Annotated in this window: 57 protein-coding genes (2 of these 57 cut by a window edge); 31 read left to right on the forward strand and 26 right to left on the reverse strand. The window is 61.7% G+C overall.

Features of this window, described 5'->3' with window-relative positions; genetic code table 11:
• The 3 genes in view from M1E02_RS20285 to M1E02_RS20295 are tightly spaced (at most 1 nt apart) and all read left to right on the forward strand, a layout consistent with a single transcriptional unit that may run on beyond the window.
• Nucleotides 1-587 carry the final stretch of a Gfo/Idh/MocA family protein gene (locus tag M1E02_RS20285; protein WP_479375965.1) on the forward strand. 592 nt of this gene lie to the left of the window's left edge, so only the last 587 of its 1,179 coding nucleotides appear in the window; its start codon lies off the left edge, out of view; the stop codon is at nt 585-587.
• A gap of 1 nt (nt 588) precedes the next feature.
• The gene (locus M1E02_RS20290) at nt 589-1,284 is read left to right on the forward strand and encodes a ThuA domain-containing protein (protein WP_479375966.1); all 696 of its coding nucleotides are present in this window, start codon (nt 589-591) and stop codon (nt 1,282-1,284) included.
• Nucleotides 1,269-2,387 carry a Gfo/Idh/MocA family protein gene (locus tag M1E02_RS20295; RefSeq protein ID WP_479375967.1) on the forward strand — a complete coding sequence of 373 codons (1,119 nt, stop codon included), beginning with the start codon at nt 1,269-1,271 and terminating at the stop codon, nt 2,385-2,387. Before M1E02_RS20290 ends, M1E02_RS20295 begins: the two co-directional genes overlap by 16 nt.
• Nucleotides 2,388-2,395: 8 nt before the next feature.
• Here the strand turns inward: M1E02_RS20295 and serS are convergent, their stop codons facing one another.
• The gene (gene serS / locus M1E02_RS20300) at nt 2,396-3,676 is read right to left on the reverse strand and encodes a serine--tRNA ligase (RefSeq protein WP_479375968.1); all 1,281 of its coding nucleotides are present in this window, start codon (nt 3,674-3,676) and stop codon (nt 2,396-2,398) included.
• 79 nt (nt 3,677-3,755) lie between these two features.
• Between serS and M1E02_RS20305 the strand changes: the two genes are divergently transcribed.
• A complete protein-coding gene (locus M1E02_RS20305; RefSeq protein WP_479375969.1) occupies nt 3,756-4,844 on the forward strand; it encodes a diacylglycerol/lipid kinase family protein in 1,089 nt (362 codons plus the stop codon).
• A 57-nt stretch (nt 4,845-4,901) separates the two neighbouring features.
• On the opposite strand, the gene M1E02_RS20310 is transcribed toward M1E02_RS20305, so the two are convergent.
• The 3 genes from M1E02_RS20310 to M1E02_RS20320 form a co-directional block, all read right to left on the reverse strand.
• Nucleotides 4,902-5,120, reverse strand: a complete 219-nt coding sequence (locus M1E02_RS20310; protein ID WP_458112753.1) for a hypothetical protein — start codon at nt 5,118-5,120, stop codon at nt 4,902-4,904.
• Nucleotides 5,121-5,211: 91 nt separating this feature from the next.
• Nucleotides 5,212-6,195 carry a prephenate dehydratase gene (pheA, locus tag M1E02_RS20315; RefSeq protein ID WP_479375970.1) on the reverse strand — a complete coding sequence of 328 codons (984 nt, stop codon included), beginning with the start codon at nt 6,193-6,195 and terminating at the stop codon, nt 5,212-5,214.
• A gap of 41 nt (nt 6,196-6,236) precedes the next feature.
• A complete protein-coding gene (locus M1E02_RS20320) occupies nt 6,237-6,563 on the reverse strand; it encodes a rhodanese-like domain-containing protein (protein ID WP_479375971.1) in 327 nt (108 codons plus the stop codon).
• A 151-nt stretch (nt 6,564-6,714) separates the two neighbouring features.
• Between M1E02_RS20320 and M1E02_RS20325 the strand changes: the two genes are divergently transcribed.
• The 4 genes from M1E02_RS20325 to M1E02_RS20340 all read left to right on the forward strand — a co-directional run bounded on the left by M1E02_RS20325 (nt 6,715) and on the right by M1E02_RS20340 (nt 10,367).
• Nucleotides 6,715-8,166 (forward strand): amidase, encoded by a 1,452-nt coding sequence (locus tag M1E02_RS20325; RefSeq protein ID WP_479375972.1) that lies wholly within the window; start codon nt 6,715-6,717, stop codon nt 8,164-8,166.
• 189 nt (nt 8,167-8,355) lie between these two features.
• On the forward strand, nt 8,356-8,793 hold the full coding sequence (locus tag M1E02_RS20330) for a hypothetical protein (RefSeq protein WP_479375973.1): 438 nt from the start codon (nt 8,356-8,358) through the stop codon (nt 8,791-8,793).
• On the forward strand, nt 8,790-9,560 hold the full coding sequence (locus M1E02_RS20335) for a cyclase family protein (RefSeq protein WP_479375974.1): 771 nt from the start codon (nt 8,790-8,792) through the stop codon (nt 9,558-9,560). The genes M1E02_RS20330 and M1E02_RS20335 overlap by 4 nt, the downstream gene beginning before the upstream one ends.
• Before the next feature lie 42 nt (nt 9,561-9,602).
• Nucleotides 9,603-10,367 carry an IclR family transcriptional regulator gene (locus M1E02_RS20340; protein ID WP_479375975.1) on the forward strand — a complete coding sequence of 255 codons (765 nt, stop codon included), beginning with the start codon at nt 9,603-9,605 and terminating at the stop codon, nt 10,365-10,367.
• A 41-nt stretch (nt 10,368-10,408) separates the two neighbouring features.
• On the opposite strand, the gene M1E02_RS20345 is transcribed toward M1E02_RS20340, so the two are convergent.
• From M1E02_RS20345 to M1E02_RS20380, 8 genes are all read right to left on the reverse strand, one after another.
• Nucleotides 10,409-10,822 carry a VOC family protein gene (locus tag M1E02_RS20345; RefSeq protein ID WP_479375976.1) on the reverse strand — a complete coding sequence of 138 codons (414 nt, stop codon included), beginning with the start codon at nt 10,820-10,822 and terminating at the stop codon, nt 10,409-10,411.
• 3 nt (nt 10,823-10,825) lie between these two features.
• Nucleotides 10,826-11,104, reverse strand: coding sequence for an ArsR/SmtB family transcription factor (locus M1E02_RS20350; protein WP_479375977.1), 279 nt, complete (start codon nt 11,102-11,104; stop codon nt 10,826-10,828).
• 106 nt (nt 11,105-11,210) lie between these two features.
• A complete protein-coding gene (locus M1E02_RS20355) occupies nt 11,211-13,130 on the reverse strand; it encodes an ABC transporter ATP-binding protein/permease (RefSeq protein ID WP_479375978.1) in 1,920 nt (639 codons plus the stop codon).
• Between the two features lie 65 nt (nt 13,131-13,195).
• Entirely contained in the window at nt 13,196-14,326 is a 1,131-nt protein-coding gene (locus tag M1E02_RS20360; protein WP_479375979.1) for a hypothetical protein, read from the reverse strand.
• The gene (locus M1E02_RS20365; RefSeq protein WP_479375980.1) at nt 14,326-15,120 is read right to left on the reverse strand and encodes a hypothetical protein; all 795 of its coding nucleotides are present in this window, start codon (nt 15,118-15,120) and stop codon (nt 14,326-14,328) included. The genes M1E02_RS20360 and M1E02_RS20365 overlap by 1 nt, the downstream gene beginning before the upstream one ends.
• Nucleotides 15,121-15,256: 136 nt before the next feature.
• Nucleotides 15,257-15,655, reverse strand: coding sequence for a peptidase inhibitor family I36 protein (locus tag M1E02_RS20370; protein ID WP_479375981.1), 399 nt, complete (start codon nt 15,653-15,655; stop codon nt 15,257-15,259).
• Nucleotides 15,656-16,179: 524 nt separating this feature from the next.
• The gene (locus M1E02_RS20375) at nt 16,180-16,587 is read right to left on the reverse strand and encodes a VOC family protein (protein ID WP_479375982.1); all 408 of its coding nucleotides are present in this window, start codon (nt 16,585-16,587) and stop codon (nt 16,180-16,182) included.
• Nucleotides 16,588-16,597: 10 nt separating this feature from the next.
• Entirely contained in the window at nt 16,598-17,038 is a 441-nt protein-coding gene (locus M1E02_RS20380) for a helix-turn-helix transcriptional regulator (RefSeq protein WP_479375983.1), read from the reverse strand.
• Between the two features lie 73 nt (nt 17,039-17,111).
• Here M1E02_RS20380 and M1E02_RS20385 point away from each other — a divergent pair, with 73 nt between their 5' ends.
• From M1E02_RS20385 to M1E02_RS20395, 3 genes are all read left to right on the forward strand, one after another.
• Nucleotides 17,112-17,585 (forward strand): MarR family winged helix-turn-helix transcriptional regulator, encoded by a 474-nt coding sequence (locus M1E02_RS20385; protein WP_479375984.1) that lies wholly within the window; start codon nt 17,112-17,114, stop codon nt 17,583-17,585.
• A 75-nt stretch (nt 17,586-17,660) separates the two neighbouring features.
• The gene (locus M1E02_RS20390) at nt 17,661-17,981 is read left to right on the forward strand and encodes a DMT family transporter (protein WP_479375985.1); all 321 of its coding nucleotides are present in this window, start codon (nt 17,661-17,663) and stop codon (nt 17,979-17,981) included.
• A 37-nt stretch (nt 17,982-18,018) separates the two neighbouring features.
• Nucleotides 18,019-18,444 carry a DMT family transporter gene (locus M1E02_RS20395; RefSeq protein ID WP_479375986.1) on the forward strand — a complete coding sequence of 142 codons (426 nt, stop codon included), beginning with the start codon at nt 18,019-18,021 and terminating at the stop codon, nt 18,442-18,444.
• A gap of 70 nt (nt 18,445-18,514) precedes the next feature.
• Here the strand turns inward: M1E02_RS20395 and M1E02_RS20400 are convergent, their stop codons facing one another.
• The 3 genes from M1E02_RS20400 to M1E02_RS20410 all read right to left on the reverse strand — a co-directional run bounded on the left by M1E02_RS20400 (nt 18,515) and on the right by M1E02_RS20410 (nt 21,345).
• Nucleotides 18,515-18,976, reverse strand: coding sequence for a YybH family protein (locus M1E02_RS20400; RefSeq protein WP_479375987.1), 462 nt, complete (start codon nt 18,974-18,976; stop codon nt 18,515-18,517).
• Nucleotides 18,977-19,081: 105 nt separating this feature from the next.
• Nucleotides 19,082-19,837, reverse strand: coding sequence for an IclR family transcriptional regulator (locus tag M1E02_RS20405; RefSeq protein ID WP_479375988.1), 756 nt, complete (start codon nt 19,835-19,837; stop codon nt 19,082-19,084).
• 62 nt (nt 19,838-19,899) lie between these two features.
• Nucleotides 19,900-21,345: an amino acid permease gene (locus M1E02_RS20410; RefSeq protein WP_479375989.1), complete on the reverse strand. Its 1,446-nt coding sequence runs from the start codon at nt 21,343-21,345 to the stop codon at nt 19,900-19,902.
• Between the two features lie 296 nt (nt 21,346-21,641).
• On the opposite strand from M1E02_RS20410, the gene M1E02_RS20415 reads away from it, so the two are divergent.
• Together M1E02_RS20415 and M1E02_RS20420 are read left to right on the forward strand one after the other, a co-directional pair.
• On the forward strand, nt 21,642-22,712 hold the full coding sequence (locus M1E02_RS20415) for a homoserine dehydrogenase (protein WP_479375990.1): 1,071 nt from the start codon (nt 21,642-21,644) through the stop codon (nt 22,710-22,712).
• Entirely contained in the window at nt 22,705-24,108 is a 1,404-nt protein-coding gene (locus tag M1E02_RS20420; protein WP_479375991.1) for an aldehyde dehydrogenase family protein, read from the forward strand. The genes M1E02_RS20415 and M1E02_RS20420 overlap by 8 nt, the downstream gene beginning before the upstream one ends.
• Here M1E02_RS20420 and M1E02_RS20425 read toward each other — a convergent pair.
• Nucleotides 24,098-24,589, reverse strand: coding sequence for an Lrp/AsnC family transcriptional regulator (locus M1E02_RS20425; protein ID WP_479375992.1), 492 nt, complete (start codon nt 24,587-24,589; stop codon nt 24,098-24,100). The genes M1E02_RS20420 and M1E02_RS20425 overlap by 11 nt on opposite strands.
• 389 nt (nt 24,590-24,978) lie before the next feature.
• Between M1E02_RS20425 and M1E02_RS20430 the strand changes: the two genes are divergently transcribed.
• Nucleotides 24,979-26,112 (forward strand): amidohydrolase family protein, encoded by a 1,134-nt coding sequence (locus tag M1E02_RS20430; protein ID WP_479375993.1) that lies wholly within the window; start codon nt 24,979-24,981, stop codon nt 26,110-26,112.
• 272 nt (nt 26,113-26,384) lie between these two features.
• On the opposite strand, the gene M1E02_RS20435 is transcribed toward M1E02_RS20430, so the two are convergent.
• Nucleotides 26,385-27,023 carry an isochorismatase family protein gene (locus M1E02_RS20435; RefSeq protein WP_479375994.1) on the reverse strand — a complete coding sequence of 213 codons (639 nt, stop codon included), beginning with the start codon at nt 27,021-27,023 and terminating at the stop codon, nt 26,385-26,387.
• Nucleotides 27,024-27,159: 136 nt separating this feature from the next.
• Here M1E02_RS20435 and M1E02_RS20440 point away from each other — a divergent pair, with 136 nt between their 5' ends.
• The 3 genes from M1E02_RS20440 to M1E02_RS20450 all read left to right on the forward strand — a co-directional run bounded on the left by M1E02_RS20440 (nt 27,160) and on the right by M1E02_RS20450 (nt 29,457).
• Nucleotides 27,160-28,125, forward strand: coding sequence for a GlxA family transcriptional regulator (locus M1E02_RS20440; RefSeq protein WP_479375995.1), 966 nt, complete (start codon nt 27,160-27,162; stop codon nt 28,123-28,125).
• Nucleotides 28,126-28,180: 55 nt separating this feature from the next.
• Complete coding sequence (locus tag M1E02_RS20445; RefSeq protein ID WP_479375996.1) at nt 28,181-28,522, forward strand: YciI family protein; 342 nt, start codon at nt 28,181-28,183, stop codon at nt 28,520-28,522.
• 89 nt (nt 28,523-28,611) lie between these two features.
• A complete protein-coding gene (locus M1E02_RS20450) occupies nt 28,612-29,457 on the forward strand; it encodes an alpha/beta hydrolase (RefSeq protein ID WP_479375997.1) in 846 nt (281 codons plus the stop codon).
• 39 nt (nt 29,458-29,496) lie between these two features.
• Here the strand turns inward: M1E02_RS20450 and M1E02_RS20455 are convergent, their stop codons facing one another.
• The 4 genes from M1E02_RS20455 to M1E02_RS20470 all read right to left on the reverse strand — a co-directional run bounded on the left by M1E02_RS20455 (nt 29,497) and on the right by M1E02_RS20470 (nt 32,952).
• Entirely contained in the window at nt 29,497-31,131 is a 1,635-nt protein-coding gene (locus M1E02_RS20455) for an alginate lyase family protein (RefSeq protein WP_479375998.1), read from the reverse strand.
• A gap of 294 nt (nt 31,132-31,425) precedes the next feature.
• Nucleotides 31,426-31,974, reverse strand: a complete 549-nt coding sequence (locus tag M1E02_RS20460) for a hypothetical protein (protein ID WP_479375999.1) — start codon at nt 31,972-31,974, stop codon at nt 31,426-31,428.
• A complete protein-coding gene (locus tag M1E02_RS20465) occupies nt 31,971-32,225 on the reverse strand; it encodes a helix-turn-helix transcriptional regulator (protein ID WP_479376000.1) in 255 nt (84 codons plus the stop codon). Before M1E02_RS20465 ends, M1E02_RS20460 begins: the two co-directional genes overlap by 4 nt.
• 148 nt (nt 32,226-32,373) lie before the next feature.
• Nucleotides 32,374-32,952, reverse strand: coding sequence for an NADPH-dependent FMN reductase (locus tag M1E02_RS20470; protein ID WP_479376001.1), 579 nt, complete (start codon nt 32,950-32,952; stop codon nt 32,374-32,376).
• Between the two features lie 64 nt (nt 32,953-33,016).
• On the opposite strand from M1E02_RS20470, the gene M1E02_RS20475 reads away from it, so the two are divergent.
• The 4 genes from M1E02_RS20475 to M1E02_RS20490 all read left to right on the forward strand — a co-directional run bounded on the left by M1E02_RS20475 (nt 33,017) and on the right by M1E02_RS20490 (nt 36,838).
• Nucleotides 33,017-34,351: an MFS transporter gene (locus M1E02_RS20475; RefSeq protein WP_479376002.1), complete on the forward strand. Its 1,335-nt coding sequence runs from the start codon at nt 33,017-33,019 to the stop codon at nt 34,349-34,351.
• A 69-nt stretch (nt 34,352-34,420) separates the two neighbouring features.
• Nucleotides 34,421-35,023 (forward strand): class I SAM-dependent methyltransferase, encoded by a 603-nt coding sequence (locus tag M1E02_RS20480; protein ID WP_479376003.1) that lies wholly within the window; start codon nt 34,421-34,423, stop codon nt 35,021-35,023.
• Nucleotides 35,024-35,079: 56 nt separating this feature from the next.
• Nucleotides 35,080-35,943: a phosphotransferase gene (locus M1E02_RS20485; protein ID WP_479376004.1), complete on the forward strand. Its 864-nt coding sequence runs from the start codon at nt 35,080-35,082 to the stop codon at nt 35,941-35,943.
• An 82-nt stretch (nt 35,944-36,025) separates the two neighbouring features.
• Entirely contained in the window at nt 36,026-36,838 is an 813-nt protein-coding gene (locus M1E02_RS20490) for an SGNH/GDSL hydrolase family protein (RefSeq protein WP_479376005.1), read from the forward strand.
• A 35-nt stretch (nt 36,839-36,873) separates the two neighbouring features.
• Here M1E02_RS20490 and M1E02_RS20495 read toward each other — a convergent pair whose 3' ends face one another.
• Both M1E02_RS20495 and M1E02_RS20500 read right to left on the reverse strand, forming a co-directional pair.
• The gene (locus tag M1E02_RS20495) at nt 36,874-38,241 is read right to left on the reverse strand and encodes an aminotransferase class III-fold pyridoxal phosphate-dependent enzyme (protein WP_479376006.1); all 1,368 of its coding nucleotides are present in this window, start codon (nt 38,239-38,241) and stop codon (nt 36,874-36,876) included.
• A 44-nt stretch (nt 38,242-38,285) separates the two neighbouring features.
• Nucleotides 38,286-38,642, reverse strand: a complete 357-nt coding sequence (locus M1E02_RS20500) for a hypothetical protein (protein WP_479376007.1) — start codon at nt 38,640-38,642, stop codon at nt 38,286-38,288.
• A 178-nt stretch (nt 38,643-38,820) separates the two neighbouring features.
• Here M1E02_RS20500 and M1E02_RS20505 point away from each other — a divergent pair, with 178 nt between their 5' ends.
• The 7 genes from M1E02_RS20505 (at nt 38,821) to M1E02_RS20535 (ending at nt 47,652) form a co-directional block, all read left to right on the forward strand.
• Nucleotides 38,821-40,128 carry an ABC transporter substrate-binding protein gene (locus M1E02_RS20505; protein ID WP_479376008.1) on the forward strand — a complete coding sequence of 436 codons (1,308 nt, stop codon included), beginning with the start codon at nt 38,821-38,823 and terminating at the stop codon, nt 40,126-40,128.
• Between the two features lie 11 nt (nt 40,129-40,139).
• Nucleotides 40,140-41,114: a carbohydrate ABC transporter permease gene (locus M1E02_RS20510; RefSeq protein WP_479376009.1), complete on the forward strand. Its 975-nt coding sequence runs from the start codon at nt 40,140-40,142 to the stop codon at nt 41,112-41,114.
• A complete protein-coding gene (locus M1E02_RS20515) occupies nt 41,114-41,968 on the forward strand; it encodes a carbohydrate ABC transporter permease (protein ID WP_247041417.1) in 855 nt (284 codons plus the stop codon). Before M1E02_RS20510 ends, M1E02_RS20515 begins: the two co-directional genes overlap by 1 nt.
• A gap of 68 nt (nt 41,969-42,036) precedes the next feature.
• Entirely contained in the window at nt 42,037-43,299 is a 1,263-nt protein-coding gene (locus M1E02_RS20520) for an ROK family transcriptional regulator (RefSeq protein ID WP_479376010.1), read from the forward strand.
• Nucleotides 43,296-45,257, forward strand: a complete 1,962-nt coding sequence (locus M1E02_RS20525; protein WP_479376011.1) for a DUF2264 domain-containing protein — start codon at nt 43,296-43,298, stop codon at nt 45,255-45,257. Before M1E02_RS20520 ends, M1E02_RS20525 begins: the two co-directional genes overlap by 4 nt.
• A gap of 20 nt (nt 45,258-45,277) precedes the next feature.
• Nucleotides 45,278-47,044 (forward strand): glycoside hydrolase family 35 protein, encoded by a 1,767-nt coding sequence (locus M1E02_RS20530; protein ID WP_479376012.1) that lies wholly within the window; start codon nt 45,278-45,280, stop codon nt 47,042-47,044.
• A 233-nt stretch (nt 47,045-47,277) separates the two neighbouring features.
• Complete coding sequence (locus M1E02_RS20535; RefSeq protein WP_479376013.1) at nt 47,278-47,652, forward strand: hypothetical protein; 375 nt, start codon at nt 47,278-47,280, stop codon at nt 47,650-47,652.
• Nucleotides 47,653-47,734: 82 nt separating this feature from the next.
• Here M1E02_RS20535 and M1E02_RS20540 read toward each other — a convergent pair whose 3' ends face one another.
• Entirely contained in the window at nt 47,735-48,346 is a 612-nt protein-coding gene (locus tag M1E02_RS20540; RefSeq protein ID WP_479376014.1) for a LysE family translocator, read from the reverse strand.
• A 165-nt stretch (nt 48,347-48,511) separates the two neighbouring features.
• Between M1E02_RS20540 and M1E02_RS20545 the strand changes: the two genes are divergently transcribed.
• Nucleotides 48,512-49,255 (forward strand): GAF and ANTAR domain-containing protein, encoded by a 744-nt coding sequence (locus M1E02_RS20545; RefSeq protein WP_479376015.1) that lies wholly within the window; start codon nt 48,512-48,514, stop codon nt 49,253-49,255.
• Between the two features lie 23 nt (nt 49,256-49,278).
• Here the strand turns inward: M1E02_RS20545 and M1E02_RS20550 are convergent, their stop codons facing one another.
• Nucleotides 49,279-50,493 (reverse strand): epoxide hydrolase family protein, encoded by a 1,215-nt coding sequence (locus tag M1E02_RS20550; RefSeq protein ID WP_479376016.1) that lies wholly within the window; start codon nt 50,491-50,493, stop codon nt 49,279-49,281.
• Between the two features lie 61 nt (nt 50,494-50,554).
• On the opposite strand from M1E02_RS20550, the gene M1E02_RS20555 reads away from it, so the two are divergent.
• Nucleotides 50,555-51,523: a helix-turn-helix transcriptional regulator gene (locus M1E02_RS20555; protein WP_479376017.1), complete on the forward strand. Its 969-nt coding sequence runs from the start codon at nt 50,555-50,557 to the stop codon at nt 51,521-51,523.
• Here the strand turns inward: M1E02_RS20555 and M1E02_RS20560 are convergent.
• Nucleotides 51,520-51,825 carry an RICIN domain-containing protein gene (locus M1E02_RS20560; protein ID WP_479376018.1) on the reverse strand — a complete coding sequence of 102 codons (306 nt, stop codon included), beginning with the start codon at nt 51,823-51,825 and terminating at the stop codon, nt 51,520-51,522. The two genes, M1E02_RS20555 and M1E02_RS20560, sit on opposite strands and share 4 nt — an antisense overlap.
• Before the next feature lie 472 nt (nt 51,826-52,297).
• On the opposite strand from M1E02_RS20560, the gene M1E02_RS20565 reads away from it, so the two are divergent.
• Nucleotides 52,298-55,936, forward strand: partial view of a beta-L-arabinofuranosidase domain-containing protein gene (locus M1E02_RS20565; protein ID WP_479376019.1) — the 5' portion only. It continues 141 nt past the right edge of the window; only the first 3,639 of its 3,780 coding nucleotides appear in the window; it begins with the start codon at nt 52,298-52,300; the stop codon falls past the right edge of the window.

Consider the following 55,936-nt stretch of genomic DNA (forward strand, 5'->3'; position numbering starts at 1 on the left):
ACATCATCGACGCTGCACAGTGGGTCACCGGCCAGGACATCACGGGTGTCTCAGCGCTGCTGGAAACTTTCGTCACGGAACGCCCCCTTGCCGGCGATCGTGTGGGCCTTGGCGGCCACGGCGACGTTACCGAGGAGGCCCCGCGGGGTGCGGTCACGGTTGATGACGCCGCCATATTTTCCGCCCGGTTTGCGAACGGTCCTATCGGCGTCTTCGAAGCCACCCGGTTCGCCCTGGGCCGGAAAAACGCGATGCGGCTGGAACTCAACGGCACAAAGGGATCCCTTGCCTTCGACTTCGAGGACATGAACGTCCTCTCCGTCTATGACGATGATGACTCGCCGGACGCAGGCTTCAGGAGGATCCTGGTCACGGAGCCGGAACACCCATTTGTGGGGAACTGGTGGCCAACCGGCCACGGCCTCGGCTACGAACACGGCTTCACCCACCAGGTGGTGGACCTGGTAAACGCGATCGCCGGGAAACACCAACCTGAACCATCCTTCGCCAACGCCCTTCAGGTGCAGCGCGTCCTGGCCGCCGTCGAGTCCAGCGCTGCCGCCTCCAGCCACTGGCAGGAAGTCTGAAATGACACAGACGAAAACAGCCCTGGTGGTCCGCGGCGGGTGGGACGGACACCAACCGGTCGAGGCGACAGAACTCTTCATTCCATACCTGAAGGACAACGGCTACGACGTTCGGGTTGAGGAATCCCCCAAGATCTACGCCGATGCCGGCTACCTTGCCGGCGTGGACCTCATCATGCAGTGCATGACCATGTCCTCGATTGAAAGAGAAGAAATCGAAGGATTGCGCGCTGCTGTGGAAAACGGCACCGGGCTGGCCGGGTGGCACGGAGGGATCGCCGATTCCTACCGGAACACCTCTGATTATCTCCACCTCATTGGAGGGCAATTCGCCTGCCACCCGGGCAAACACCCTGACGAACGCACCGGGGAACAGGCCGACAACTACATTCCGTACACCATCAACATGCTCCCGGGAGTGGACCACCCGGTCACACGGGGGATCAGCGACTTCCACCTCGTCACCGAACAGTATTGGGTCCTGGCGGACGACTATATCGACGTGCTCGCGACAACCACCCAGAAGGTCCGCGAATGGGATCCCTGGAACCGCGAAGTCACGTCCCCCGCCATTTGGACGCGTCAATGGGGCAAGGGGCGGATCTTCGTCTCCACCCCCGGCCACAACCTGGAAGTCCTCAAAGACAAAAACGTCCGAACCATCATCGAAAGGGGCCTTCTGTGGGCAAGCCGCTAAACGTCGGAATTATCGGATGCGGGGCCATCATCGCGCAGTACCTCGCCACCTTCCGCCGTCTTGAGGGAATCGAACTCGTGGCAGTAGCGGACCTGGACCCCGTACGGGCCCAGGCTGTAGCAGATGATTACGACGGCGTCCGGGCGCTTACCGTTGACGGATTGATCGGCGCGGATGACGTAGACCTCGTCCTGAACCTGACAATCCCTGCCGCCCATGCCGACGTCGCCCTCAAGGCAATTGCCGCAGGCAAGAGCGTTTACGGGGAAAAGCCCCTGGCGGCTACCACTGCCGAAGCCAGGCAGGTACTGAGAGCAGCGGAAGCCGCGGGGGTCGCCGTCGGCTGCGCCCCGGATACCGTTTTGGGAACCGGAATCCAGACCGCTCGTAAGGCGATCGACGACGGACTGATCGGGACGCCCGTTTCGGCGACGGCGACGATGGTCACCCCCGGTCACGAGCGCTGGCATCCCAACCCTGACTTCTATTACCAGCCCGGCGGCGGTCCGCTGCTCGATATGGGGCCTTACTACGTCAGCGCCCTGGTCACCCTGCTGGGGCCGGTTGTTTCAGTGACCGGCGCGGCCAGCCACACCCGTGCCGAACGTACTATCGGTTCCGGCGCACGCGAGGGAGAGGTGATACCGGTCAGCATCGACTCCCATGTAACCGGCATCCTGACCCACGAGGGCGGGGCCCTGTCCACTCTGGTCATGAGCTTCGACGCGGTCAGGACCAAGTCGTCCAACATCGAAGTCCACGGAGAGCGCGGCTCCCTGGCCATCCCGGACCCGAATCTCTTTGATGGAGATGTGGAACTTTTCACACTAAATGCCGACTCCTGGCAAACGCTGCCGGTATCAGCCGGGTACATCGACTCAGGCAGGGGATTCGGCATCGCAGACCTGGCCGCAACGCCGCCGGGCGAAGAACCCCGCGCTGGCGGCAAGCTGGCCTATCACGTACTCGACGTTATGGAATCAGTGCTCGAATCAGCCCGTACCGGAGCAGTTGTCCCGATCGAGAGCACGGCAACGCGACCGGAACCCGTACAGCTCACAGCATCCCCGGAGGACGTCCGAGCCCAGCCGATTAACTCGTAGGCAGCCGGTTACAGCACCGGCAGGACTTCGAGGCCGCCAAGGTACTTCTGCAGCGCCACTGGAACGTTGACGGAACCGTCCGCGTTCTGGTGGTGCTCCAGGATGGCCACGATCCAGCGCGTGGTGGCCAGCGTGCCGTTGAGGGTTGCGACGGCGCGCGTTCCCTTGGAGACGCCTTCCTCGTTGACAGTGCGCTCCCGGATGTTGAGGCGGCGGGACTGGAACGTGGTGCAGTTGGACGTCGAGGTGAGCTCGCGGTAGGCGCCCTGCGTGGGAACCCAGGCTTCGCAGTCGAACTTCCGTGCCGCGGACATGCCGAGGTCGCCGGCCGCAGTGTCAATGACCCGGTACGGCAGCTCGCACTTGCCCAGCATTTCCTCTTCCCACGCGAGGAGCCGCTCATGCTCGGCTGCGGCTTCCTCCACCGTGGTGTAGATGAACATTTCCACCTTGTTGAACTGGTGGACGCGGATGATCCCGCGGGTGTCCTTGCCGTGTGAGCCCGCCTCGCGGCGGTAACAGGAACTCTGGCCCGCGTACCGGATGGGCCCGTTGGAGAGGTCCAGGATTTCGTCGGCGTGGTACCCCGCCAAAGCCACCTCCGAGGTTCCCACGAGGTAAAGGTCGTCTTCGGCGAGCCGGTAGATCTCGGCGTCGTGCTTCACATCAAAGCCGGTACCCTGCATGGTTTCGGGGCGCACCAGAGTAGGGGTAATCATGGGAACAAAGCCGGCGTCGATAGCCTGTTCCATGGCCATCTGGAGGAGCGCCATTTCCAGCCGGGCACCTACGCCCCGAAGGAAATAGAACCGTGAGCCTGAAACTTTGGCACCACGTTCCATGTCGATGGCGCCAATCAGCTCGCCGATTTCCAGGTGGTCGCGGGGCTCGAAATCCGGGAATTCACGTGGAGTGCCCACAGTTTTGACCACGATGTAATCATCCTCGCCGCCCTCAGGAACACCGTCCTCGATCAGGTTGGGGATGCCGCGCAGCAACTCCTCCTGCTTGGCCTGGGCTGCGTCGGCCTCGGCGGACGCCGCCTTTACTGAGTTGGCGAGTTCCCTGACCTCAGCCAGCAGGGCCTGCTTTTCCTCGCCCTTGGCCTGGGCCACCTTCTTGCCAAAGACATTCTGTTCGGCGCGCAGGTTCTCAAAGCGAATCAGCGCTGCCCTCCGGGCTGAATCAGCGGACATGATCGCATCCACAACAGATTCGTCGGCGCCGCGGGCGCGCTGGCTGGCACGGAACTTGTCCGGATTGTCGCTGAGGTCTTTTACGTCGATCACCAGACAAGAGTATCGAATCCACCACGCACACCGATGCGGGCCCAAGCGAGACCCCGGGCCGGGATACTGTTGGAGCACAATGAGCGACCTGCTGATCTATCTCATCGCCCTCGGAGCGCTGGCTTTTGCCTTCTCAAGCTGGTGGGGTGTGCGCAAGCTAAAGGCCCGGCATATCCGCAGTGCCGTCGGCGAAGAAGCCCACCATCCTGGCTTGGAAAAGCAAAAAGTGGCCGTCGTGTTGAACCCCATCAAGGCCAAGTCCGAGGAAGCGCGCGCGTCCATAAAGCGAGCCTGCCTCGCCGCCGGGTGGGAGGAACCCCGCTTCTTTGAAACCACCGTTGAGGATCCCGGCTTTTCTCAGGGGCGGGCGGCCCTTGCCCACGAGGCCGACGTCGTTCTGGTGGGCGGCGGCGATGGAACAGTACGGGTTGTGGCTGAGACCCTGGCGGGCAGCAAGATCCCCATGGGCCTTGTCCCGCTGGGAACCGGAAATCTTCTGGCCCGCAACCTGAATCTTGACGTCTACGACCTGCCCGGGAGCATCGATACAGCCCTGTTCGGCCATCAACGCTTCATCGACACAGCCCAAATGGGCATCGTCAACTCCAGGACAGGGCATTCGTCCAAGCACACGTTCCTGGTCATCGCCGGGATCGGCCTGGACGCCGAGATCCTTGGCGATACCAACGACGGGCTGAAGAGGGCGGTGGGCTGGTTGGCCTACACGGAAGCCGGCGTGCGCCATATGCCTGGCAGGCGGAAGAAGGTATCCATCGCACTGGACGACCAGCCGGAGCAAACCCGGAAAATCCGAAGCCTGCTCTTCGCGAACTGCGGGCTGATCCCGGGTGGTATCGACTTTGTCCCGCAGGCCATGATCGACGACGGCATGCTCGACGTTGTGGTCATGAGTCCGCGCAGCGCCATCGGCTGGGTGGCGATGTACGCAAAAATCGTCTTCAAGCACAAGGGCCATCTACCCGTGATGACCTACTACCGTTCAGGCAAGGCAGTGATCCGGTGCGCCGAACCGATGCCGACCCAGCTGGACGGGGACCCCTCAGGCGAGGCCACCTCGGTTACTGTCAGGGTTGATCCCAGATCATTGCTGGTCCGGGTCAAGGGTGATCCAACAGCACACTGGATGCCGGAGGGTTCCACGCTGTAGTACCAGCAGTCTCCCCGTGCTCAGGTCACTTTAGAGGGGTTCAGGCTTCTGCCGCAGTCAGGAGCCGGAGCCCTTTGCTTCGGCGGCCAGCTTTTCCGCAGCTGCTTTGGCTGCGGCACGGGCTTCGGTTTGCTCGCGGATCATGGCCTGCTCTTCTTCAAAGCGGAGTCGATCGGCGCGGTCTGCCTCATCGCCGTCCCAGTCCTGGTTTTCGGCACGCGGCTTCGGATTGACGATCATCCCTTGGCCGTCATTCTCGGTACTGGCTGCTGACATGTCCCGCTCCCTCCGGTAGAGGTTTCCCCCGTTGATCTGGCAAGCATACGCACACTTCAGCAGGCGCGAAAGTGCTGCAAGCGGCATTTGTCTACGCTGTGCGCGAAGCCTCCGGGGCCGGATCCTGGCTTACTGATACGCCTGAGAGAATTCCTTGTACCCATGCATGCGCCGCTTGGAATGCTTCGTCCGAGGTGTGTGGTTCCACTACCGGGCTTTGCGCATCTGCTCTGCCGTATGAGCCGAGGAACCGTGTGGCAGGACTGATCCTGTGCAAACCCGCCAGGGCGTCCGCCATCCGAGCGTCCGCCGCGTGGCCGTCGGCATCGATGCTGAAAAAGTAGTGCCCAAGGTACTGCCCCGTGGGGCGCGACTCGATCCTGCTGAGGTTCACGCCTCGGGTAGCGAACTGGTCCAGAATCTCCATCAGGGCGCCAGGACGGTCCTCCGGCAGCGGCACCACCACGGTTGTCTTGTCTGCGCCCGTCCGCTCCGGCAATACTCCGGGCCTGCTGACCAGTACAAAGCGGGTTACGGCCCCGGGATTGTCCCCGATGTTTTCTGCCAGGACCTGCAGGCCTGGTTGCTCCTCAGCCACAATGGGTGCGCAAATGGCGGCGTCGTAGTGGACGCCGTCGTCGTTGAGCAGGCCAAGCGCCGCCGCGGCAGTCGAGGTGCCGGGAATGTATTCGGCACCCGGAATATTGGCCTCGGCCCACAGTCTGCACTGGGCCCAGGCATGTCCATGCGTGGAAATGCTGCGAATGTCCGAGATTTTCACCCCCGGCCTTGTCACAAGGACAAAGCTGATGGGAACAAGGGCTTCACCTATGATCCGCAGCTCTTCCCCCGTGGCTATGGCGTCAAGTGTGGCCGTCACACCGCCCTCCACAGAGTTTTCGATGGGCACCATTGCGGCGTCGGCGGATCCGCCCCGCACCTTGTCCAGGGCCGAGTTAACATTCGACGACGGGATGCGCACCGCGTCCACAGCCCCCGGAACCTGGAGTAGCGCCGCTTCGGTGAAAGTACCCTCAGGGCCTAGGAAGGTGTAGGTAACGGGAACTGCGGGCATCGATAGTCCTTCAGTTGAACTGGCAGCAGACGGAACAGGAACTACAGGATCACTGGTTTGAGGCCGCTCTCCGAGACCAACGGCAAGCCGGATTCCAGCCATTGATCCATGCCGCCCGCCACGTTGAAGGCCGAATATCCCTGGGCTACCAACCACTGAGCAGCGCGGAAGGAGCGTCCGCCGGTACGGCAAATAACGTAGAGGTCCTCGTCCGGATCCAGGTCATCGAGGCGCGCTGGAAGCTGTTCCAACGGGATGTGCAGCGCGGACTCAGCATGCCCGGCTGACCACTCATAATCCTCCCGCACGTCAAGAAGGCGGGCACCGGTAGGAATATCGTTCACTTTTACGGTTTCGAAATCACTCATGGGAGTCCTCTCCTGGATTTTCTAGGTCTGACTCCAGCGTATCGCCAGCAGCCGGGGCCATCGCCCAGCAGGTGCCACGTTACGCTTTCTGTGGACAACGCAAAGGAGAACCGCGTGCCGGTAAGAGCCACCATCACAAGGACGGGCCGTCGTGGCTGACCTCCATGAACTCTCCGCTGTGCAATTGCGGGATGCCCTCGCCGAGGGCAAGCTGTCCGCCTGGGAAGCAACCGAACATTACCTTCGCCGGGTAGAGGCAAGGAACAAGGGCCTGGGTGCTTTCATCACCGTAACGGCCGATCAGGCAATGCGTGACGCTGCGGCCGCTGATGACCTTTATGTGCGCACTGCCGGTGATTCCGGCGCAGACGTCCTCCCGCTCCTCCACGGTATGCCGGTGGCATTCAAGGACCTCACGGACGTGGCCGGCGTTGTGACCACTCACGGAAGCGCTGCGCTGGACCACCGGCCGGCTCCTGCTGACGGAGTACTCGCCGCAGCACTCAAAGCGCAGGGAGTCATTTCCCTCGGAAAGACGCAGGTGCCCGAGTTCGGGCTGACGGCCTATAGCGAAAACAGGATCGCGCCGCCGTCGCGCAATCCTCATGCGATGAGCAGGAGTTCCGGCGGGTCCTCCGGCGGAAGTGCTGCGGCGGTAGCGGCGGGACTCGTGCCGTTCGCCCCCGGGACCGACGGCGGCGGCTCTGTCCGTATTCCCGCTGCGGCATGCGGCCTCGTTGGACTAAAGCCCGGCCGCGGGCTGGTACCAATGGGGGAAAGTACCGGTGACCCGGCGCGCCTGGTGGTCACTGGCCCCCTCGCCCGGCGGGCAGAGGACGCCGCCCTCATGCTGGATGCATTAATGCCCAATGCCCTTGAGCGCGGTGCCTCGGATCCGACGGGTCCATCTGGAGGCTACCTAGCCGCCCTGAAACGAAAACCCGGGAAGCTCCGGATCGGCATCAGCCTGGACAGCCCCTGGCAGGGCATTTTCCCTTCTACCCCAGACCCGGAGGCCCTCGAGGCACTGGCTGAGGGGGTGAGGATGCTGGAGACGGCGGGACATACGACGTCGGAGGCAGTTATCCGCTACGACAACCGCTACCCGGATGCTTTCACCACAGCCTGGACCGCCGGAGTGGGCGCCGCGCGAATCAGCCCGCGGCGCGAACCGCTCCTGACCCCGCTCACCCGGACGTTCAGGCGGCGGGCCCAGCAGCGGAGCGCCTCCAAGCTCGCCGAAGCCCTGGGCTTTCTGCGGCAGTTCCAGCGTGACACCATCGCCCAGTACGCCGCGTGGGATCTCATCATGACTCCTACCCTGGCTCAGACCCCAAGGCCTGTGGGCTGGTTTACCGGCACGCATGGCGACGGGCCCTGGCCCACCGAATGGGCGGGCGACGCCGACGGAGACTACCGCCGGCAGTGCGAGTATGCTCCGTGGTCATCGATGGTCAACGCATGCGGACTCCCTGCCATCACTCTGCCTGTCCATTGGACTGATGGAACGCAGGGAAGCCCCCTTCCCATGGGGATCCAACTCATCGGCCCCTTGGGTTCCGAGGCACTCCTCCTCCAGATCGCCGCCCAGCTGGGGTTCTAGACTCCGCTTCTCCCCGTCTTTTCACTCTTACTCTTCCGAGCCTTGGCGACTCGGTCTTTGGGTCAACATGTGCATCATAAACATTTAGACGTGCTTGTGATGACCAGTGAGGTGTGTCACCATGAAGGCACAAGTGAACGCACAGGAGCGTCTCCCAGGCAAGGGCCTGGCCACAGGAAAAGGAATCACATGGGAATTTCGGGCATGAAGCGAGTGCGGAAACTGCGCATCCATTGGCCAATCGAGCGGGAGATCCTCGCACGGCTCGCTGCCGGCGAAACGCAGGTGTTCGAGGAGGACCCCCGGCTGGCCGCGTTTCTGGGAGCTCTGCGCGATATGCCCGAGCTCGGAGACTTCGGGATGTACCACCACGTCTTTGAGTCGGGCCTGGGGTTCGAGGGATTCACGGTGGGCGAAGGCGCCAATCCAACAATGGGCACAGTCGGCGAACGCAGCGTCTCTCCCACTTTCCTGCTGACCACCTACATCGACGCGGACCTTTCCGACGACGCCGTTGGGCGGATTGTCGAAAGAGTCGTTGATATCCATCCTTGGGAAGTCCCGGTTCTTGAGGTTTCTGAAGCACTCAACATCTCCACCTTCATGACAGGAAGGGTTGCGGCATGACAACCAGCGCAGGAACAACCGAAAGCGTCAGCACCGGAGCATGGGAAAGCCTCAGCACTCTCTTGGCCGGACGGACCTTCACGGACCTGACCCACGCCTTCCACCCGGGGCAACCCCATTTCCCGGCATTTCCCGACGAAGTCCGCAGCAGTCTCTTCGATCTGGAGGCCGGGGATGGGTTTACGGCGCACCAGTACACCATCGTCGGGCAGTGGGGCACCCACGTCGATCCGCCGTCGCACTTTATCCGGTCCGGGCAGACCCTGGACCACATTCCTGTGCGGGAAATGATCCTGCCCCTTGTGGTCCTGGACATCAGTGATCGGGTGGAGGCGGACCCCGATGCCACTCCTTCCCTCGCCGATGTGGAGGCGTGGGAAAAGCGGCACGGCCGGATCCCGGAGGACTCCTTCGTGGCGCTGCGCAGTGGGTGGAGCAGCCGCTGGCCCGATGGGGAGGCTATGGCCAACAAGGATGCCGACAGCGTCAGCCACACACCCGGGTGGTCCTCCGAGGTATTGAGGTTCCTGGTGGAAGAGCGGAATATCCGCGCAATCGGCCACGAACAAACAGACACTGATCCGGGCAGCGCCACGTCCCGCTCGGACTTCAGTCTCGAAACCTACATCCTGGCGCAGGGGCGCTGGCAGATTGAGCTTCTGGCCAGCTTGGAGTCCCTTCCCGAAGCAGGGGCAGCGATCGTGGCTACCTGGCCCAAACCCCAAGGTGGCAGCGGCTTCCCTGCCCGGGTCTTTGCCATCCACTGACCTCTGCAGTTAACAGCTGCCAACGTTGGCTAGACTCGGCCCATGCCGAAAAACTCAAGCATGGGCCGTGGGATGAACGTGGTGTTCGCGGTGAGTGCCCGGCATGCCGGCGGCAGTGCGGGTGCCACGGTTGCTGACGTCGCCGCAGATCTCGGCAAAGACCGCAGCCAGGTGTCGCGCGGGCTCAAGGCGGCGCTGCAGGAGGATTTCCTGGTCCGGGGCGAGCGCCGGGCCTATGCGTTGCACTGGGGACTTTATGCAGATGCGCGGGCGCTCACGGAGCAGCGTCTGCGGACTGATGGCCTGACGGCATTGGAAGGCCTGGTCGAGGACACCGGAGAGGGCTGCTTCCTGGGCGTTCTGAGCGGCGATTCAACAGTTACGATCGGCGAACGGGTTCCGGCCGACAGCAAGATGATCGGCTCGTGGATCGGCAGGCCTTACCCCGCTTACTGCAGTGACGCCGGCCAGGCCCTACTGTGGCAAGCGACTGACGACGAGGTCCGGACGGTCTTCAGCAGCACAGAGTTCGTGAAGCATGGACCCAAGACCTCCACGGGCGTTGACGACTTCCTGGAGCGGCTTCACGCGGCCCGGGAGCGCGGATATTCAGTGGTGGATGAGGAAGCGGAACCCGGTTTATATTCCCTGGCTGTTCCTATTCACGATTTCCGCGGCGAGGTGCTGGCTGCGCTGCAGGTTGTGGGGCCCAAAAGCAGGCTGGAACCCAAAAGCGCCGAGTGTGCTGCCGCCGTCGTCAAGTGGGGGCGGGCACTGGAAGCGGCCTTGACCGGGCGGTCCGCTTGACCTGGGGACATCGAGCGTGGAGCCGCGGGGTGCGCCGCCCCCTAACTGGCGTCGGCGTCGTTCCAGTTCGGCTTCATTTCGATGAGCTGAACGAGGTTGCCGCAGGTGTCGTTTAAGACGGCCACGAAAGCTGTGCCGATGTCAGTGGGTGGCTGGGTGAACACGACGCCCTGGCCAGTCAGCCTGGCGTACTCGGCCTGGATGTCCTGGACTGAGAACTGAGCGAGGGGGATGCCGTCTTCCATCAGCGCATCCCGGTACGGCTTCACTGCAGGGTGACCGGCGGGCTCCAGCAGAAGCTCCGGACCGTCAACCACCTCGGGTGATTCAACGGTGAGCCAGAAGTTCTCTCCGAGGGGGATGTCATGTCGCTTTTTGAAGCCGAGCACCTCGGTGTAGAAGGCGAGGGCGGCCCGCTGGTCGTCAACGAACAGGCTCGTCAGGGAAATTTTCATTGTTCAGTCCTTTTTCTGGCTGGGCCATCGTCCGGTGATCTGGTCGAGAGGCTCGGGATTGAAGTAGTGGAACTTGGAGCGTCCCCGCCGCTCAGTCACCACGAGGCCAGCAGACTCGAGCACGCCCAGGTGCTGGGAGATCGCCTGTCGTGTAAGGGTGAGGCCGTGACGCATTGCGAGCGTGGTGCAGATTTCGAACAGAGTCTGGCCGTTACGCGCTGACAGTTCGTCAAGAACCAGGCGCCTCGTCTCGTCGTCGAGAGCGCGGAAGACATCGACCATGCGTTCATAATAGGCAAGTGGCTGCTTGCATATCAAGACACCTTCAGCTAACGCTGTGCGGAGACCTGACGTCCGCGTACCGAGGTTGGGCGTATTCAGGGATCATCTACGCGCGTATTGCTTGGGCCGGATCCGCACGCGCCGCCATTAACGCCGGATATAACGCAGAAATTGTCCCCGTTACTCCTCCTGCCATCACGCCGATCCAGAGTGATTCAGGTCCAAGAACGGGTGTCCATTCCTGAGAGATGGAAAAGAGAACTACTGCGATAACACCTAATGCGACTCCAGCCAGGCCCCCTGCCGTACCAACCAAGAATCCTTCCAGGATAAACATGCGGCGGATACTCGCCCGGCTCGTCCCTATCGCCCTTCTCAGCGCAATCTCAGACTTTCTGGTTTGGACAGTTAGGTACATGGAAGTTGCTGCACTAAGGGAGGCAAGTCCAAGCAGCACCCATGAGATGACGCTTATCAGAACCGCCAGGTCGTCACCCACCCCCATTTGAAGTGCGCGAAGATCAGCCACGGTACTGACTTCATAACGGTCCGGATGGGCGGGGTCCAAGGCGAGTCCGACTGCGTCGGAAAGAGGCGCAGGGAAGCCGGGTTGGGTCCGAACTACGAAGACGGGGTTATCAGATTCCGAAATCTGGTGTTCCCCGATGCCTAACAGAATGCTGTCGGACAAGACCGGATTCCGTCCGGGCTCCTCGATGATGCCTACGACTGGGACTAAGCTTCCGCCTATCCACAGCTTCCGATCTGGCCCTGCCAGGGGAATGCCCATACGGGCGGCCGCGGCTGGTCCAAGTACTGCCACAGGCCCCCCGAACGAGCTGTCAAGAAGCTGAGCAGCAGACGCCGGCTGAATCACGACGTTGTTGAGTTTCAAGTAGTGGGAATCTACAGCCATCATCGTCCCGTCATAGACAGGTTGCTGTACACTCCCTGGTCTGAATAGGGAGGGCTTGTAGTCTGCCGCCGCCAGATCAAGTTTGATACCGACATCAACGACTCCGCGAAGGCCCCCGATTACAAGGCGCTCCTGCTCGAGCACTGCAATGCCACGTTCGGCGGTCCTTGACGAAGGCCTCTGTGATACTTGCATCTCGTCCAATGCCGCCTGGGCGACTCTCTCGGACACCTGAGCGGATGCGCTCTGACTCAATCCAACGGAGGACACCAGCCCTCCGACTCCCAGCATGAAGGCCAGCGTTAGCAACAAGGCTTTTCCGGATCTCATAGTAAGAGAATTGAGTGCATCGAAGAAGTCATCGCCGAGCCTGTTCGCCCGCTCCCGTCGCCTTTCTGCGCCAGATTGAAGGATTTCCGCCTGGAAATCCCCCTCGGGTATCTCCTCCTCGTTCACGAGGCCGCCTGTGAGTTCACCATCCACGATGCTCACTTGCCTTCTAGCTGCCGCAGCAACTACAGGGTCATGAGTGATGACGATGACCGTGACGCCGGTTCGGTTGAGAGCCTTCAAATCGTCAATCACGCGCTGGCTGTTTACCGTGTCGAGGTTGCCCGTAGGCTCGTCCGCGAACACGACTTTGGGGTTCGTGGCAAGCGCCCTCGCCAAAGCCAATCGTTGCCGTTCTCCGCCTGAAAGGTTCTTACCCAAGGAAGTCGTGCGGTGCCCCAATCCGACCCGCCGTAGTGCTTCTTCCACCCGGACTTCCCGCGTGGATCTTGGAATTCCCTGAATTCGAAGACCTAGTGCAGCATTGCGCGCCGTTGATTCTTCCATGATGACGTGAGATGCCTGGAAAACGAAGCCGAACATGCGGGCCCGGAGCCAGTCTCTCCGTGCCTCACTCATATCTGAGACGTTCTGCCCTTGAACGGAGTACTGCCCTTCAGTGGACTGGTCCAGGAGTCCCAAAAGATTCAGGAGAGTTGACTTGCCGGAACCCGATGGACCAACAATGGCGACGAAGTCGCCTTGATGGATCTCAAGGTCGACATTCAGCAGGGCGCGAGTGGGAGTGTCTCCCGCATAGATCCTTCCCACGCCTTTCATCTGGAGAAGCGGCGGCTTCTGGCCTCCGAGGGCTTGACCTTCCGTTCCGATCTCGGCTTCAACAGTCACGATATTTGGACCACTGTTCCTGGTGTCAGTTCAGGGACATTGGCGATAGAAGCCCATCCGTCGGATTGACCCGTAACGCTGACGCGGACGACAGTTGCCCCGCCACCCTCCTCTGTCGAGGCCGTCAACGTCACGTATGCACCGTCGGCATCCTGCTTTATTGCCGTCAGCGGCACCGCGAGGCTATCTGCCAGCGAACTCTTGACGCTGATAGAAACCGGCTGCCCGGATTTCGGCAGAACGACGCCATCGGGGACAGCAACAGTCACATCCATTCCGGCAGCAGTAGCCTTTTCTGGATCCCCTTCCTGAAATTGACCAATGGAAGAGACAGTTCCTTGGGAAACAAAGCTTGAGGCACCGTGCAGTTCAACACTCTGGCCGTTCTTGAGAGCTTCTGCCTGGACTATGCTGGCTCTGGCCACGATGGAGTCGGGACCCACTTTGACGGTAGCAACAACCTTTTCCTCTGTGAGAACTGCACCTACGGCCGCCACGGAAACGACTGTGCCCACATCGTTCGGTATCTGGGCGAACTCCTTCCACATCACTTCAGTCTTCTTGTCGTTCCCCAGCGGTGGGGTTAGGCCGAGGTCCTCATACAGTGCTTTTACTGCCTTCTGGCTCGGGTCGTCGTAAATGCCAGACAAGTTTGGCCAGTAACCCAGGCCCAGGAGGGCTTGCTGTAATGCGGTTACATCAGGCCCAGTGTCCTTGTCCTTCAAATTCCTGTATAGAGGGACTGACGAGGGCATTGTTATCAGAGGACGCCCGGAAATTGAAGCGATGAGCATTCCCGGTGTGATCTTGTCACCAGCGCTGACGTTTGTTTCCGTAACGACCGCACGTTCGGCATTTGACGGAGCCGAGGCCAGGATGGAAACTGACGGACCGGCCTGGACGCTGCCCTGTATCTCCAAGCTGCTGGTGAGGGATTTGCGTTCCACCTTCGCAGTCACCTCGATCTGTGTACTTACAGACTTAAGCGCCTCGGCTTCGGGGGAAACCACACTGCTTCCAGCGATGTATGCGCCTATGAGCGCGAGCGAAATCAGCACCGAGAACAAGACAATGCGGCCGAATCTTGGAATTCTGGAAAGCCTGACTGTGGTTATTGCATCGCTCACTAGGCCGCTGCCTTCCCGTGCTGACGCAGGACTTCGGCCGCACGGGATAGAGCATCTTTCTTCTCTTGCGCCAGGGCATTTAGGGCTGCCTGATTACGTGAGATCAGAGCCGCTTGGTATTGGGCCACGACGTCCGTTATGCGTTGAACCATGTCCGTGCGTTCCTTGCAATCCACGTCCTGGATAGCCGTTCTGATCTGCCCTTCTTGGTCCGACGGGAAGGAAGGTATCCAACCACCCGGTTCTTCAGCTCGCATTGTAACGCCTGAATCCTGCAGGCAGCTGATCCATTCATCTTTGGCAGCGATATAGTCAGGGTCTCGTGCTGACAGCGCTATAGCATCATTGATAATGCTTGCCTGGAGTGAGCTTTCACCCGCTATTCTGCTGCGGAATGCCGGAATCTGGGTCCCGGCAGTTGCGCCATCACATTCGAAATACTTCTGCACAGATTCTTTGGATGAGACTCGTGTTCCAGAATCGTAGATTCCTCGGATCGTGCGGGTTGCCACCACGTTATAGCCGTGCGTCGCAGCAAAGGAACGAACCCAGATCCCGTACGTATTTTCCGTCCGAACCTCGAGATCTCCGTGCTTCTCAGGCATTGCCACGCCTGCCTCTTCAACGCACGCTTCGATGATGTACATATTGGCCGCCGATATAGTCATTGACTCATCTGCGTTGGCCTCATACATGTCCATCGGCAGGGTAACGGTTGCCGTCGATGGGTCCAGTTTCGCCTTAACATGCTTGTAGGCCCCCCGATCCACCGACGGCAGGCTAGGCTCGTTCACTGCAGGTGCGTTTGCGCTGTTCGCGTCTTTCGGAACTACTCCACAACCCGTCAATGCGATCAAAATCAGTGCAACTGCAAGTGGATACCTAGCCACCATTACCTCCGTATAGCAATTTTACAAAGTGGACTGACCTTTAGTAGGCCTCTTGATGGCTCGATATCTTGTCGTTCCAGCTTCCACCACCGGGGAAAGCAATGCTCTGCAAATTACTCACGACTTGGCCCTCTTTCATGTAGAACATATTGACACCGGTGTGATTCGTGTGCTCGTAGAACATCACATATCTGTAAGAGGGGTTAGTTGTATAGCCGACAATAATTGAGGAGGTGCTATCATTAACCGCACTTCCCAGCCACGACGAATTGTATGAATTCGTTGTCTTAACCCCGTTCCAATTCGAGTCGGAAAACAGGCACACGTTACCGTTGTTGCAGGTCTGACTGCCGTCAGCAGTGGCAGCGCTAACACCAGCGCCTGCCATTAGCGGGAGCGCAAAAGCGGACGCCAACAGAGCCTTCGTAATTGTCTTCATGTCGCCATTTCTTTAGGTGTGAGAGTTCTGGCGATCCATTAGACGCGGTCAAGCAACGACCCCACTTACTTCCCCCAGTAACCGTTGATAACTCGTCATGACCGAAAGGCGCTGACTAGCCAAGGAGGAGCCTAAGCCCAAAGTTGGGATAAACCAAACCAGTCATCCGGTTTGTTGAGCAGAACCGAGGGGGCCGCTCTTGGTGTGTTCTTCCTGGCCTTTGTCAGGCCCGCCCTCCCGGTCCTGATTCGGTATGCACCGTAACAGGGCTTCCCAGCCGAGAGGAGCAAAATTTCCGCGCATGGGGCAAGGTACTTGGGGTCGAACGTGGATAGCAGCACGATGTCAGGCAGAGCGGCCAAGGGCATCGATGCGGGTAGACCAGCAAGGCGACGTGGCGGCTCTGTATGAGCCGAGGCCTCCGTGCGCATTCGGGGCTATCCAAGCGGGGCGGGGAGACAGACAGAGGGCGACGGCGGCACCCAAGCCGGGTACCGCCGTCGCCCTCTCCCTACGGTTTGGCTTTAGGCATGTGCCTGGGAAATCCGAATCATGTTCCCTGAGGGATCACGGAAGGCACAGTCGCGCGGGCCCCACGGCTGGTCGATGGGCTCCTGCATGACCTCTGCTCCGGAGGCCCTGACTTTCTCGAACAACCCGTCCAGATCGTCAGTACGGAACACAAGCATGGGGAGCACGCCCTTGACGAGGAGCTCTTGGAGAGCGTCGCCGTCGGCCTGGGAACGGCCGGCATGCGGCGAGGACAGGACGATCTCAAGGCCAGGCTGGTCCTCCGTTCCAAGGGTGATCCAGTGGAAGCCGCCCTGGGCGACGTCGTTGCGGACTTCGAGGCCGAGCGCGTCGCGGTAGAACGCGAGTGACTCTTCGGGATCGTTGACAGTGATATTGCAGTACTGGAGTGCGATAGTCATGGTGGCAACGCTAGTCCGAGGCTGCCGGCACCGCTTCTCCAATACTGCTTTTCACGTAGCGGGCCGGACGGGTCCTGATCTTGGCGATACACGCCGGCATGGCCTCGACGGCGTGGTGGTCCCGGGAACGATACGAACTGGGCGTCTCCCCCACGATCTCCGTGAACCGGGCGCTGAACGAGCCCAACGATGTGGAACCGACCTCCATGCAGGCGTCCGTAACGCTCCATCCCGCCCGCAAGAGAGCCATGGCCCGTTCGATCCTGCGCGTCATCAGGTAGCTGTAAGGCGTTTCGCCGTAGGCATCGCGGAACTGCCTGGAGAAGTGCGCCGGGGACATTAATGCGTGCCGGGCCATGGTGGGAACGTCCAGCGGGCGGGCATACTCACGGTCGATCAGATCCCGTGCACGGCGCAAAAGAACCAGGTTGGCCAGGTCCTGAGGAGTCATGTGATGAGGCTACCACCGGGTCCCGGAAGTTCGAGTCGAGTGCTGGTTTGCCCCGCAGGGTACAGTTACCTGCATGTACATAGATTCGGACTCTAAGGCAGGTGCTTTCCGTGACCTGAGTTCGGCGTGGTCGCAGGTCGCGGCAGTGGTGAGCGAGGTGGACGCTGACCTCGCCAAGTGGCTCGCCGACACCTACAACATCGGCCTGACCGACTACCGTGCGGTGCTCCACCTGAGCAAGGAGTCAAATCGGGAACTGCGAATCAACGAGCTTGCAGCAAGGGTCCACCTGAACCAAAGTTCGGTGACGCGCTTGGTGGGACGCCTCGAAGCCAAAGGACTGGCCTTCCGCGATACCTGTCCTGACGACAGGCGAGGTGTCTATGCGGTCATCACCGATGATGGACTGAACGTCGTGAAGACAATCCGCGAGCCATACGAGAACAAGCTATGGGAGCTGCTGCAGAGCGTAAACCAGCAGCACCCGCATCTCCATCTCGTTGACATGGATCGCGCCTTCGAGACTTTAAGGAAACTTGTTTCCTGAACCAGAAGGAATCATGTTTTTTTGACCATATATCTGTATGTACATGCAATATTTTACTTTATTGAAAGGAACATCATGAGCTGGTTCTATCTGGGAATAGCCGTCATCTTCGAAGTCGCCGTCGGCATTTTAGCGAGCAAAGCACAAGGCTTCACCAAACTGTGGTGGACGGTCGGAACCCTCGTCAGCGGCGCGATCGCCACCCTCTTCCTTAGCCTCGCACTACTGACCTTCGACGTCGGCGTGGGCTATGCGATCTGGACCAGTGTCGCCGGTGTCGGGATCGTCATTTTCGGCGCCACCTTCCTCGGTCAGCGGCTGAACTGGAAGAAAGGCCTCGGCATCGCTGTCGTCATTGGCGGGGTCGTCGGACTCCAACTCAGCGGCGCCGCATGACCCTCCCCCACCCCATCACCGTGAAAGGACGCATCTAATGACCACCACAATCACCCCTCAAATTAACCCCGTAACGCTAACCCGCAAAAAAGCAGGATCCTGGTTTGTGCTTCTGCTGGCAGGACTGTTCGAGATTGGCTACGCCCTCAGTGTGGCCGGCAGCAAGGGATTCACCGTCCTCGGCTGGTCTGTCTCAGCCTTCATTTTCTTCCTCTTGACTCTGTTCTGCCTCAGTGTTGCCCTCAAAACCATCGACGTAGGAATCGGCTACGCCGTGTGGGCCGGCATCGGCGCAGTCGGCGCTGCCCTTCTCGCACCCATCTTCTTCGATGAGGTCCTCACCCCGATTCGTGCCATCTGGCTGGCCGTCATCATCGGCGGTGTCGTCTGGCTAAAGCTCGCTGACAGCGCAAAACTACAGCGAAACGGCTCGGAAGCAACCGTCGCCGAACCAGCTCCCTAACCACCCGGCCGCGTCACCGCCCCCTGGCGTGCTGCGTATTGCAGCCGCCACGGGAGGGGCCATTTGAAGCCTAAGCACCGGGTGAGTCCGGGCTTTCCTTGAGCCGGGCCACCAGGACTGGTGCGCCCTCGCTTTCCGGGAGGGGATCGGCGTGGCGGTGCACCACCTTCCATTCACCGTCCTCGCGCCGCAGGATAGTGGTGACTCGGAGCGAATACGGCCTGGTGACGGCGCCGTCCAGGGAAGCAACGGTGTGCTCGATTCCGGCCAGATAACCCAGGTCACCGCTGACACCGGCAGCTATGACCTCATATCTGAAGGACTGGCAATCGGAGAAACGATGGGCCAGCCAATTGAAGACTGGGGCTATCTGGTCCCATCCAATCTTTGACTGGGCTGCACCAAAAAGGGTTACGGGAGCCTTCTGCGACCACATCGTTATTCGCGGAGCGGCATTCCCGTCATGGATAGCGGCGTCTGCTTCTTCCAGGCGCGGCAATACCGATGCCAGGAATTCTTCAAGTTCGCTCATTTTGTCCCCTGACCTCGACCCGGAACATCGACACTTTCCAGTATCGGCACCGCCTTCACCTGGCCACAAGGACCTTCCGGCCGCAGACAGCTGCCGGACCAGCAGTTACTCCGGCGCGGCCAGCCGTCGCGCGGACTCTTCAATGGCAGCGATGATCTCCTCGGTGCGGCCGTCGAATTCCCGGTGTTCCCCGAAGACACAGAGGGAGGCAACGATGGTGCCGGCAGGATCGCGGAGCGGCACGGCCAACTCGTGGACGCCGTGCTCAAACTCTTCCACAGCGTGGACCACCCCCCTGGGCCGGTCCCGCTCCATGAGCGTGAGAACCTCGGCAGTGGAGTGGGCTGCTTGCGGACCCCCGACGCCGATAAACTCCACGTCCGCAAGCAGCTCCTGCAACGCCTTCCCGCTGTGATCCCAAAGCAGCGCTCGGCCTGATCCGGTGCACCATACGGGGGTGACCATTCCGGGCTGCATCATTCCCCCGGACAGGCCGTGGTCACTTGAGGACCTGATCAGGATGACGCGGGCGCCGTCCCGTACCGACACCCTGCCCCGGAGGCCGAGGTCGGCAGTGATCCGCTGGAGTTCTACTCTGGAGGAACTGACCCACCCACCATTGAGCGATGCTGCAAGCGAGAAGAACGCGGGGCCTGCACGGAAAGGGCCCCGGTCCACCCTTTCCAGCAGGTCCAGGTCACAGAGTTCCTGGGTCAGGCGAGAGACCCTGCTGCGGTCCATGCCAAGCTCGACGGCGATCTGGGTAACGCCGTACAGCGAGCGGCCCCACTTCTCACGGTCAGCGACGATGCGGACAATCCGAAGCCCCTGTGCCAGGGATGAGACTTCAGAAGTTTCCATGTTCGTGGCTCCTCACCGCGGGATGACGCCCTATTCTTGCACAGCCGCCTCTTGCACAGCCGCTACTCCGCCAAGGCAGCAGTCCGACGGGAGCGGCCGTATTTGAGGTGGAAGAACACGTAGCAGCCAATGACGAACGGAACCCCAAAGTAGAGGGCATAGATCTGGTTCGGATCAAAGGCGATACCTACAAGGGACACCAGGCACAGGCTGAACGCAAGGATGGGCACCAACGGGTACAACGGCGCCTTGTAGCTGAGCGTCGAAACGTCCCCGCCGTTCCGCACGAAGGCCCTGCGGTGGAAGAAGTGCGAGGCAGTAATGGACATCCAGACTCCCACCACGGCAAAGCCGGCAACGGACACCAAGGCAAGGTAGACCAATTCCGGTGAGACGACGCTGCAGATCAGCGAGGCAAACCCGCCCACCATGCTGACACTCAACGCAAGCAAGGGAATCCCGCGCTTGGTCAGCCGCCGGAAGGCCTTGGGAGCATGGCCCTCCTCGGAGAGCGAAAACAGCATGCGTGCACAGGAGAACAGCCCGCTGTTGCCCGCCGAAAGCAGGGCGGTGATGATGACGAAGTTCATGATGTCGGCGGCGAAGGGAATGCCGATGGAGGAGAAAACGGTCACGAACGGGCTCTCGTCCAGTCCCACCTGGTCATACGGAATGGTTGCGGCGATGACAGCAATGGCACCGACGAAGAAGATCAGGAGGCGGATAACGGTGGTGCGCATCGCCTTGGGAATGCTTGTTTCAGGGTTCGCCGTCTCGCCCGCAGCCACGCCAATGAGTTCCGATCCGGAGAAGGCGTAGAAGACGGCGAGAGCGGTCACGAGCACACCGGTAAACCCGTTGGGGAACAGGCCCGACGTCGTCGCGAAGTTTTCGAAGAGCATGGGGTGTTCGCTGCCGCTGGCGGCCAGGGGGTGGAATCCCAGGAGCGCGGCTCCGCCCAGGACAATCAGGACGACGATGGCGCCCACCTTGATGATGGAGAACCAGAACTCGGATTCGCCAAAAACACGCGATGAGATGGCGTTGAGGGAGAAAAGGATTGCTGCAAAAAGGATGCACCAGATCCAGACGTCCACCTGCGGAAACCACCGCTGCATCAGGAGCCCTGAGGCGGTGAACTCGGACCCGATGGCAACCGCCCAACAAAGCCAGTAGAGCCATGCCGTGGTGAAGCCAGTGGCTGGGCCTATGGACCTTGCAGCATAGATGTGGAATGCACCGGAAACGGGATAGGCGATGGCCAGCTCGCCCAGGCAGGACATGACGAGGTACACCATAAAGGCGCCCACGAGGTAAGCCAGTACGGCGCCAAGCGGCCCGGCCTGGGAAATGGTGTATCCGGAGCTCAGGAACAGGCCCGACCCGATGACGCCCCCCATGGCGATCATCACGAGGTGGCGCGGGCCCATGGAGCGCCGCAATCCGGATTCTTGCGCGGCCGGCGGTGCGGCCTGAGTACCCAGCTCAGTGGGTGAAGAGAGTGACATGAGGTCTCCCAGGAGTGGTGAGGATGCCAGCGTTTGCTGCACCGGCTCCGGTTGCGGCGAGGGAGGGAATCTCCCGCTCCGCACTTCCAGAGGTGATGAAAGTAACACAAATCACGAAAAACAGTCATTAAAAACATCCAAATATGCATATGTTGCACGTTTTGATGACGTAGGCTTCGGCCAATGTGCTCGGAGCATGGTCGATCTGACATGTGTCCGGTGCAGAAAGACATGGTTCGGCTGACACGTGGTGGGGCGAGCATGGAAGGACCAACCCCTCCTGACGAAGGACCATCATGACCACCTATGACCTTGCTTTGATCGGCTTTGGCGGCGTAAACCGGACCCTGGCCGAGCTGATCCATACCCGGGGCGATTCCCTCGAAGCGGAACTGGGCTTCGGTTTGAGGATTGTTGCCATCACCGATCTCCGGCTGGGTTCGCTGGTACAGCCGGAGGGCATCGACCTCGCCGTCGCGCTGGGGCTCACAGGCGACGGCGCGTCATTCGCCCAGCATGGTGGCTCCGCACTGCCCGACAATGAAGCGGTCATCAAGACCTGCTCGGCGGACATCGTGGTGGAGGCCACTTTCACAAACCCCGACGACGGCGAACCTGCGGTTTCTCATGTGCGCTGGGCTTTGGAAGCCGGTAAGCACGTGTGCACCACCAACAAGGGACCGGTGGCGCTGCGGGGCCGCGAACTGTCGGAGTTGGCACGCCAACAGGGAGTGCACTTCGAATTCGAGGGCTCCGTCATGAGCGGAACTCCCGTCATCCGGCTGGCCAAGCAAATGTTCAGCGGGTTGCGCCTCGGTGGGTTCGAAGGCATCATGAACGGGACCAGCAACTACGTCCTGGGGCGTATGGAAGCGGGGCTCGGCCTGCAGGAAGCCGTCCGGGAAGCCCAGGACCTGGGCTATGCCGAGGCCAACCCGAGCGCAGATATTGAGGGGTTCGACGTCCAGCTCAAGGTGCTGATACTGGCCAACGAACTCCTCGGCGCCGGCCTCGAGCTCCGTGATATCACCCGTCAGGGAATCTCCTCCGTGACTGTCCAGGACGTCCGCCAGGCCTCACTGGATGGAAAGCGCTGGAAGCTGGTGGGGTCCGCCCGCCGGAACGCTGACGGTTCGGTGACAGCCGGCGTCGCGCCCGTTGCATTGCCGCTTGACCACGGTCTGGCCGGGGTTTCAGGCGCCACCAACGCGGTGGCCTTCACCACGGACCTCCTGGGGCAGGTCACCGTCTCCGGCCCCGGCGCCGGTCGGGTGGAAACCGCCTACGCCTTGCTCTCGGACATCATCGCCATGCATGCGGGGATGACCACCCAGGCTTCATCCGTCAAGGTGGTGGCAAATGCGTAGCACCGTGGCCGAATGTCTTCCCGTGGAATACCTCAATGTCACCAGCCCGTTCGACGGCGGAACAGTAGGAAGCGTGAGCGTCACCGCAGCGACCGAGGTGGAGGCCGTTCTGGAGACTGCCCGCCGCGGCGCCAAGGTGGCGGGCGGTCTCTCCCGCGCAGCCAGGGCAGCCATCTTGGCCGGTGCCGCGGCCGCGATTGAGCTACGCAGTGAAGAGTTCGCCCGCACCATTGTTGCCGAGGCCGGCAAGACCATCCGCCAGGCCCGTAAGGAAGTGGTTCGTGCGGTCAACACCCTTCAGCTCTCTGCCGCGGAGGCAAAAAGCAACGCCGGCGAGGTCATTCCATTCGATTCCTATGCCGGCTCGGAGAACCGCACCGGCTGGTTCAGCAGGGAACCACTGGGAATCATCGCCGCCATCACGCCCTTCAACGATCCGCTGAACCTGGTGGCGCACAAGATCGGACCAGCCATTGCAGGCGGCAATTCAGTGATCCTGAAGCCGTCGGCCCTGACTCCCCTGTCCGCCCAACTTCTTGTCGACGCCCTCGTGGACGCCGGCCTGCCCTCGGAAGTGATCACGGTGGTGAACGGTGGACGCGAGGTGGTTGCCGCCGTCGTCCGCTCACGGGATGTACGCATGGTGTCCTTCACCGGCGGGTTTTCCACCGGTGAAGCCATTGCCCGGGAGGCCGGGCTGAAAAAGCTGTCCATGGACCTGGGCGGAAATGCCCCCAACCTGGTATTGGCTGATGCGGACGTCCAGGAAGCTGTTGACGCCTGCGTTTCAGGGGCTTTCTGGGCGGCCGGCCAGAACTGCGTGGGGGTCCAGCGGATCCTCGTCCAGACGCCGGTTTATGAAGATTTCCGCAGCAGGTTTCTCGCCGCCACCAGCGTCCTGGTGACCGGCGACCCGCTCGAGGAAACCACCGACGTCGGGCCCATGATCACCCAGGACGCGTTGCGTCAGGTGCAGGGCAAGGTCGACGACGCCGTTGCTGCCGGTGCCGTACTCCTGATCGGCAACCGCGCGGATGGCAATGTGTTGCAGCCCACCGTCCTGGAACAGGTCCCGCTGGGCGCCCGGCTCTGGCAGGAGGAAGTCTTTGCACCCGTGGTGATGCTCCAGCCGTTCGATTCCCTGGACGAAGCATTGGAACTGGCCAACGCGATCGACTTCAGCCTCCATGCCGGCATTTTCACCAACTCCCTGCCCGCGGCGATGGAGGCGGCGAGGCGCCTGGAAGCCGGCGGCGTGATGATCAACGACTCCTCCGACTACAGGTTTGACGGCATGCCGTTCGGCGGCTCCAAATACGGGAGCATGGGCCGGGAAGGCGTGCGGTTTGCCTACGAGGAAATGACGCAGCCCAAGGTGGTGTGCATCAGGAACTGACGGGCGGCTCAGGGGTTCCGGCGCCGGGCTGTCCGGCGCCGGAACGGCGGATCACAGTGGAAAGCGTCAGGGCCGTCACGGTGTCATTGACGCCGGGCAGGCTGGCGATCTGCTCCCAGATGACCTGAATCCTGTCCAGGGAGCGGGCCTCAAGGCGGACCAGCAGATCGAAGTCGCCGCTGAGGACGTCGCACAGCACCACTTCGGGAATGGTCCGAAGTGCCGCGAGGACGTCGGAACCCCGCATCCGGTCCTTCCGGTACACCAGCAACATGGCCGAAACCACGTGCTGGCCGGGCGCTCCGGCCACCACCGTGTACCCCTGGATGTGCCCGCGGCGCTCCAGGCGGCTGATCCGCTGCCTGACGGCATTGCGGGACAAGAGGACGCGCTGGGCAAGTTCAGCGTGCGAAATCCTGGCATTTTTTGTCAGCTCGGCGATGATCGCCTCATCGATGTGGTCGATCGTGTATTGCTCCACACTTGCCTCTCGCAACCGCCCGACGCCGCTGGATCCGGACGGACATCAACGGACCAGGTCCGCTTGGGGAACCCGAGTAAAGGATAGTCCCTGAAGGTCTGAAGGAGTTCACTCCGCGTGGGCCATGGGCCGCAGCCCGGCGTGGAACGATGCATGCGAGCGCAAAGCGGATTCGGGGGTGGCCAGGAAGTCCGTCAGACCCTTGGCGGCCTTCCTGACGGCCCGCCGCTGAACTCGACGTAAGCGGCTCCATGTCCGCCATTTTGTAGGTTCCTGGATGTGGCAGAAGATCTGGTGTGCGTTCGTTGCGGGGCGTAGATTCAGTCAATCCGATGCGATGGCGCAGCGTTCTTATAAGAGCTTTCTTCGAAGGAGGCCAAGATGGCCGGTTGGCACACCAGAACCCTGTCCCGCTGGCGCCTCACCGTCAACGGCCAGGACCTGGAGCCTCTGAGCGCATGGACGCCGTCACCATCCCGGGCCACCTACAGATGACAAAACCACTAACCATTGACTGCCACGGCCACTTCACAACTGAGCCCGCAGCATTCCATAACTACCGTGCCGCGCAGATCGCCTACGCCGAGGGTCGAAGGGAAGCTCCCGATCCCTACAGCGGAATATCCGACGTTGAACTGCTGGAGATCATCACGGCCAACCAGCTGCGGCTGCAGCGCGAACGCGGTTCTGATGTCACCATCATTTCTCCGCGGGCATCGGGGATGGGCCACCACGTACCCGGGCAGGACACCGCAAACAACTGGGCGCGGTTATCCAACGACACCATCGCGAGGATCTGCGAACTCTTCCCCGAGAACTTTGCAGGCGTGTGCCAGCTCCCACAAACCATCGATGGAGAACTGGGCCCGGTCATCGAAGAACTCGAACGCTGTGTTGAAGCGGGCTTCGTAGGGTGCAATCTCAACCCGGATCCCTCAGGTGGACGCTGGTCCGCACCGCCTTTGACGGATCTGTGGTGGGATCCCCTCTGGGAAGCCATGCAACGGCTCGATCTGCCGGCGATGATTCACGTCTCGGCCTCCTGCTCCCCCGCGCTCCACACCACCGGAGCCCACTATCTCGCTGCCGATACGGCAGTGTTCATGCAGCTGCTCGCTGGCGACCTGTTCGAGCGGCACCCGAACCTGCGCCTGGTAATTCCCCACGGTGGAGGCGCCGTCCCATACCACTGGGGACGGTACCGGGGCCTGTCACTCATGCTGAATAAGCCGCCGCTGGCCGAGCACCTGATGCGCAACGTCTTTTTCGACACCTGCGTCTACCACCAGGAGGGAATCAACGCGCTGTTCTCGGTCATTGACCCGTCAAACATTCTGTTCGGCTCCGAATTGCTGGGCGCGGTTAAAGCCGACGACCCGGAAACAGGCCACCCGTTCGATGACACGAAGCGGTACATAGACACCCTGCAGATTGATCCGATAGAGCGGAATGCAGTCCTGGGCGGCAATGCCCGCCGGGTCTACCCCCGCCTCGACGCCCGACTCACCGCCCAGGGGCGGTAAACCTATGGCGTCCTCGCGCGGAACGACGCAGGCGCCGTCGTCGTCCGCGTCGATGACGGCGCCATTCACAGGCCACTCCTGGCCCTTTTATGGCCCATTCCCGGCCCAAGACCGTCCACGATCGAGCCGGCCCCGCAGGACGCAATGATGCGTCCTGCGGCAATAACCAACCGGCCGGTCCCACTTTTCCCGAATTTCGCGGCCGGCCGCTTCAGTCCTGACAAGTACGCTGCTGATTCGTTCAGCAGCAGAACACCGGAGCCGGGTACCGTCTAAGCCTTCGCCAGAATGGCGGCCCCGGCCATCGCCGAACTGCCCAAATCACTCCTTTTCAGAGCCTGCCCGGCATCAAGGGCAGCTGTCCAGGCATCAGTGGTGCCGACGGCGGCCCAGTTTGAGTTCAACAGTGCGAGCAGTGTGGTGTGCACTGTTTTCGCATCGGCGAAACCTGCATCATTGGCGAGGTTGATGGCCCCGGTGGCGTCGGAGAGAACTTCGGTATTGAAGCCGAGCACCTCGGCTTCAACGGCCGAGGCCAGGATGCAATTGTTGGTCATGTAGCCCACCAGGGTGACCGTATCGATCTCATGCTGGCGCAGCCAACCCGCAAGGTCGGTGTCACCGTAGACCGAGCCGTACTGCTTGGTAACTGCTTTCCATGCATCCGTCCTGCGGCTCTCGACGTCGGGGTGAAGGTCAAATTCCTGTGTCCCGGGCGCGAAGACCGGCGCGCCCTCACCTGCGCTGTGCTGGATGGCAGCAATAGGGATGCCGGCGGCTGCCGCAGCATCTATTGCGCGCACAATCATCGGCAGGGACTCCTGATGCGGAGGGTACTGGATCTCGAGAGGTCCGCTGAAGTACTGCTGCTGGACATCGACGAGGACAAGGGCGCGACGCGGGGTGCTCATGGTGTTCTCCCAAGAAAAAGATTTGTTTGCCGCCGGCTGGCAACCCTTCCATCCTTCGCGCTCCGGACAGTGTCCACCAGTGGCACAGATGCCCGTATACGATTGATTCAGGCCAAAAATACAAAAGGAGAGTCGCATGCGGATCGCGGTGTACGCCTTCGACGACGTGACCATGTTCCATCTCGCAGTTCCGCAGATGGTTTTTGACGAGGTCACGCGCCAAGGACTCGCTGACTGGAGCACCGTCCTTTTCTCTGATCAGGGTGGCAGTGTCCGAACGGCAGAGGGTTATCAACTCGGAGAAGTCTTCGGCCCAGAGGCGGCGGACGAAGCGGACGTGGTGGTGGTGCCTTCATGGTTTGATGACGGCCGCGCACCCAACGACACCTTAGGTGGTGTCCTTAGGCAGGCACACGAGCGGGGCGTCACTGTCCTGGGGCTCTGCCTTGGCACTATCCCCGTCGCCGATGCTGGCCTGCTTTCCGGACGTTCCGCCGTCACACACTGGCAGTCCTTCGATTACCTCGCTGTCCGGCACCCAGATGTATTCCTCGATCAGACCGTGCTGTACATCGATCATGGTGATGTGTTGACCTCAGCCGGCACAGCGTCAGGTCTCGATGCTTGCCTGCATCTGGTGCGGAGCCGCCTGGGTGCGGAGGCAGCGAACCAGGTTGCGCGCAGTCTGGTCATTGCCCCACACCGCGAAGGCGGACAGGCACAGTACATTGAACACCCCCTTCCGGCGCGTTCCTCGGACGATCCCATGGCGCGCTTGCTCGAGTGGGCTCTGGGCCGGCTGGGTGAACCTCTCGGCATCGATCGCCTCGCAGCCCAGGCGCACATGAGCCGGCGAACGTTCATCCGGGCCTTCCGGGATTCAACAGGGACTACACCGTCCGGCTGGATACGCACACGCCGGCTTGATGCTGCCCGACGCCTGCTGGAAACCACCGACTTGTCGATTGATCAGGTTGCAGCCGACTGCGGCTTCGGCAGCGCCGTGACCCTCAGGCAGAATTTCGCACGAGCCTTCTCCACCACACCCACCGAATATAGACGCCACTTCGACGCCAATCTCGGAGGGGGGTCGACGCGCTGACATTGCATCGGCGAGGATGAATGCGTCCCCGTGGTGTGAAGAAGGAGTCAACGCGATGACCAAGTATCTGATCTCATTTCCCAGTGCCGCCATGGTTCTCTCTGAAGAAGACCTGCAGGCGGCTTCGGTTGCGTCGCGCGCTGTCGTTCAGGAGGCGAAGGATGCCGGCGTCTGGGTGTTCGGCGGCGGCATCAACGACAGCATCCCACCGGTCATGGTCGACGGCGACGGGACAGTGCGCGAGGGCACTTACCCCCAAACGACGCAACTCGACGCCGGGTACGCCGTGTTGGAACTGCCCTCGTACGATGCAGCCTTGGAGTGGGCCGCGAAGTTGGCGGCCGCCTGCCGGTGCGCCCAGGAGGTGCGCGCTTTCCACTACGATCCCGCCAGCTAAGCACCGGCCCCACAGCGGGCTCACGGCTGCTACAGTTCGCAGAATCACCTGTCGAGATCCAGATGCAGCACTACATTAACTAAGGTCAAATGATGCACAGAACCATCGAGGTGCCATATCAGCCACTTCCGGTCGATCAATCAAACGTCCGCTATCTGCGCGGCCCCGACTCTGAACGGCGCCCCGGTGTTCCAGCCGGCGAAACACTCGAATTCGAATGCGCTCAGAGCAAGGTCTACCCGGGTACATCGCGTAAGTTCTGGGTCCATGTTCCGGCCCAATACAGCCCTGCAGAACCGGCTTCGGTCATGGTGTTCCAAGACGGCTGGTGGTATCTCGATCCTGAGGGCGAGATAAGGGCAGGGGTCGTCCTCGACAACCTCGTCCACAGTGGCGCGATCCCGACGACGATCGGCGTCTTCGTGGATCCGGGCGTTATTGTCGGCGCGGCTGAGCCGAAGAACCGAAACATTGAATACGACACCTTCGACGACAGATACGTCACCTTCCTGCTCACCGAGATTTTGCCCCAAGTCACCGAACGCTACACAATCTCCGACGACGCTGGCATGTGGGGGATCTGTGGAGGCAGCAGCGGCGGCAACTGCGCCTTCACCGCCGCTTGGCTGCGCCCGGACAAATTCCGTCGGGTCATCGGATTCCTCTCCAGCTTCACGCAGATGCCAGGTGGCAACCCCTATCCGGAGCTCATCCCGGCCATGCCAGCAAAGCCTTTGCGCATTTTCCTGCAGGCTGGCCACCGCGACCTGCGCTGGAACGAAAGCGAGCGGAACTGGCTTGCCAATAACCTCCGCGTCGCCGCGGCCCTCGCCGAGGCCGGCTACGACTTCCGGCTCGTCCTTGGCGACGGCGGCCACAGCCCAAACCATGCCGGGGCATTGCTCCCAGACGCCCTCAGATGGGTCTGGCGCTAACTTGCCAACATGAAAACTCCAGAAGGGCCCGATCCGCCGTTATTCCGGCACTCCCGGTGATTCTCCAGCACGGGGAGTGCTTTGACTGTGAATCGCAGAGCCTATGAGCGTTGCGCCGCCCAAAGCGAGGAGCGCCGCTCCGACAGCTGCAGCGGGGAGTACCTCTGCTCCTGTGTTGGCGAGTTGATGGATCGTGCCGTTGGCGTGGGCGGGTGCTGTTGACGTGGTTTCAGGGGTTGGTTGTGCCGTCACCGTCGGTGCGGCCGGAGCTGACTGCGTCGGCGGCGTGCCATCGACGGCCCCCGCTTGCATCGGTGCCGGGGTATCGACGGTCCCCTTTTGCATTGGTGCCGGGGTTGTGGGCGTCAAAGGAGAAAGTATCGGGTACTGCATGAGGGTGCCAAATCCCAGGGCGTCATACCCTCCGGAGTTGGGGCCGTAGTCGCCGCCTCCGCCGTCGGGCCGAAGAGTGGCGGCGATCTGGCTGACCCAGGGGGTGCTGAGGCCCTTGCGGCCGGAGTAGTGTCCCAGAACCTGATCCCACACCGGCCGGCCCTGCCCGCGCCCGCCCGCGCCGGGGACTGACTGTGTCCGCCAGCCTGCGTGGGCGGCGGTAGTTGCCTTTGGGCCGGACTGCCAGGTGTACGGGGTGAACGGGACGTCATTGCCCAGGTTGTACTTTGCGACGTACTCCGCTGCCTTGAGGAAACGGTTGTTGTCGTGCCCGTAGCAGTCGATGCCCTGGTTCCAGGCCATTTCGCAGAAGGCGCCCATGAGCCCGATGCCCATAATGCTGTGCGCCTGGTCGCGGCCGCTCTCCTGCCACTGGGCCAAGCCCTCGTCTTCGTAAACGTAAGGCACAGCGTTAGCCAGTGAACCGTTGCCAGCGCCGCTCTGGAAGTAAGTAACAGCACGGTCGACCAGGTCGTCGCGGTCCGCGAAGATGCCGATGGCCAGGACCGATGCCATGTTGCAGAGGTCCCAGTTCGCCCAGTAGTTGGTGATGACAGCACCGTTGTGATTGGTGAGGAAGTGCTCATTCATCGGGTGGAAAATGTTGAGCAACATGCCGCGGAACCGCTCAAACTCGAAGTCCGGATGGTCCCGCACCAGCTCGGCCGCGTTCGCAAACTGGTAGCCGTAGATACCTGCAGCCAGGAAGCGGTCAGCGTTGCCGGTGACCGTCGTCAACTTCCCGGACCAGGCATTAAGGATCCGCACGGCAGCTGCGCCATGGGCGGCCACGCCGGAGATCCGCCACCGCAGGGCATTCTGGTACGCGGCATGGATATCCGTGAACAACGGCCCGTAGTTTGAGCCGTCACCACCGCGGATGACTGTCTCCACCGGACGTGGCTGCCAACCGGAACCGGACCGGCCGTTCGCCACGAGACGATCCCAGCCACCCAGCCACGGCTGCGTGCCGGCCTTCACCTGCGCCGAGACTCGCTCAAGGTCGGACAGGGTGTGCACCAGTCCCGGGTGCGCGTATGTCGACGTCGTTCCCGCAGTGGTGGTAGCCAGCGGCCCGGCGCTGAGTTGGCCTGCAGTGTCCGCTGACGCACCCGAAGCACCGAACGCTAGAAGCGGTACAGCAGCAGATGCCCCGGCGATGAAGGATCTGCGTGTAACAGCATGGTCGGACGAACGTGGCGCGCCAGAATGGGGTGTCATTGATTTTCCGTTCGATCGAGAACACTGGGAGGGCCGACTTCGCTGGCCTTCGCCCACGGAGCCTCACACAAAGGCTGGTGCAATCCTACCTAGGGGAGGAAGCTCAGCTGTTCGGCGCGGCAGCCATCCAACTCCGGACGGCAGGATGGGCACTAACCGTAGCCCCCACCTAAAAGCCACGCAGCCCGGCCAGGCTTCAGCTCGTTGTCTGCTCAAACATTGGCCGTGTCGGCCGTTGCCTGCCGGCCGTATTTTCCTAATGGGAACATCAGGTAGTAGATGTACAGCACCCTTCTAAATTGAGCGTCTGCTGCTCCGCCACTTCAATGCACCGGTTACGGCCGTGAACGCGAGAGCCAATGCGCTGCCGATAAGGACAAGAATGGTGAGGCTGATGTTCGCGGCACCCGGCCAGGGTGTCAGGCCGTGCCTCTGTCCCCCCGTGTCGATCATCTCCGTGATGGAAGAGATCAGTCCGATTGCTGCCACCGCAACAAGGGCTGCCCACAGGACTGCAGAGACTTTGCCGGCCAAGGACTGATGCGCTGGATTTTTCTCTATTGATGATGCCACTGTTTCTACCCCCAAATTGTTCTGGATTCTGCCCCACATGATGTCCGCAGAAATGCCACGGACTGCGCGGCTTGCAATAGAGCGGTCGGCTGCACCGGCCGGAAGGCCTCGGCGCAAGGCGTCAGCCTGCTGTTCGTACATGTCCGAGATCAGCTCTTCACGTCGGGTTTTGCCCTGGCCGGCAGGTACACGGCGACTGTAGAAGTCGACCCAAGCCATGACTGCTTTCGTGACCCTGGTCCTTTGGATGCCCTGATATTCGTCGCTCATGCTTGCGCCGGCCGTAGGATCTGTGCTCGGGCAGGAGCGCTTGCAGCGGCTTGAACGACCTGCAGGGCTGCCCTGCCCTCGGCTGTGATGCGGTAAAGACGGCGGCGGGGGCGCCGCTCCTTCTCCGCAATCTCGGGATCTTCCCATTCAGCCTCAAGAAGTCGAAAATCCGTCATGCGCGCCAGGGCCTTGTACAACGTCCCGTGCGACGTCAACCTTTTGCCGTCGTCAGCCGAGAGAGCACTGGCCACCGCGAATCCATAAAGAGGCTCGTCTTTAGAATCTCGTTGAACGGCAATCTCCAGAATGCGGAGCTCAAGTTGGAGAAGGCTTCCTTGCTTTCGTCGACCCATAGTTCAAAGAATAGGAAGATACCTTCCGTTTAGTCAATGGGGCTCTCTATAAGCGGGCCCTGGAATTCGATACAGGTCTTGTTGAAGACGAGGGGATGGCCCGGGTGAGCGACGCGAGGGCTCGCGTTATCTCGTGGCGAATAGTTTCGTCATGGATCAACCCATCTGGACTAATGGATTGCCTTGGGACGGGAACGTCCACGCAGGCCTCGTCGATCAATACGGCACCTGTATATCCCAGGACCGTCGCAAGGGATGAGTAAGTGTCTTTTGCCCGGAGCTGGTTAGTTGATGGATTGATCCATGCCGTTGGTATACCCGTGATCTCTACACCTCCAATGGTCCACTCGAGGAGATTCTTGAGGGCGCCCGGCATTGTTCCCGCATACTCCGGCGTGCTGATCAGGAGAGCGGATGCATTCTGAATTGCCGCGCGCAGTTTTACGACCTCCTCCGGCAGGGGCTCGTGATCCAGGTCTGGGTTGAAGTGCGGAAGGTCACCGAGGTCAGCGTAAACACTCGTCGAATAAGGGGCACTAACCAAGTCCGCAACGGTTGCAATTACTGCCGTGTTGACTGAACCGAGTCTGGTGCTCCCGCTGATCAGCAAGATTGGAGGAATCATGTCACCACCGTATCCGGGCAGAACGTGGTGAAGGGGCGAGTAATCCATTGGCTAAGCTCAGAACGTGACCTACGATACCGCTACGGCGCTGAACCCTCACCGGGTCCAGCGCCGTACAGTCTTAATTCTTAGCCTTGCCCAATTGCTCAGCGGAGTTGGCAGTGGCGCAAGCCTGTCCGTGGGCTCCCTCCTCGCCGTCCAGCTCTCCGGCTCCAACGCCTGGGCAGGTTCAGTCACCACTATCACTACCCTGGCGGCTGCAGTTGCCGCTATGCCGCTGGCTGGCCTCGCCGAACGGCGTGGGCGCAGGGTAGGGCTAGTGTCTGGTGTGCTGTGCGGAATGCTGGGGGCGATTCTGATAATCGTGGCAACGGTATCAGGCTTGTTTGCCCTGCTCCTGGCCGGAGCCGCCCTCCTTGGGCTTGCCACCGCTGCAAACCTCCAGGCCAGATTTGCTGCGGTCGACCTGGCGGAGTCGGAGCACCGCGGTCGCTCCCTTGCCATTGTGGTCTGGGCTGTCACCGCCGGCGCGGTAGCGGGCCCCAATCTGATCAAGCCTGGCGCTGTTGTGGGCGAGGCGATGGGCCTGCCAGGCATCGTTGGACCCTTTGTTTTCTCGACGGCGGGACTCGCGTTGGCGGCCATACTGCTCCTGATTGGCCTCCGCCCGGATCCTTTGCTTCACGCCCGGGCCATAAGACAGGCCGCGGACGGAGTCGCGGATGCAGCGATGCCTGGTCCCCGCCGGGGCTCGCTTCTCAGAGGGCTGGCAGCCATCCGATCATCGCCACGGGCTAGACTGGCGCTCCTGGCCATCGTTGCTGCCCACGCCTGCATGGTGGCAGTCATGTCCATGACACCACTGCATCTGCAACTCCTCAGCGAAGGGCCACTTGCTTCGCACAGTGCAGGTCACGCCCACACCGCCAGCACAGAGGTCTTTGTGCTGATCGGCTTCACCATTTCACTGCACATCGCTGGGATGTATGCACTGTCTCCTTTGATGGGGTGGCTCACTGACCGTGTTGGCATGGTCCCGACAATCATCTTCGGGCACGGCCTGATCCTGGCAGCGGCATGTTTTGCGGGCTTTGGCGCCAGAGAGACCATCAACGTCACCACAGGTCTGGTGCTCCTGGGACTAGGTTGGTCTGCCGCGACCATCGCCGGTTCCACGATGCTTGCGGAAAGTGTCAGCCCCGATCACCGGGTTCTGGTCCAGGGAGTTTCAGACATGCTGATGGGCGCTGCCGGAGCTGTTGGCGGGGCTTTCTCAGGCCTGGTCATGAGTTGGATCGGCTATCAGGGACTGAACCTCGTCGCCGTGGCCATTGCCGCCCTGGTGGTGGCCGTAATGTTGACTTCGAAAATCCGCAGCGCCGGAGACCGGCCCCTATGACCCGCATCGCGCTTAACCAATAGACGGTGCAGGTGGCTCCGCAGCACCGGCGAGACGTAGCGTGGCCATGTGGAAAACTACTGGAATCACAACACTGCCTTTCATCGCGAGCTGGTGGCACACGTCAAAGCCAAGGGCGGACGGGTTCTGGACATGGGCTGCGGTGACGGACTTCTGCTGCAAAACCTCGCTGTGGCCGCTGATGAGGTAGTGGGTATCGATTCTGACTCCGAGGCACTTGCCCGTGCCCGGCACAGGCTACGAGACCTATCCAATACGCACCTTGTTGTCGGAGACGCGCTGACCGACCCTGCGCTTGACCCTCTCTCCTTTGACGTGATCACCTGCGTGGCGACGCTCCACCACATGCCATTACCGGCCGCACTCTCCCGGTTCCGGCAGCTGCTCAGGCCAAACGGCATTCTGCTGGTGGTGGGACTCGCCGCCAACAAGACCCCTCTCGATTGGATGCTCTCAGCTGCACAGATTCTGCCGCTGCGCATCATTGGACGCTTGAGACAAGAGGCCCACGACACAGGGATGGTCATGGCAGACCCAACGGAATCCTTCGGAGAAATCCGCGCTGCAGCCCGCACGGCACTTCCCGGCGCGATCATCCGCCGCAGGTTCTACTACCGATACTCAATCATGTGGCGGAAACCCCTCCAATAGTCCACGGACATTCCGAGAACCGAACCCCGTCACCCCAGCTGGCGTAGGCTGGCGCGGTGAGCAATGAGAGCCGGGTACCGGTTGAAGAGCGCCTCTATGTGCCGGCGCCGGGCGAGGCGTCCGACGTCGAACTTATGCCGGCGGGCGATGTCACCGAAGGTGTGGTCCGGGTGGGAAGTACCATCCGACGGCCGCACCAGCCTCAAAGCTATGCCGTTGCTGACTACCTGGACTGGCTGGAAGATGCCGGTTTTGACGGTGCTCCACGGTTCCTGGGCAGGGACGCGGAAGGACGCGACGTCCTGACCTTCGTCCCGGGAAAATGCGCCGGGGCGGAGCCGGAAAGCTGGGTTCAATCGGAGCAGCTCCTGGAATCGGTGGCCCGCCTGATCCGCAGCCTTCACGAAGCCTCCGAGGGGTTTGTTCCCTCTGCGCATCCTTTTCCACCCCGCCCGGTAAGGCAGGACCCGGCGGAGCTCGTTTGCCACCTTGATCTGACCCCGCAGAACATCGTGGTACGCAAGGGCCTGGCCGTTGGCCTGGTCGATTTTGATCTTGCCGACTCCAGCACTGCACTTAAAGACGCCTTCAATACAGCCATGCATTGGGTGCCGCTCCGCGACCCCGACGACGCCTGGCCCGGCTGGGAAGCAACCGATCCCTTCCGCCGGCTCCGGATTTTCGCCGACGCCTACGGTTGGACAGCCGAGGAACGACGGCGGCTTCCCGCCGTCGGGATCGACGCCGTCAGGTCGTCGTACGAGCGGATGGAACACAACGCCCGGACCCTGGGAGGCGGGTGGAAGCGGATGTGGGATGACGGCGTCGGCGGCCTAATAGAGCGCCGCGCGCTCTGGCTGGACGTCCACTCTGAACGGTTGCTCGATAGCCTGATGGACAGAACCCGAAGCGAGTCCTGACTGAGCGGGAAAAGACCAATCCCTTGACTTTTTCTTCTTTCGGACGGTCAATGAAATTAGGTACGGCCGCAAAGGGGTTCCCATGGTTAATCCACATCCTTGGAACCGGCTCGTTGCCTTGGGAGACTCCTTCACCGAAGGAGTCGGAGACCCTGAACCGGAGAGCCCCGGAGGCCTTAGGGGCTGGGCCGACCGCGTTGCAGAGGAACTCAGTGTTGCCCACCCTGATTTCGCCTATGCAAACCTCGCGGTAAGAGGGCGGCTCCTTCAACAGATCATCGACGAGCAGCTCGAGCCGGCACTGGCCTTGAATCCGGACCTGGTCACTCTGTCCGGGGGAGGGAACGATCTCGTATTCCGGGCGAGCGACCCGGACCGCCTGGCGGAAAAATTCGATGAAGCGGTGGACAAACTGAGCGCGACAGGTGCGACGGTTGTGCTGTTCACAGGCCCTGATTGGGGCGCAACGCCTGTATTCGGCCTGATCCGGGGAAAGATTGCGATCTTCAACGAACATTTGCGGGCCATTGCCGTGCGCCACGACAGTATCGTCGTGGACCTGTGGGCCCTGCGGCAATTGAAGGATCACAGCATGTGGGATCCTGACCGCCTGCACTTCTCCCCGCTGGGCCACCACACGATTGCCGCCATGGTGCTGGATGCGTTGAACGTTCCGCATTCCCTCGAACCGCTGGAGCCCAAGCCGCTTCCCAAGAGTTCCTGGCGTGGCGCCAGGACGGAGGACCTGGTCTGGGCACGGGAGTACCTCGCGCCTTGGATTCTCCGACGCCTGCGCCACCGGACATACGAGGACCGCGCCGCTAAAAGGCCTGAACCCGGCCCTGTCTTCGGTTCGGCCGTGCCGGAGCACACCTCATCGAGCGGCGGCTCCTGAAACCCTTGCCTGACGCGGTCCGCCGGGAGGCAGGATCAGGACACCTTTGCGTCCGCGATTTCAAGGACCTCGTCCAGGATGGAGAGTCCGCGGCTGGCGTCCTCCACTGAAATGTTCAACGGCGGTACAACGTGGATGCGGTTGAAGTTGGCGAACGGAAGCAGTCCACGCGTCCTGCAGGCGGCAATCAGTTCGTTCATTTCGGGGCTTGATGCACCGTAGGGTGCCAGCGGCTCGCGCGTCTGACGGTCCTTGACGAGCTCAATGGCCCAGAAGACTCCGGTACCCCGTACCTCCCCCACTGACCGGTGTTTCTCCTGCAGCGCGGCAAGTCCCGGACCTAAGACGTCGGCCCCCAATTGCGCCGCATTTTCGACTATGCGTTCATCCCTCATGGCGTTGATCGTGGCCACGGCCGCCGCCGTAGCCAGGGGGTGGCCCGAATATGTCAGCCCGCCGGGGTACGCCCGCTGCCCGAAGGTAGCCGCGATGTCCGGGGAAATGGCCACGCCTCCGAGGGGTACATAGCCCGAGTTCACACCCTTGGCGAACGTCAAGAGGTCCGGAACCACATCAAAGTGGTCAATGGCGAACCATTTTCCTGAACGTCCGAAACCGCACATCACTTCGTCTGCGATGTAGATGATGCCGTATTTGGTGGCAAGTTCCCGAACGCCCTGCAGGTAGCCCGCCGGCGGCACCATGATCCCGGCCGTCCCGGGGATCGATTCAAGAATGACCGCCGCGATGGTGCTCGGTCCTTCAAGCTGGATGATCGTCTCCAGATGCTCCAGTGCCCGCTGCGTTTCTTCCTCCGGCGTCGACGAATGGAACTGCGTGCGGTAGAGGAACGGCGCATGGAAGTGGACGGTCCCGGCATTGCCGTAGTCATTGGGGATGCGGCGGGGGTCGCCGGTCACGTTCACTGCAAGGGCTGTTCCACCGTGATAGGAACGGTAGGCGGAGAGCACCTTGTACTTCCCGGTGTGGAGCCTCGCCATGCGGATGGCATGTTCGACGGCGTCCGCCCCGCCGTTCGTGAAGAAAATCCTGTTAAGCTCCCCCGGGGTCAGCTCGGCGATGAGGCGTGCTGCTTCCGAACGGGCTTGGTTCACGAACTGGGGTGCAACGGTGCAGAGCTTGCCTGCCTGCTCCTGGATCGCGGCAACCACTTTCGGATGCTGGTGGCCGATGTTGGTGTTGACCAGCTGTGAAGAGAAGTCGAGAAGCCGGTTGCCGTCCCCGTCCCACACATACGAACCCGCGGCCCGCATGACCGTCATTGGGGTGAGCGTTTCCTGGGCTGACCACGAGTGGAAAACATGCTTGCGGTCCAGTTCATAGGCGCGCCGGCCAGCCGCAAGTTCTTCCTCGGGTATCTGCTGTTCGGTGGTTGCAGTCATGGTTGTCTCCTCGGGGAACTCAACGGCGTTAACGCTCCGACAACTCACTCTACGTCGTCGCCGGCAGCACCAAAGGGATACTCCTCCTCGTCAATGGGAACACTGAGAGCCTGCTCTGCAAGATCCGCTTCCGAGGCCCCGGCACCGGTGGCCTCAAACGCCGGCGCCGGCGTTCTCCCCTCACGGCCAGGAACGGCTGAAACATGCTGCTCCAGATAGTCTGCTTCGGGCGCCTCGGACGGAATCTGCGCAGCCGGACTCTTTTCGGCAGGCTCAACGGATTCGTCCGGCAAGGCCGGTAGCTGCTGTTCGACGAGATCCGCCTCCGGGACATCGTTTGCTGACGTATTCCGGGTGTCTTTGCTGTCCATCATCGGTCCCTTCTCGAGAGCGTTATCCACTCAGAGCGGCCCTCCCCTGCGGGTCACGAGGACCTATTAAAAAGCTACACCCAGCGCCCATTCCGTGCTTCCACACGGCCTTGCGAGACTATTGACAAGGGTTAGAATAAGCCATAGCGTAAGCCCCATTGCTCCGCTAACTACATCTGCAGAGCTTGGACTTTACGAAGGGAAAGCAATGAAGCTTCTTGAAACCAACGTGTCCCGCCGCAATGTGCTGGCCGGCCTTGGCGCCACCACCCTCGGTGTCATCACCCTTACCGCATGCGGATCGAGCGGTTCCAGCACGGCCTCCGCCGGCGGGGCCAAAGACTTCGTAATGACGGTGTGGGGCGGGGACCCGGACAAGGCCGCATACCAGACCCGCCTGGACCTGGCGAAGGCCAAGTTCCCGGACTACAAGATCACTCTTCAGATCATCCCCAACAAGGATTACGCCCAGAAAGTCCAGACCATGATCTCGGGCGGCACGGGCCCGGACATCATGCAGGTGGCCGAGGACGCGAATGCCTACAGCTCCAAGAACCAGCTCCTGGCCCTTGATGAATACATCTCCTCTGCCAAGCTGGACATGACTGCCACCTTCGGTGCCGTAGCTGGAAACTGGAAGTACAAGGACAAGACCTACGCTGTCCCGGACCGCGCCGGCGCCATGATCCTCTACTACAACAAGGGTGAGTTCGAAAAGAAGGGCCTGGCCATTCCCACCGGCGACTGGACCTGGGACGATCTCCTTTCCACTGCCAAGGAGCTGACCGGCGACGGCGTCTACGGCTTCGGCGGAACCGAATGGTGGCCCACCTGGATGTCCTTTGCCTACCAGAATGGCGGCAAGATCATTGACCCGGACAGCGGACGTCCCACTGTGGACACACCGGAGGTCATCGAAGCCCTGCAGTTCTGTCAGGACCTGATTTACAAGCACAAGGTGGTGCCGTCCAAGGTGGACTACGCCAACATGGGTGCCGGAGTAGGCGGCGACGCCGCTTTTGCTTCCGGCAAGGTCATGATGAACAGCACAGGCTTCTGGAACATCGGCAACCTCGCCAAGCAGGACAAGATCACCTGGGACGTTGCCCAGATCTGGCACGGCAAAGAGAAGGCCATTTCCGCCTTCGGCTCCGGCCTGGCGATCTCCCGCAGCAGCAAGAACCCCGCAGATGCCTTCAAGATCATTGAGTTCATGACCTCTGCTGAAGGCCAGAAGCCAATCCTGGATCTGGGCCAGGACGTTCCCGCCCGCCAGGACCTGCAGAAGAGCGAAGCATTCCTCAAGCCTTCTTGGCTGAAGGCTGACGTGAACATGGAAGTGTTCCCCGAGTCCACGCCGTCGATCTTCAAGCCGCCGTTCATCCCTGAGTGGAACGAAATGCAGAAGGCCATCACCGACGCCACCGCAGACTTCTGGCTCGGGAAGACCGATGCCGCAGCCACTGCCGCGGATCTCCAGAAGCGCCTCGGTTCAATCGTCAAGACCCAGGCCTAATCCGGACCGCCATGACCACGCTGCAGCAAAAGAACCCGGTTCCGGCCCTCCCGCCGGAGCCGGAAGTCACCGGGATACCAGCCAAGCCCCGTCCCAGCAGAATGAGGCGCAAGGAAGCCCGGTTCTTCTGGCTTTTCATATCGCCATGGATCTTCGGTTTTGTGGTCTTCCTGCTTGGGCCCATGCTGGCCTCGGTCTACCTGTCATTCACCGACTGGGACTCCTTTACGGACCCCAACTGGGTGGGTTTCGGGAACTACGTAAAGCTGATCACCGAGGACACCGTCTTCCACAAGGCGCTCTGGAACACGCTCTACTTCGCCTTCTTCTCGGTGCCGCTTGGCATGGGCATCGCCCTGGGGCTTGCAGCGCTGCTGAACAAGAAGATGAAGGCGCGGAAGATTTTCCGCACCCTGGTGTATTTGCCTCACCTGGTGCCGATTGTTGCCGTGGCCCTGATCTTCCAGATGATTCTGGCTCCGGACGCAGGGCCCCTCAACCGGGTGCTCGCGATGTTCGGCGTGGACGGCCCGGTGTGGCTCTTCGACTCGGAATGGGTCAAGCCGGCCATCATCCTGCTGTCCCTTTGGCAGGCCGGCGGCGCAACCGTGCTGCTGCTCGCGGGGATGAAGGGTATCCCCCAGGAGTTTTACGAGGCCGCGGAAATCGACGGCGCCTCATCGCTCAGGCAGTTCTGGAGCATCACGTTCCCGCAGCTGACCCCCATCATCTTCTTCAACCTGATCATGGGAATCATCGGCGCGTTCCAGGTCTTCGCGCAGGTGTACATCCTGACGCAGGGCGGGCCGGACAACGCGAGCCAGATGCTGGTTCCGCTGCTATTCACTGAGGCATTCCGTAACTACCACATGGGGTATGCATCAGCCATTTCGTGGCTGCTGTTCCTGATGGTCATGGCCCTGACGATTCTCGCTTTCTCGACGTCGCGCAAATGGGTTTTCTACGAGACGGAGGTCAAGAACTGATGGCTGAGCTCAAGGTGTATCAGAGCACCGCCTTTACGTATGCGGGGCTGATGGTTGCTTCTGCAGTGTTCTTCGCTCCCCTGGTCTTTGTGGTTTCCATCGCCCTCAGCAGCGACCAGACGGTAGGCACCGGCGCGTTCTCGTTGTTCCCCACCGAGTTCCGGTGGGAGAACTTCGTACGGATTTTCCAGACCCAGCAACCGGTGGGGAACTTTGTGGTGAATTCGGTCATCATCTCGGTGTTGTCTGCCGTGGGCCAGGTGTTCTCCTCAGCCCTGGTGGGTTACGCCTTCGCCCGGCTCCGGGCGAAGGGCAAGAACATCACCTTTATGATCATGCTCGCCACCATGATGATCCCCGCCCAGATCACCATGATTCCGCAGTTCATCCTGTTCAAGGAGCTCGGCTGGATCAACACGTTCCTGCCGCTGATCATCCCCAACTTCTTCGGCAACGCCTACAACATCTTCCTCATCCGGCAGTTCGTTTCCCGGCTGCCCGTGGAAATGGACGAGGCCGCGATGGTGGATGGGCTTGGATACTTCGGCATTTTCCGCCGGATCGTCCTGCCGATGATGATGCCTGTGCTGATCGCGATCGCCATCTTCACGCTGACCTGGACGTGGGGCGATTTCATGGGTCCGCTGATCTACCTCAACGAGGACACCAAAATGCCGTTGGCCCTTGGCGTGCAGTTACTCACCAGTACAAGCCAGGAGCTTCAGACCCCGCCGTGGAACCTGGTGATGGTGGGAACCGTGTTCCTGTCGCTTCCGATGATCATCATTTACTACTTTGGTCAGAAGTACATGTATGAAATGAATATCTCAACGGGCAGTGCAGGCGTTAAGTAGTCATGGACAGCACCTCCGGAATCCCGCCCGCAGGAGGCTCTGGCCTCATCCGAACGCAGAAACAGGACATGAAAAAGAGAACGTCCAAGGACATCCGGAATGAGAGCCGCTTCGCCTTGCTGCGCGGGCTGTATTCCCTGCACACAGCCACCCGCCAGGAACTGGCTGCCACCACGGGGTTGAGTTTCGCCACCATTGCCAACATCGTTGGCGAACTGGTGGACGTCGGTGTACTGGTGGAGGCGGGCCGGGAGGATTCGGGGGGCGGGCGGCCTGTAACAAGGCTGAGGATTTCACCGGACCGCGGTTCCCTGGTGGGGGTGGATATAGCGGAGACGTACATCCATGTGGATATTTACGATCTGGCCCTCGGCGTCATTGGCCAGGCCGAGAGTGACCTGCCCATCGACGAGAATGATCCCGCGTCGCTGGCCCGGCGGGTAGCAGGACTCGTTGACCAGGCCGCGGCAACCGCAGGCATTCCGCGGGAGGGAATTCTGCGGGTGGGCGTCAGCCTCCCGGGCCAGGTTGATCCCCAGCGCGGCGTCTCCGTGTTTGCCCCCAACTGGGATTGGCATGAGGTCAGGATCCAGTCGCTTCTTTCCGAAGCGATCGGACTGCCGGTCGACGTCGACAATCCCCTGCGCGCTATCGCCATCGCGGAGTTGTGGTTTGGTGCCGGACGCCTGGTGGACAACGTGGCCACGGTTAACCTGGGGACAGGCGTGGGTGCTGGTCTCGCCGTCGGTGGTGATTTGGTCCGGGGAACCAGCAACACCGCTGGCGAATGGGGCCACACCACCCTGATTTTTGGCGGGAGGCTGTGCCGTTGCGGCCGCCAGGGCTGCGTGGAGGCGTACCTGGGTGTGCCAGGGCTCCAGATGACCATGGCGGAGGTCAATGCTTCCCATGACCTGCTGACCGGGGACCGCCAGCGGGAGTTTGTGTCTGACGTCGCGAAGGGCCTGGCCGAGGGGGATCCTGACTGCATCGAGCTGCTGGAGGTGACGGGCCGTTATTTCGCCGCCGCCTTGGGGAACCTGATTAACTTCATCAACCCGGACCACGTAAGTGTCCTGGGATGGACCGCCAAAGTCCTCGGCCCGGAGCTGCTCCGGGTCACCCAAAAACACCTGCCCAACGAGGTGCTCCCGAGCGCTGGGGCTGCCGTCCGCGTTGAGCTGTCCACGGTGCCTGGAAACTCAGTGACGCTGGGCATGGCAACCTTTGCCCTGGAGGGATTCCTGGAGCAGGTGGGGTTGCCCAGCCGAGGGCCCACCAACAGATTAATGGCATCCCGCAAGCGATCACCGGAGGTTGCTGGCGCATGAACCGCCCTTCCCTGAACCTGCCCGAGTTGGACTATGAGCTTTCCCCATATACGGGCCTCACCCGTGAACACTGGGCAGGCTACGCGGATTTCCTCCTGGAATCGGTCCATCAGCATGCCTCCGAAAGCCATGCCAACATCTACCTGCCCGGGCCGGCGAGCGCCTTTGGACGTTCCAGCGATTCGCTGGAAGCGTTCGCGCGTACTTTCCTTCTGGCGTCCTTCCGTATCGCCGGGGACCCCGAAGGCACGGCATGGCTCGCGGACTGGTATGCCGCCGGGTTTGACGCCGGTACGGACCCCGCTTCACCGGAACGCTGGCCAAGGCCAGACGAGCTGGGGCAGGCCAAGGTGGAGGCAGCTTCCCTGGCGGTAGGACTTGCCCTCACCAGGGAACATCTTTGGGACAAGCTTCCGCAGCGCGTACAGGAACAGGTCATCGCCTGGTTCGAAACAGTAATCGGCGGAGACTACCCGCCCATCAACTGGGTCTGGTTCCAGATTGTGGTGGAGACCTTCCTTTCCACCGTGGGCGGCCGCTTCTCTGAGGAGGACATCGACGCCGGCCTCGCCATCCACGACTCGCTGTACCAAGGCGGCGGCTGGTTCGCCGACGGCCCGGAACGCGCTTATGACCACTACGTGGGCTGGGCTTTCCAGGTCTACCCGCAGGTGTGGGCACTCATGGCTCCGGATAATCCGCAGGTGGTTGCCCGCAAGGCCATGGATGCTGAGCGCCTTGCCGATTTCCTGGACGATGCCGCCCACCTCGTTGGCGCCAACGGTGCCCCGCTCATCCAGGGGCGCAGCCTGATTTACCGCTTCGCCGCGGCAGCACCCTTTTGGTCGGGAGAGCTGGCCGGAAACACCAGACTCGCTCCGGGACTGAGCCGGCGTGCAGCATCTGGAATGCTGGACTACTTTGTCCGCAACGGCGGGATCGATTCCAACGGCCTTCTGTCCGTCGGCTGGCACGGCGAATATCCCGGCATGAAGCAGAGCTATTCCGGGGCGGGCTCACCCTACTGGGCTTCCAAAGGGATGCTGGGCCTGGCCCTCCCGGCGGACCACCGCGTGTGGACCGCCGTCGAGGAACCCCTGCCCGTGGAGGCTGGAGACACTCGCCGGATCATCGCGGCACCGGGCTGGAACGTCAGCGGAACAGTGGCTGACGGGGTGGTCCGCATCGCCAACCACGGCACTGACCACGCCAAGCAGGGGGACGCCACCACCGACTCCCCGCTCTACGCCCGCCTGGCCTACTCCACTCACACCTTCCCGGACCTCGCCCCCGAATCGCCGGACAACGCCGTCGTCCTCGCGGATGCAACCGGCCGGCTGACTCACCGCACGGGGTTTGAGGCTCTGGGCACCCGCGAGTACGGGGCGGCCCTCAGCGGCGCCTCCCGCTGGACGGCCAACTGGATCACGACGCCGGCAGATCCCGGAAGGGACCACGGCAGCGGTTTCCGCGGGGAGGTTACAACGGGGCCCGAGGTGACCGTGGTGTCAGTCGTGTGCGGAGCAGCGGAGGTGAGGATCGTGCGGCTGCGCGGTACTGCCGACTCTAAATCCGGAGCGCTGATGTTGGGCGGCTGGCCGCTCGCGCCGTCGTCGGACCTGACCGGTGTTGTCCGTCCCCTGCCCGGCTTCGCGGCTCCCGAGGGCGCGGAGCTCGAAACCGGGACCCTCCTGCGCGAAAAACCCCAGCCTATGGGTGAGGGCCTCCGGATTCCCTGGCTGGGAACTGTTGGCCCCGCTGTCGATGGACTCTATGCGGCCGTAGTCGCTTTCGGCGGCAACGGAACGCTGGAGGCGGCTGACGCCGTTCGCTGCGTTCTGGATGTTTCCAAAAACAGGACGGACGACGGCGGTGTTCCCCTTGAGTTAGCCCACCTTGAGTTCGGGGACGGCACCATAGTCCCACTCCACGAATTTGCCGATCTCCTGGCACCCTGAATCTTCTAAAAGGAATGAACATGTCTACTTTTGCTGTTGGCGCGCAGGACTTTCTGCTGGACGGCGAACCGTTCCGGGTGCTCTCCGGCGCCATCCACTACTTCCGGGTCCACCCCGACCTCTGGGCAGACCGCATCCATAAAGCGCGGCTCATGGGCCTGAACACCGTGGAGACCTACGTTCCCTGGAATGAGCATTCCCCCCGGCCCGGCGAGTTCCTGACCGAGGGGCAGCTGGACCTTGGCCGCTTCCTGGACCTGGTGGCGGCGGAAGGCATGAAGGCCATTGTCCGGCCTGGACCGTTCATTTGCGCCGAGTGGGACAACGGAGGACTTCCGGCCTGGCTTTTCCGCGACCCCACCGTGGGCATCCGGACCAGTGAGCCCGGCTACCTTGCCGCCGTCGACGCCTTTTTCAGGGCCCTGCTGCCTGCCGTCGTTGACCGGCAGATTTCCCGTGGCGGCCCCGTGATCATGCTGCAGATCGAAAATGAGTACGGGGCTTATGGCAACGACAAGGCCTATCTTCAGCACCTGGTGGATCTGGTGAAGGGCGGGGGCCTGGACGTTCCGCTGTTCAGTTGTGATCAGCCCGCGGGAACCATGATCGAGGACGGATCACTTCCGGAGCTCCTCAAAACGGCAACGTTCGGCTCCCGGGCGGCGGAGCGTCTGGCCACCCTGCGGAAGCACCAACCCACCGGGCCGCTCATGTGCGCGGAGTTCTGGAACGGCTGGTTCGACAATTGGGGCACCCACCACCACCGGACCGACGCCGCTGCTGCCGCCGCCGAGCTGGACACATTGCTGGCTTCCGGGGCGTCCGTCAACATCTACATGTTCCACGGCGGGACCAACTTCGGCTTCACCAACGGCTCCAACGACAAGGGCATCTACGAACCCACCATCACGTCCTATGATTACGACGCGCCGCTCAGCGAGGACGGTTTTCCCACCGCCAAGTACTTCGCGTTCCGGAACGTCATCGCCAAACACTTCCCGGTGCCGGAGGAGCTTCCGGCTCTACGCGCTGATGCCGCGGCGAGCTCCCTGTCAGTGACGGATTCAGTGGCCCTGCTGGACGTCCTGGAGCTGCTCGGCTCGCCTCTTTTGGTTGAGGGCCCCGCTCCGACCACTGAAGACGCCGAACACTACCGCGGCTTCTCGGTGTACAGCGCTACTGTGGCCCATGGTGGCCTTCTTGCCGTGGCCGAGGTCCGGGACCGTGCGCACGTGTTCCTGGACGGCCGTTCCATTGGTGTGCTCAGCCGGGACCACGGCGAGCGCGCCATCAGTCTGCCATCGGGCGGTCTGCTCCAGGTGCTCGTGGAGGACCAGGGGCGCGTCAATTACGGCAAACGCATCGGTGAGGTCAAGGGGCTGATCGCGCCGGTAACGCTCGACGCCGTGGAGCTGCTGGAGTGGGACATCCGGCCTTTGGATTTCAGTCGGGTTGCATCCTTGCGAGCGGCTGCTGTTCCCGTGGGGTCTGCCGGTGGTGCTGGGGATGTCGGTGTGGCTGGCCCCTCTGTGTCCTTTGCGGACTTTGACGCAGACGGCCCGGAGGACCGGTACCTACGGCTGGACGGCTGGACGAAGGGAAACGCGTTCATCAACGGCTTCAACCTTGGCCGCTACTGGAGCCGGGGGCCACAACGGACGCTGTACATACCGGCGCCGCTGATCCGCTCCGGCCGCAATGAGTTGGCCATCCTCGAGCTGCACGGAAGCGCTACGGGGACGGTGCAGTTCGTTGCCGCGCCGGACCTGGGCCCGGACGAAAAATAGGTGTCTCCTCCATTGCAGTGGCACGTCCCGGGTTGATGTGGTTCCCGTAAGCTCCTCCGATGGGGGAAAGAAGATTATCGAGGATTTTACGGACAGCAAATGCGGCAACCAGGCCAGCACTGGTGCTGAGCCTCGTGGCGGGCCTCTGCCTGGCGGGATGCGGCGTTCCACTTGGCGCCTCTGGGGACGCTGCATCACCCACGCCGACAGGCGCCTGTCCACGGGTTGAGGACATGCCGGACCAGGAGCGCCATTGCGCTGTTTACGATCCCGACGCGGCTATGGCCGAGAACGAAGGCTACCGTCAGGAAAGGCCTGTGAGCGCGGAGGCGCAGGCGCAACTCGATGCCTATGTTGGGCCGGCCCGGGAAGCATTGGAGGGGCTGCAGCAGCCAGCCACAGTGGCGGACGTCAAGCGGGCGCTTGGCTCGATCGGCCTCGACGAGCGAGAGGTCCAGACTGACGACATAGGCACGGGCATCAGGTTCGGCGCTCACTCAAAGACGGGCGGCTGCGTCACGGGGAGCGTGGGCGTCGACGGGACCGTACACCTCTCCACCGGAGGATCCATCATGGACGGCGGCTGCCTAGCAATGTCGGGGCACTGATGGTTGTAGCTAACTTATCCGGCGGAGCCCGGTTGATAGAACCGGGGCCTGTCCTGACGAACTGACTACCGCCGGGGCCGACTCACTGATCGGCGGCCAGCTTGGCCCCGAATGCAAGGAGCGCCAGGCCAGCCACGCCGTCAGTAATCCGACGTACAAGGGGACGCAGCAGGTGTTCGCGCACGGAAGCCGTTAGAACAGCAACAAGCAGGAGCCAAGCCGAGCCAACGACCGGCAACGCCCACGCATGCAACAACCACGCCCATAATGATGCGTCCGCCCCAACAAACTGCGGCAAGAGGGAGAGAAAGAAAACGAACATCTTTGGGTTGGTGATGTTGCAGAGGAAGCCCTGTTGGAAGCCGCGCACCCAGCGCTCAGCCGGTGGCTGTTGATCTGCAACCGCGGCCGACGTTCGACGGAACGCTGACTGCAGTGACTGCACTCCCAGAAAAAGCAGGTAAGCCACACCCGCCCACTTGATCATTTGAAACAACCACTGAGATTGCACCACAAGCGCGCCCACACCAACCGCGGCCAGGGCCCCCTGAACAGCAGAGGCTACCCCGACTCCGGCGGTGGTCGCTGCCCCGACGCGACGCCCGGACATCACGGTATTCCGCAAGACCATGAGGAAATCAACGCCGGGTAAGAGCACCACTACGAGCACAACGAGCAAGAACTCCCAGGTCAATTCAACACCTCCGAGGCGACGGTACTTCCATGTCTGATGCTAACGCCAGCCGCGTTACCCGGATGGGCGTAGACTGAAAATCCGTCGACCAGACGGCACACAGTCCTCCACGGTGCCCCCTCACAAGGGATGTTTTGTCAGGGCACTACCAGGATCGAGGCCGTCATGGCCCATCAACCGCACCTTCAGCCGGAAACCTCCGTTGCAGAACACCTCCAGGACCTCGTCCTGCAGTGCGAAGACGTGGAGGAACTCCTCAACGAACTCGCGACATTCTCGGCCACTGCCCTTTCAAGTAAAGCCGAGGTTCTCTGCAGCGTCACCTTGATCCGGCACAAAAAGCCAGCCACGATAGCTGTCAGCGATGCCCGTGTCCTGTCCTTGGACGAAGCGCAGTACGGCTTCAACGACGGACCATGCCTCACAGCGACCAAGGAACAGGCCACCATGCATGCACCGCATCTGCGGGACGAGCAGCGCTGGCCGGGGTACACCGATGCAGCCTGGTCCCAGGGAATCGGTTCCATCCTCGCCGTCCCCCTCCCCCTCGTAGGGGAAGCGAACGCTGCGCTGAACATCTACTCAACCCAAACCGATGGCTTCAGCAGCGAGGACATCAGGACCGCCGAAACCTACGCGGGGAAGGCATCCAAGGCCCTGGGACTAGCCGTCCGGATCGCCCAGCTAATGGACGACAAGAAGCACCTGAGCATGGCGATGGAATCCCGGACGAGCATCGACCTGGCCGTCGGCGTAGTCATGGCGCAGAACCGCTGCAGCCAGGTAGCTGCCGTCAAGATTCTCAAGATCGCCTCCAGCGCCCGCAACGTCAAGCTCCGCGACGTCGCATCATCCGTCCTCGCCTCCGTATCCAAAGACCCAACCGTCTTTACCCATTTCGACAGCTAGAGCCCTTCCGCAGCCACTCACGTTCAGCGATGTGCTTCAAAGAAGCGGCGGATGTCGGCGACCAGGATCTCGGGCACCTCCATCGCCGGAAAATGCCCCCCACTGGCATGCTCCGTCCATGACAGGTAGGTGCCTGCACTGTCCACAACTGCACGAACCGAGAGGTCTGCCGCAAAGATTGACGCCGCAGTCGGCGGCATCGGCGGCGCCTGCCAGCCGCTGGCATCTCCCCAATCCCCGCCGCTATCGCCCTCGGACTGGGCTGTCCCTGCAGCCGCGAACTGCCGATATACCTGGATGCCTTCGTAGACCGCGTGGGCGGAGGACCACCCCAACTGTCCGAACCAGTACAGACTGACCGTGGTGAGCAGCAGGTCGATGTCCACCGCATCCTCGGGCAGCGGCCTCGCCGGGTCGGTCCACTCCTTGAACTTCTCGATGATCCACGCCAGCTGGGCAACGGGTGAGTCGGTGAGCCCATACGCGATCGTCTGGGGCCGCGTCGCCTGGATGTGCAAGTAGCCGGCGCCGTCTTCACGGAAGGAGTTGAACCGGGTGGCCCGTTCCCGATCGGACTCGTCGAGCCCGTCAAGGCTGATTGGAGGTCCGAGCGGGAATGGGCCTGGACCATTGACGTGCGTAGCGATCACCCTGCCGGGAGCCAGCATCGGCAGCATGCCCACAATGCCGGACCCGACGTCGGTACCCTGGGCGAGGAATCGGTCATAGCCGAGGCGGGTCATAACTTCCGCGAGTGCCGCAGCGACCCGGGAGAGGTCGCCCCATCCCGGGCCGGACAGCGGAGAGAACCCGTAACCCGGCAGCGACGGGATCACCAGGTGCACTGCATCCTCTTCTCGGCCGCCGTGGGCGACCGGGTCGGTAAGGGGTCCGATGACGTCAAGAAACTCCACGAATGAACTCGGCCATCCATGCACCATCAGCAAGGGGCGGGCGGCGGGTGATGCCGAGCGGACGTGCACAAAGTGGATCTGCTGCCCATCCACGGTAGTGCTGAACTGCGGAAGCTCATTCAGCTTTGCCTCCTGGGCCCGCCAGTCGAACCCGCTTCGCCAGTACTCTGAGATCTGCCGAAGGTAGTTGACGGGAACGCCGCGCCCCCAGCCCATCTGGTCGAAGTCCCGCGGCCAGCGGGTATGGGCGAGGCGATCGTGCAGATCATCCAACTCGCTCTGGGGGATATCGATCTGGAAAGCATGAATCTCGTTGTTGGTCATGAAGTCAGCATAGAAACGATTGCGGAACGTTAGCTTCCTCATTTCGTAGGAGAATCGAGACATGCTGAAAACATCGGCTCGACTCCTGCAGATTCTGTCGTTGCTGCAGACTCACCCGTTCTGGTCCGGGGGCGTGCTCGCGGAGCGCCTTGACGTTTCAACGAGGACCATCCGCAACGACGTCGAGCGCCTCCGCGACTTGGGCTACCCCATTCACAGCACTCCGGGAGTAGCCGGCGGCTATCAGCTCGGCCCGGGTTCGGCCATGCCGCCGCTCCTTATGGACGACGAAGAGGCCGTTGCGGTGGCCCTTGGACTCAGCAGCGCTGCGAGCGGGTCCATCCTCGGGGTGGAAGAAGCAGCCCTGCGAGCTCTAGCCAAGTTGCACCAGGTGCTTCCCTCCCGACTCCGTCACCGGATCACCACCATGCAAGCAGCATTGGTGCCCATGCCAAGCCACGGTCCTGTCGTTGATGCCGCCATACTGCTCACCCTCGCCACGACATGCAGGGACACCCAACGCCTTCGCTTCGACTACAAGTCCCAGTCCGGATCCACCTCCCGCCGTATGGTCAAACCGTACCGACTCGCCCTGCGTGCCGGCCGCTGGTATCTGCTTGCCTACGATCTCGACCGGGATGACTGGCGAACCTTCCGCGTGGACCGCATCGCCCCGCGCGTTCCCGCGGGGCCCAGGTTCACGCCACGCGCATTGCCTCCCGAGGGAGCCGCCGACTACGTCGATCGCGGTGTCGCCTCCGCTCCCTGGGACTTCAAAGCCACCGTACTGATCTATGCACCGGCGTCAGTCATCGCCGAACGCCTCCCGCGCTCGGCGGGTACGGTCACAGCGCTTGACGATATGACCTGTGAGCTTGAGTCCGGTTCCGACAATCCTGCCGCTCTATTGCGGTATCTCAGCATGCTCGACGTCGACTTCTCTGTTGCTGACAACCCTGTCCTCGCCGTCGAGGCCCGTCTCCTTGCGGACCGCCTGACTCGCGCAAGCGGGCGCAGTGAAGCCTCCTAGTGCTTGGTGCTTGACCATGGCGCGAAAAGTCGGAGGTGCTCTGGAGCGCCGATGCCGGGCGGTTTGTATCCGCCCGGCATCGGTGAAGGATTGAGATCCTTGACTTTGGTCCAGGTTTGATTCGAGGCGCCCCCGCATGTCCACAGGATCAGCGGGCTGTTATTCGCGGTGGCGGCTTTATTGACGTCGATGCATTTCCCTGACTGGACGCCGCGGATGGTGCCATCGGGCTGGAAAGTCCATTGCTGATTGGTTCCGGTTCGGAGGGTCTCCGGGGGAGGGTGCCGGCGCCGGGAGCTCATGCTGGATCTTTTGTATCTGCTGAGCCTGATGGGTTTGCGGTCGGAAGATTTCGTCCGCGATTCCGAGGAGATCTCCACTGACACGGCGGCTGATACCTCGTCGCCCATTACTTCGCGAGGACCAGTACCAAAGCCCAGCCAAACCGGCCGGCACCCCGAGTACAGCCAGCGCCCCAATCAGTATGTCCATGCTGGCAACCCTAGCCGGGAAAGCGGGTTCGCTGGCAAGTGTCAACCGGGCATCCGGAAAGTGGAGAAATTCCCTACTCCGTCACATCCGAAAATCACCCTTGTGCAGCCAAAGTGTGAACGCTAACATGAGCTATCCACCGCTGAGTCGCGCATATCGCTGCGACCAGTCATCACCGATCAGCTGGTGGGTTTTCTCAAGGGAGAGAGACCAAGAGTGGCTCTATTACAACGCTCAATTGCGGTCACAAGTGTGATCATGCTGGCTGCGGGACTAGTCTCAATGACTTCTCCTGCCTTCTCAGCTACAACGTCGCTGGACGCTAAGAAGGTGCTGGAACTGCCTTTCGACGGAAGCCTCGCCGACGTCAGTCCAAAAGCGAATAGTCTGTCCATGCAGAAGGGAACGGCCGGCTATGGCACCGGCCTTTCGGGTCAGGCCTTCAACTTCAACGGCTCCAACGCCGTGAACCTCGGGACAGCAGCCTACCTGCAGCCCACCAACCTCACCGTCTCGTTCTGGTTCAAGCCCAACGTGGCGATGGCCGGCGAGCAGGTGTTCAGCTGGAACAAGCAGGCCTACACTTCCGACGGCTGGTACCTGACCTCCGAAAGCAACACAACCCCGCTGGCCCTCTCGATCGGCCCAGCCACCGGCCAGCCCTACAAGGTCGCCATCGACGCGCCCCGGGCCACCTTCTTCCCCACTGACCAGTGGACCCACATTGTGGCCACGTACGACAAAGCCTCCAAGAACGTTGCCATTTACCGCAACGGTGTCCGTCAGTCAGCCATCGTCAAGTTCCCGGTGGCTGGCACCGCGACCGGCGTTTTGGGTTCCGAGAGCACCACCAACAAGACCCTCGGCTACAACGGCCCCCTCTACAACGGTGCCCACCTCAACGGTCTGCTGGATGACTACACGGTTTACGACGGCGTCGCGTCCACCACCGATGTGGTGGCCCTCACCAAGGCGCACAACCCCGGTTTCGATGGGCGCTCAGTAGCTCAGTCCGATCTGGATGCCATCACGGTCCCGCCCAGCGCATCCACGAACTTCACTGTCCCGCAGGAGGGTTCCAAGGGAACGGCCATCAGCTGGGCGTCATCCAATTCGGCCGTCATCGCGATCAACGGTGGCGCAGCAACAGTCACCCCGCCAAGCAGCTCATCCGTCACAGTGACTCTCACGGCAACAGGCATCTATGGCGGAAGCAACCCCGCAACCAAATCATTCAGCGTCGAAGTGCGCCGGGAGAGCCTTGAGTCCTCGGTCTACCTGCTTGAGGCGGGCCTCAGCGACGTGACTGTCCAGGATCCCTACCTGGTGAACGGCAACCAGAAAACCATTGATTATCTGCTCAGCCTGGACCCGGAGAAGTTCCTCTTCTCCTTCTACAAACAGGCAGGACTGACACCCACGACGGCGGCCGGTTACGGCGGCTGGGAACGCGAAACCGGTACCCGGTTCCAGGGTCACTTCTTCGGCCACTACATCTCGGCCCTGTCCCAGGCGTACTCCACCACCACCGACCCGACGACGAAGTCCGCGCTGCTCACCAAGCTGACTGCCGCCGTCGACGGTTTGAAGCGGTGCCAGGACGCCTACGCGGCGAAGGATTCCGCCAATGCGGGATACGTTTCGCCCTTCCCCGTGACGTATCTGCCGTCGGGGGCGAACGGGCTGCTGGTTCCGTTCTACAACCTGCACAAAGTGGTAGCCGGGCTGATCGAAGCCCACGACAATGCCCCTGACGCTGTAGCCGCAAAAGCCCTCGCGGTTGCTGACGGTTTCGGTACCTGGATCACCAACTGGGCTGGCCGCCAGGCCAACCCCGCAGTCTTGCTCGGCACCGAATACGGCGGAATGAACGAAGCCCTGTACGAGCTGTACAGCATCACGGAAAAGCCGGCCCACAAGCGCGCTGCGGAGTACTTCGATGAAGTCACCCTCTTCCAGAAGCTCGCCGCCGGCCAGGACGTCCTCAACGGCCTTCACGCGAACACCACCATCCCGAAGCTCATCGGGGCACTCAAGCGCTACACGGTGTTCACGGACAATCCGCGTCTCTATGCAACGCTGACGGATGCTGAGAAGTCCAACCTGAATATGTACCGTACGGCAGCTGAGAACTTCTGGCCCATCGTGCATGACCACCACACGTACGCCAACGGTGGGAACAGCCAGTCGGAGCACTTTCACGCCCCCGACACCCTCCACCAGTACGCAACCAACGGCCAGACCACCGGCTACGGCGAAAACTCCACCTCAGAGGGCTGCAACGAGTACAACATGCTCAAGCTCACTCGCGAGCTGTTCCAGGTCACCAAGGACGCGAAATACGCGGAGTACTACGAACACGCGTTCATCAACTCCGTCCTGCCGGTCCAGAACCCCGAGACAGGCATGGTCACCTATTTCCAGCCGATGGCCGCCGGTTACGCCAAGGTTTTCGGCAACAAGCTGGACGAGTTCTGGTGCGATCACGGCACCGGCATCGAGAGCTTTACCAAGCTCGGTGACTCGATCTACTTCGAAGACACAAACTCGGTTTACGTCAACCAATTCAGGTCATCCGTTCTCCGTTCAGGGGCCCGCAACCTGAAGCTGACACAAACTGCGGATGTCCCCAACAAGGAGACCGTCACCCTGCAGGTCGCAGGGCTCGACGGCGGCGCCGTCGCGAACGGAACAAGCGTCCGGTTGCGCATCCCGTCCTGGGTCAAGGGAACACCGACCCTCCGCGTCAACGGCGTGGTCAAGGACATCGCACCGCTGACGTCCGCGGGCTACGTCGTGGTCCCCGTCGCTGCAGGAACCACAATCTCCTACACGTTGCCCGCCAAGGTCACAGTCGACGACGAAACCGAGAACGCCAACTGGGTCGCCTTCAAGTACGGCCCCGTCCTGCTCGCCACCGAGCTGAACCGGAACAATGCCGGGGCCGCCTACACCGCTGGAGTCCTCGTGCGGATGAGCACTGCAGACAAGACGGTCAACTCGAACGTCGTCGTCAGTGACGCCGTGGCTTGGAAGGCAGGCATCGAGAACAACCTCGTACGTCTTGCAAACGGTGTGAACGCGAACGGTATGGACACCATGCGGTTCTCGCTCCGGAACGTGGACACAGCAGCCGCCGCACGGATCTTCGAGCCCTATTACAGCCTGTACAACGCGCGCTACGCCATCTACATGACCCTCGTCCAGCCCGATTCCCCCGAATCGCAGGCGTTGATCCGCCGGCAGAAGGAGCAACTCCGGATCGACGAGACCACCATCGATTCGCTGACGTCGTTCGATAACAACAACAGCGAGGCCGACAAGAACTACAAGTACAACAAGTCGGGGGTGGGGACCTTCCAAGGCCAGCCTTACCGGGACGGGCAGCGGGCCACAGACGCCTTCTTCCAATACGACATGATCGTGAACCCGGCGCTGGCCAAGAACTACCTCGGCGTCCGTTACTACGGCGGAGACAACGGCAGGACGTTCGGCGTTTACGTCAACGACGTCCTGCTCAAAAACGAGGTGATCACCAACGCCAACGGCGCTACCAGCTGGTACATTCAGCACGACCAGATCCCCCAGGCCGTCCTGGACGGCATTGCGGCCAAGGACAGCTACAAGCGTGACCAGAACGGCAATTACGTGCTGGATGCCAAGGGCGCCAAGATCCCCGTGGTTACCGTCCGTTTCCAAGGTAACGGGACAAGTTTTGTGGGCGGTGTTTACGGCGTCTACACGAAATCGAGCAACGCCTTCGCCACCAACGCCGAACTCAAAGCACTAACCTCCAGTAACGGCACGCTAAGCCCCGCCCTTACGCCCGGCGTTCGTTCATACACCCTCACGGTGCCGACGACCGCCACGAGCGTGACGATCGACGCTGACCCGGCGGTAGGAAGTGGGCTCGTTATGATC

It is taken from the genome of Arthrobacter sp. Z5-13 (genome assembly GCF_056499105.1).

Excerpts from the sequence above, each read along its gene's own strand:
- M1E02_RS20370 (WP_479375981.1), bottom strand. The coding sequence starts at position 15,655 with ATGAAGACAATTACGAAGGCTCTGTTGGCGTCCGCTTTTGCGCTCCCG.
- M1E02_RS20390 (WP_479375985.1), top strand. The coding sequence starts at position 17,661 with ATGAGCTGGTTCTATCTGGGAATAGCCGTCATCTTCGAAGTCGCCGTC.
- M1E02_RS20525 (WP_479376011.1), top strand. The coding sequence starts at position 43,296 with ATGAACCGCCCTTCCCTGAACCTGCCCGAGTTGGACTATGAGCTTTCC.
- M1E02_RS20420 (WP_479375991.1), top strand. The coding sequence starts at position 22,705 with ATGCGTAGCACCGTGGCCGAATGTCTTCCCGTGGAATACCTCAATGTC.
- M1E02_RS20445 (WP_479375996.1), top strand. The coding sequence starts at position 28,181 with ATGACCAAGTATCTGATCTCATTTCCCAGTGCCGCCATGGTTCTCTCT.
- pheA (WP_479375970.1), bottom strand. The coding sequence starts at position 6,195 with ATGCCCGCAGTTCCCGTTACCTACACCTTCCTAGGCCCTGAGGGTACT.
- M1E02_RS20545 (WP_479376015.1), top strand. The coding sequence starts at position 48,512 with ATGGCCCATCAACCGCACCTTCAGCCGGAAACCTCCGTTGCAGAACAC.
- M1E02_RS20490 (WP_479376005.1), top strand. The coding sequence starts at position 36,026 with ATGGTTAATCCACATCCTTGGAACCGGCTCGTTGCCTTGGGAGACTCC.
- M1E02_RS20320 (WP_479375971.1), bottom strand. The coding sequence starts at position 6,563 with ATGAGTGATTTCGAAACCGTAAAAGTGAACGATATTCCTACCGGTGCC.
- M1E02_RS20385 (WP_479375984.1), top strand. The coding sequence starts at position 17,112 with ATGTACATAGATTCGGACTCTAAGGCAGGTGCTTTCCGTGACCTGAGT.
- M1E02_RS20340 (WP_479375975.1), top strand. The coding sequence starts at position 9,603 with ATGCCGAAAAACTCAAGCATGGGCCGTGGGATGAACGTGGTGTTCGCG.
- M1E02_RS20435 (WP_479375994.1), bottom strand. The coding sequence starts at position 27,023 with ATGAGCACCCCGCGTCGCGCCCTTGTCCTCGTCGATGTCCAGCAGCAG.
- M1E02_RS20470 (WP_479376001.1), bottom strand. The coding sequence starts at position 32,952 with ATGATTCCTCCAATCTTGCTGATCAGCGGGAGCACCAGACTCGGTTCA.
- M1E02_RS20290 (WP_479375966.1), top strand. The coding sequence starts at position 589 with ATGACACAGACGAAAACAGCCCTGGTGGTCCGCGGCGGGTGGGACGGA.
- M1E02_RS20345 (WP_479375976.1), bottom strand. The coding sequence starts at position 10,822 with ATGAAAATTTCCCTGACGAGCCTGTTCGTTGACGACCAGCGGGCCGCC.
- M1E02_RS20520 (WP_479376010.1), top strand. The coding sequence starts at position 42,037 with ATGAAAAAGAGAACGTCCAAGGACATCCGGAATGAGAGCCGCTTCGCC.
- M1E02_RS20495 (WP_479376006.1), bottom strand. The coding sequence starts at position 38,241 with ATGACTGCAACCACCGAACAGCAGATACCCGAGGAAGAACTTGCGGCT.
- M1E02_RS20450 (WP_479375997.1), top strand. The coding sequence starts at position 28,612 with ATGATGCACAGAACCATCGAGGTGCCATATCAGCCACTTCCGGTCGAT.
- M1E02_RS20535 (WP_479376013.1), top strand. The coding sequence starts at position 47,278 with ATGCCGGACCAGGAGCGCCATTGCGCTGTTTACGATCCCGACGCGGCT.
- M1E02_RS20335 (WP_479375974.1), top strand. The coding sequence starts at position 8,790 with ATGACAACCAGCGCAGGAACAACCGAAAGCGTCAGCACCGGAGCATGG.
- M1E02_RS20455 (WP_479375998.1), bottom strand. The coding sequence starts at position 31,131 with ATGACACCCCATTCTGGCGCGCCACGTTCGTCCGACCATGCTGTTACA.
- M1E02_RS20440 (WP_479375995.1), top strand. The coding sequence starts at position 27,160 with ATGCGGATCGCGGTGTACGCCTTCGACGACGTGACCATGTTCCATCTC.
- M1E02_RS20380 (WP_479375983.1), bottom strand. The coding sequence starts at position 17,038 with ATGACTCCTCAGGACCTGGCCAACCTGGTTCTTTTGCGCCGTGCACGG.
- M1E02_RS20560 (WP_479376018.1), bottom strand. The coding sequence starts at position 51,825 with ATGAGCTCCCGGCGCCGGCACCCTCCCCCGGAGACCCTCCGAACCGGA.
- M1E02_RS20305 (WP_479375969.1), top strand. The coding sequence starts at position 3,756 with ATGAGCGACCTGCTGATCTATCTCATCGCCCTCGGAGCGCTGGCTTTT.
- M1E02_RS20460 (WP_479375999.1), bottom strand. The coding sequence starts at position 31,974 with ATGAGCGACGAATATCAGGGCATCCAAAGGACCAGGGTCACGAAAGCA.
- M1E02_RS20415 (WP_479375990.1), top strand. The coding sequence starts at position 21,642 with ATGACCACCTATGACCTTGCTTTGATCGGCTTTGGCGGCGTAAACCGG.
- M1E02_RS20395 (WP_479375986.1), top strand. The coding sequence starts at position 18,019 with ATGACCACCACAATCACCCCTCAAATTAACCCCGTAACGCTAACCCGC.
- M1E02_RS20310 (WP_458112753.1), bottom strand. The coding sequence starts at position 5,120 with ATGTCAGCAGCCAGTACCGAGAATGACGGCCAAGGGATGATCGTCAAT.
- M1E02_RS20530 (WP_479376012.1), top strand. The coding sequence starts at position 45,278 with ATGTCTACTTTTGCTGTTGGCGCGCAGGACTTTCTGCTGGACGGCGAA.
- M1E02_RS20405 (WP_479375988.1), bottom strand. The coding sequence starts at position 19,837 with ATGGAAACTTCTGAAGTCTCATCCCTGGCACAGGGGCTTCGGATTGTC.
- M1E02_RS20515 (WP_247041417.1), top strand. The coding sequence starts at position 41,114 with ATGGCTGAGCTCAAGGTGTATCAGAGCACCGCCTTTACGTATGCGGGG.
- M1E02_RS20555 (WP_479376017.1), top strand. The coding sequence starts at position 50,555 with ATGCTGAAAACATCGGCTCGACTCCTGCAGATTCTGTCGTTGCTGCAG.
- M1E02_RS20375 (WP_479375982.1), bottom strand. The coding sequence starts at position 16,587 with ATGACTATCGCACTCCAGTACTGCAATATCACTGTCAACGATCCCGAA.
- M1E02_RS20400 (WP_479375987.1), bottom strand. The coding sequence starts at position 18,976 with ATGAGCGAACTTGAAGAATTCCTGGCATCGGTATTGCCGCGCCTGGAA.
- M1E02_RS20410 (WP_479375989.1), bottom strand. The coding sequence starts at position 21,345 with ATGTCACTCTCTTCACCCACTGAGCTGGGTACTCAGGCCGCACCGCCG.
- M1E02_RS20330 (WP_479375973.1), top strand. The coding sequence starts at position 8,356 with ATGGGAATTTCGGGCATGAAGCGAGTGCGGAAACTGCGCATCCATTGG.
- M1E02_RS20355 (WP_479375978.1), bottom strand. The coding sequence starts at position 13,130 with ATGAAAGGCGTGGGAAGGATCTATGCGGGAGACACTCCCACTCGCGCC.
- M1E02_RS20510 (WP_479376009.1), top strand. The coding sequence starts at position 40,140 with ATGACCACGCTGCAGCAAAAGAACCCGGTTCCGGCCCTCCCGCCGGAG.
- M1E02_RS20350 (WP_479375977.1), bottom strand. The coding sequence starts at position 11,104 with ATGGTCGATGTCTTCCGCGCTCTCGACGACGAGACGAGGCGCCTGGTT.
- M1E02_RS20505 (WP_479376008.1), top strand. The coding sequence starts at position 38,821 with ATGAAGCTTCTTGAAACCAACGTGTCCCGCCGCAATGTGCTGGCCGGC.
- M1E02_RS20550 (WP_479376016.1), bottom strand. The coding sequence starts at position 50,493 with ATGACCAACAACGAGATTCATGCTTTCCAGATCGATATCCCCCAGAGC.